Origin of the sequence: Lactobacillus johnsonii (genome assembly GCF_014058685.1) — a bacterium.
GTDB lineage: Bacteria > Bacillota > Bacilli > Lactobacillales > Lactobacillaceae > Lactobacillus.
In genome coordinates, this window is record NZ_CP059055.1 from 1 (window position 1) to 57,671 (window position 57,671).

Sequence of the window (57,671 nt, forward strand, 5' to 3'; positions counted from 1 at the left end):
TTGTTTGATCTAGATAAATTTTGGCAATTTTTTAATGCTGAGATGAAAAAAAGCTACAGCACGGTTGCCTATAATGCTTGGTTTAAAAATACTAAACCAATTTCCTTTAATAAAAAGACAAAAGAGATGATAATCGCTGTTGAATCACCCGTTGCAAAGGGATACTGGGAAAAGAACTTAGCTTCTCAACTCATTCAAGAAGCATATGCTTATGCCGACATGGAAATTCAACCTAAATTTGAAGTTGCAGGTAAAGAAGGTCCTGAACGTTTAGTTACACCACAACCACGAATTAAAACTAATCAAGAAATATTAGAAAATCGCAGAGATGAATTTGCTCAAGACCTTCAACTAAATAGTAAGTATACTTTCGATACCTTTGTTCAAGGTGAGGGAAACAAGCTGGCAGCAGGTGCCGCCTTAGCAGTCGCTGATAATCCGGGAAGTTTTTACAATCCTTTGTTTATTTTTGGTGGGGTTGGTTTAGGTAAAACCCACTTAATGCAGGCTATTGGACATCAAATGTTAGCTGAAAAGCCACATGCAAAAGTGGTTTATATTCAGAGTGAAACTTTCGTAAATGATTTTATTAACTCAATAAAAAACAAAACTCAAGCTGAATTTCGTAATAAGTATCGGAACTGTGATCTCCTATTAGTAGACGACATTCAATTCTTTTCTAAAAAAGAAGGAATCCAAGAGGAATTTTTCCATACTTTTGAAACCCTTTATAATGATCAAAAACAGATTGTTATGACTAGTGATCGTCTACCAACTGAAATTCCTGAATTATCGGAACGTTTAGTTTCACGTTTTGCTTGGGGTCTACAAGTTGAAATTACCCCGCCAGATTTAGAGACTAGAATTGCAATTTTACGAAAAAAAGCTGAAACCGATGGTCTAGCAATTGATGACAGTACCCTCGACTATATTGCTTCACAAGTTGATACCAATATTCGTGAACTTGAAGGAGCTTTAGTTAAGGTTCAAGCACACGCAACAATTGAGCGCGAAGATATTAATGTTGACTTAGCCAAAGAGGCCTTAGCTGACCTAAAGTTGGTACAAAAAAATAGGGGACTTCAAATTTCCAAGATTCAAGAAGTTGTGGCTAACTATTTCCAAACTTCAACTACTGAATTAAAGGGGAAGAAGCGGGTAAAACAAATTGTTGTTCCTCGCCAAATTGCAATGTACTTGTCTCGTGAGTTAACAGATTCTAGTTTGCCTAAAATTGGACAAGAATTTGGTGGTAAGGATCACACAACAGTTATGCATGCCTGCGATAAAATTTCTCGTGCCTTAAAAACTGATGCTGAAATTAAAGCAGCTGTGTATGATTTAAAAGCTATGCTTGAACACTAAAAGTGAATAACATGTGGATAACTTTTGACTTTGTCCACATTTATTAAACATGCAAAAGTCCTTTTTATTCAGGTGTTTGACTACTTTCCCACAGATTCCACTGGCCCTACTACTACTTCTAAGTATTTAAATATATAATTAAATAAAACAACGTACATATAATTCATAGGAGGTAAACGATGCAGTTTACAATCAATCGTAATTTATTCCTCGAAAACCTAAACAATGCTATGCGTGCAATTTCTTCACGTGCTACTATTCCAATATTAAGTGGTATAAAACTTACCCTTACAGATGAAATGCTTACTTTAACCGGTAGTGATACTGACATTTCTATTGAAATTCAAATCCCAGTAAACGATGATTTAATTGTTCAATCTACGGGATCGATCGTTTTACCAGCACGATTTTTCAGTGAAATTGTAAAAAAATTACCAGGTAAAGATTTTTCATTTGAAGTAAAAGAAAGTTTTCAAACGAAAATTGTTTCTGAAAATACCGAATTCATGATTAACGGTTTAGATGCAAACAATTATCCACACTTACCAGAAATTTCTACTGATGCATCATTCAAAATTTCTGGTAAAACATTTAGAGAAATTATTAACGAAACTGTTTTTGCAGTCGCTACTCAAGAAAGTCGTCCAACTTTAACTGGTGTTAACTTTATCTTCAACAATTCATCAATTAAAGCAGTTGCTACCGACAGTCACCGACTATCTCAACGTCAAATTTCTCTAGAAAATGGTCCTCAAACAAGTACTGACTTAATTATTCCTGGAAAGAGCTTAGTAGAATTATCCCGAATTATCGGAGAAAGTGATCCTGAAATCACAGTAAATCCTGGTGAAAACCAAGTTTTATTTGAAGTTGGAAACATTGCGTTCTATTCACGTTTACTTGATGGACAATATCCAGACACTGATCGTTTAATTCCAACTGAATCTACAACATCAGTTGAATTTGAATTACCAGTTTTAGCTCGTTCTCTCGAACGTGCTAGTCTTCTTACTCACGAAAGCCGTAATAATGTGGTTAAGATGACTCTTGATGTTCAAAATCAATTGGTTAAACTCCAAGGTGATTCACCTGAAATAGGGAACGTGGAAGAAGAAATTGGCTTTAAGAATCTTGAAGGAGAGGGCTTAACTATTTCCTTCAATCCTGATTATCTAAGAGAAGCTTTACGTGCCTCTATTACTGATTCCATTATTATGAACTTTACCCAGCCGCTAAGACCATTTACAGTGATACCGGCAAAACAAGATGTTAATTTCACTCAATTAATCACGCCAGTTAGAACATTTTAGTTTGTAAAAAGAGCTACTTTTGTAGCTCTTTTTTTCTTGCATTGTATTTAAAAGCTAAATTTAGGCTGATTAAGCGAATTTTCATCCAGTTAAGTATAGTCATATTAAATTGGAATAAAGCGGCTTAAAAAAGGCTACAATACGTCATAAAATTGAATTTCACATAAAAAAACGGTATAATGACTAGGTATGACAAGGTAAATGGGGTGATATTATCAAAAAATTCACAATTAAGGGAGAATATATTACGCTGGCTCAGTTTTTAAAAGAAGAGAGTGTGATATCTTCTGGTGGTCAAGCTAAATGGTATCTAAAAGAAAATCCTGTTAAGTTGAACGGTGAAGTAGAAGATCGCCGTGGAAAGAAAATACATCCTGGAGATGTACTGAACTTGGCTGGAGAAGAGTATGAATTTATTTCAGAGTAGCCGATGTATCTTGCAAACTTTGAATTGAAAGATTTTAGAAATTTTGAAGAACTAAAGATAAATTTTGACCCTCATGTAAATATTTTTATTGGTCCAAACGCCCAAGGAAAAACTAATTTACTTGAGGCGATTTATTTTTTGGCCCTAACTCGATCTCATCGAACAAATAGCGATAAAGAATTAATTCGTTTTGGAAGTAAATTTGCGGGCTTACAAGGAAAAGTTCATAAAAGTCAATTAGAAGTAGAGTTAAAATTACGTTTAACACCAAACGGAAAAAAAGCTTGGGTAAATAGACTCGAGCAAAAGAAGCTTTCCGCTTATGTAGGACAAATGAATGCAATTTTGTTTTCTCCCGAAGACCTAGCCCTGGTTAAAGGAGCTCCATCAATTAGAAGACGTTTTATGGACTTAGAGTTTGGGCAAATTAATTCAGAATATCTATATTTTTTAAGTCAGTATCGTCAGGTACTGCAACAAAGAAACAATTACTTAAAGCAATTGAGCATAAAAAAGGCAAATGATTTAGTTTTTTTAGATGTCTTGTCAGATCAGCTTGCAGGAATTGCAGCGGAGATAATTTCTAGAAGAATCAAATATATTAAAAAACTTAATTCATATGCTCAAAGTGCTCATAGTGAGATTAGTGGTCAAGCTGAAAAATTACAGATTTTTTATCGTCCATCAGTTAAGGAAATTACCCCAGATGATGATGTAGAGACCATTTATCAAAAAGTTATTACTAGTTATAAAAAAAATCGTCCTAATGAAATTCGAAAGGGGACTACTTTGAGTGGACCTCATCGAGATGACTTGGATTTTTTGATTAACGATAAAAATGCCCATGATTTTGCATCTCAGGGACAGCAACGGACGATTTCTTTAAGTGTAAAGTTGGCTGAAATTCAATTAGTACATGAACTGACACAAGAGTATCCAATTTTACTTTTAGATGATGTAATGAGCGAATTAGATCATCGAAGACAAAGTAGTTTATTAAATTATATTCATGGAAAAACGCAAACTTTTATCACAACAACAGATTTAGAAGGTATTTCTTGGGAAATCGTGAAAGAACCTAAGGTCTATCACATTTCTGCTGGAACGATCAGTACAAAGGAGAGTTAAATGGCAGAAGATAAGAGCAAGGCAGCATTAAATAAAGCTAAAGATTTTGAAAAGCGTGCTGATACTTATAACGCAAGTCAAATTCAAGTTCTAGGCGGACTTGAAGCAGTTAGAAAGCGCCCAGGTATGTACATTGGCTCAACTAGTAGCCAAGGCTTACACCACCTTGTTTGGGAAATTATTGATAATAGTATTGACGAACGATTAGCAGGATTTGCGACCAAGATTGAAATTACTGTTAATGAAGATGGCAGTGTTACAGTCCAAGATGATGGACGTGGTATTCCGGTTGATATTCAAGCTAAAACAGGTCGTCCAGCCCTAGAAACTGTATTTACTGTTTTGCATGCTGGTGGTAAATTCGGCGGTGGCGGATATAAAGTATCTGGTGGTCTTCACGGTGTTGGTGCTTCTGTAGTAAACGCCCTCTCAACTAAACTTGAGGTTACTGTTATGAGGGATGGAAAGAAATATGCAATTTCTTTTGATCATGGCCGTGTAGTAGGAGAAATGAAGCAAGTGGGAACTGTACCTCTTGAAGAACATGGAACAATCGTTCGTTTCTATCCTGATCCAGATATTTTTACAGAAACTATAACTTTCGACGATAAAATTTTAAAGAACAGAATTCGTGAACTTGCTTTCTTAAACAAGGGCTTAAAATTAACCTTTACCGATAAGCGTAAAGAAAGTGCTGAAACTGATGTTTACCACTTTGAAGGTGGAATCAAAGAATACGTTGCCTTTTTAAACAAAGGTCAAGAAGTGTTATTTGATGAACCAATCTATGTTGAAGGTAATTATGAAGGTATTGATGTTGAAGTTGCATTGCAATACACCAATGGTTATAAAACTACTTTAATGACCTTCGCAAACAATATTCACACCTATGAAGGCGGGATGCACGAAGCCGGCTTTAAGACTGCTCTAACTCGTGTAGTTAACGATTATGCTCATAAGGCTAAAATCTTGAAGGATAAAGATGATAACTTATCTGGTGAAGATATTCGTGAAGGAATTACAGCTGTTGTATCTGTTAAGCACCCTAGTCCCCAGTTTGAAGGGCAGACTAAGACTAAGCTTGGAAACTCAGATGCTAGAACTGCAGTCGATCGAGCATTTTCAGAAACGTTTAGTCGTTTCTTAATGGAAAATCCTTCTGTTGGTCGTAAGATTGTTGAAAAAGGACAACTTGCTGAAAGAGCTAGAACTGCTGCTAAGCGTGCACGTGAAGTTACCCGTAAGAAATCAGGACTTGAAATTGCTAACTTGCCAGGAAAACTAGCTGACAATACCAGTAATGACCCAAGTATTTCAGAGTTATTTATCGTTGAGGGTAACTCTGCCGGTGGATCTGCAAAGCAAGGACGTTCTCGTTTAACCCAGGCAATTTTGCCAATTAGAGGTAAGATCTTGAACGTTGAAAAGGCATCAATGGATAGAATTCTTGCTAACCAAGAAATTAGATCCCTCTTTACCGCTTTAGGTACAGGATTTGGTGCTGATTTTGACGTTTCAAAGGCAAGATATCATAAGTTGATCATCATGACAGATGCCGATGTCGATGGTGCTCACATTAGAACTCTGCTTTTGACTCTCTTTTACAACTACATGCGTCCAATGATCGAAAAAGGGTATGTTTATATCGCTCGTCCACCTCTATATCAAGTTCGCCAAGGTAAGGTAGAGAAATATCTCGATACCGACGAAGAATTGCATGATTACTTAGGTACCTTGCAACCAAGTCCTAAACCAATTGTTCAACGTTATAAGGGACTAGGAGAAATGGATCCAGAACAACTATGGGAAACTACAATGAATCCAGAAAATCGTCGGTTAGATCGAGTAAGTCCTGAATATGCGGAAGATGCTGACAAGATATTTGACCTCTTGATGGGTAATGAAGTAGGTCCAAGACGAGAATTTATTGAAAAGAACGCTAAATACGTTGAGAATTTAGATGCTTAGGAGGCTTTAGATGGCTAACGAAAATCAACCTCAAGATCACAGAATACGTAATGTTGATTTAACCCATACCATGCGTACATCCTTCTTAGACTACGCTATGTCAGTTATTGTGGCTCGTGCCTTACCAGATGTTCGAGATGGTTTAAAGCCTGTACAACGTCGTATTCTTTACGGAATGCATGAATTAGGAGTTACACCAGATAAGCAATATAAGAAGAGTGCCAGAATTGTTGGGGAAGTTATGGGTAAGTTTCACCCGCATGGTGACTCTTCAATCTATCTAGCTATGGCCCACATGGCTCAAGACTTTTCATATCGTTACATGCTAGTTGATGGACACGGAAATTTTGGTTCTGTCGATGGGGATGAACCAGCCGCAATGCGTTATACTGAGGCAAAAATGAGCAAGATTGCGGTTGAAATGCTTCGTGATATCAATAAAGAAACTATTGATTGGCAACGTAACTACGATGATACAGAAAATGAACCAGTAGTATTACCAGCAAGAATTCCTAACTTACTTGTCAATGGTGCCAGTGGTATTGCAGTTGGTATGACAACAAATATTCCACCACATAATTTGGCAGAGGTAATTCGCGGCATTCACATGTTGATGGATAACCCCGATGTTACTACCAAGGATTTAATGAAAGTTATTCCTGGTCCAGATTTTCCAACTGGTGGAATTGTGATGGGACGCGGAGGTATTTACCGTGCCTATGAAACCGGAAAAGGAAATATCGTTGTTCGGGCAAAGACCGAGATTGAAACTGAAAAAAATGGTCGCGAGCGAATTGTAGTTACGGAACTTCCTTACTTAGTAAATAAGGCTGAATTAGTTAAAAAGATAGCTGATTTAGCCCGTGAAAAGACAATTGATGGTATTACTGGTGTACGGGATGAATCAGACCAGACTGGTATGAGAATTACCATTGATATTCGCCGTGATGCAAGTGCTAGTGTGGTTTTGAATAATTTATTTAAAGAAACCCAAATGCAAGCAAACTTCGGAATGAATATGGTGGCCATTGTTAATGGTGCACCGCATTTCCTAACTTTGAAGCAAATGCTTGAGTACTACCTTCACCACCAAGAAGATGTTATTACTCGTAGAACTAAGTTTGAGTTAAAGAAGGCTGAAGCTAGAGCACATATTTTAGCTGGATTAAGAATTGCCCTTGATCATATCGATGAGATCATTAAGATTATTCGCGGTTCACAAAATAGCGATATTGCTAAGGCACAATTAATTCAAAACTTTGGCTTAGACGATCGTCAATCTCAAGCTATTTTAGATATGAGATTGGTTCGTTTAACAGGCTTAGAGCGCGATAAAATTGAAGCTGAATATCAAGATTTGCAAGCAAAAATAGCAGATTACAAAGATATCTTAGCTAAACCAGAACGAATTGATGAGATTATTTACAACGAGTTACTTGATATTCAAAAGCGTTTTGGTGATGATCGTCGCACTAAGATTGCTGAAGGTGAAGCCGTTTCAATTGAAGATGAAGATTTAATTGAACAAAAAGATGTTCTTTTAACTCTAACTCACAATGGTTACATTAAGCGTATGCCAGCTGATGAATTCAAGGTTCAAAACCGCGGTGGACGCGGAATAAAGGGAATGGGAGTGCAAGATGATGATTTCATCAATCATTTAATCTTCTCAAGTACCCATGACTTTTTACTATTCTTCACTAACTTAGGTAAGGTTTACTCAAAGAAAGCCTATGAAATTCCAGAATTTGGAAGAAATGCTAAGGGCTTGCCAATAGTTAATCTCTTGGAACTTGATAAAGGTGAAAAAATTCAAGCTGTAATCAATGTACCCGAAGGAGCAGACGATAATTATCTCTTCTTTGTTACTAAGATGGGAACAGTTAAAAGAACAAAAGTCAGCGAATTCCAGAATATTCGTCGAAGTGGGTTAATTGCCTTAACTTTGCGAGACGGGGATGAACTGAATAATGTTTTAACTACCGATGGAAAACAAAATATTCTTATCGGTACCCATTTAGGTTATGCAGTTACCTTTAATGAAAAAGATGTTCGTTCGATGGGAAGAACAGCGGCTGGTGTCCGTGGAATCAATTTAAGAGATAACGATTATGTCGTTGGATCTGATATTCTAGAACCTGATTCAGAAGTATTAGTAATTTCTGAAAAAGGATATGGAAAACGTACTGCAGCTTCTGAATACCCAGTTAAGGGACGCGGCGGTAAAGGAATTAAGACTGCAAACATTACTGAAAAGAACGGTCCTTTAGCCAGTGTAACAGTAGTGAATGGCGATGAAGATATTATGCTAATTACCAGTGCGGGAGTCATGATTCGATTTGATGTGGACGATGTTTCTCAAACTGGAAGAGCTACATTGGGTGTACGTTTAATCAAGGTTGACGATGGTGCGCAAGTAGCAAGTATTACTGCTGTTCCTAAAGCTAGTGATGAAGACGAAGAAAGCACTGCTGAAGAAGAACCAGTAAAAGAAAATTAATAAATAAAAAATTACCAAATTTTTTGCGTAATAATAATTGAGTAATGAAACTCAGGATCACGTGAAAAAATATTTGGTAATTTTTTGTTTATGTGATAAAATCAAGCATTGTGAGTAATATTATTCATTACTCCTTGTTCTTGATTTTAACAAGAACCATTTAGTCCAAGAGGAGGTGCAATTATTATGGCAAAAACTAAGTACGAAGTTACTTACATCATCAAGCCTGATATTGACGAAGATTCAAAGAAAGCATTGATCGATCGTTTCGATAAAGTTGTTACTGACAACGGTGCTGAAGAACTTGAATCTAAAGATTGGGGTAAGAGACGTTTCGCATACGAAATTGAAAAATACCGTGAAGGTACTTATCACATTATGACTTTCGTTGCAGAAAACTCTGAACCAGTTGATGAATTTGGTCGTCTTTCTCGTATTGATAACCAAATTTTACGTTCAATGACTGTAAAATTAGACAAGTAATTTGTTTTCGTGAATTAGGAAGGGGACAAAAGTATGATTAATAATGTTGTACTTGTTGGCCGTTTAACACGTGATCCTGATTTACGTACAACCGGGAGTGGAATCTCAGTTGCTACGTTTACTCTAGCTGTTGACCGTCAATATACCAATAGTCAAGGTGAACGTGGTGCTGATTTCATCAACTGTGTAATTTGGCGTAAAGCAGCAGAAAATTTTGCTAACTTTACTTCAAAGGGTTCATTAGTTGGTATTCAAGGCCGGATTCAAACTAGAACGTACGATGATAAGGACGGTAAGAGAGTATACGTGACTGAAGTCATTGTTGATAATTTCTCTTTACTAGAATCACGTCGTGATCGTGAGAATCGTCAGACTAATGGTGGCAATTTTGCTCCCCAAGGAGGAAATGCTCCAAGTACCAATAATTTTGGTGGATCAAGTGCACCAAGCATGAATAATGCTCCTGCTAGTGGAGAAAGCAATAAACCGCAAGATCCATTTGCAGATTCAGGTAGCACAATTGACATCTCAGATGATGATCTCCCATTTTAATTTTAATTAGAAAGGATCTTTGATATGGCTCAACAAAGAAGAGGTGGCCGTCGTCGTCGTAAGGTTGACTTTATTGCAGCTAACCACATTGACTACATCGACTACAAGGATGTTGATTTGTTGAAACGTTTTATCTCTGAAAGAGGTAAGATCTTACCACGTCGTGTCACTGGCACTAGCGCAAAGAATCAACGTAAGTTGACTGTTGCTATTAAGAGAGCTCGTGTTATGGGCTTATTGCCATTCGTCGCAGAAGACTAATAACAGATCACAAATAATAAAAAGAGTAGCTTATGCTACTCTTTTTATTTTGTTTTTTGCGGTATTATAAAAGAAGTAAATGGAGGGATTGTCATGATTATTAAGCAAAAACTAGCCGGAAACATTGATTTTGACTACAAATGGTACGATATTTATAACTGTGACGATCATGATATTAGATTATTAAAAGATGATTTTGATTTAACGTCAGAGATTATCTCTTATATTACCGACCTTCACGAACGTCCTCACTTTGATCATGATTATATTACTAACAGTGATTTGTTGGTTTACGATGTTCCAGTTTGGCCAACAGCTGATGCAGATCATTTTACGACTTTACCAATTAAGTTTTTAATGGTCGACCATACGCTTTTTACTGTTCATTCTCCTGATACAACTTATATGATTGAAGAATTTAGGCAACGCCCCGATGAGCATATTCATAGTGAAAAAGAATTAATTTTTGCTATTCTTTTTGCTGTTACAAAATACTTTCAAAGGGCACTTAGCCAGCTAAACAGTCAACGACTAGTCTTGGATAATAACTTAAGTGAGCGAATTCATAATAAAGACCTACAAGAATTATCACAAGTTGAAAAAAGTTTGGTTTATTTATCGAGCTCAATTAGAACTAATCTAATGATGCTTGAAAGTCTAAAAAATAAAAAATCAGGACTCCATATGAATGCTTCTGAAGAGGAAATGTGTGACGATATTATCATTGAAGTTCAGCAATCTTCACAGATGATCAAAATTTATAGTGAAGTGACTGAAGAAATCTCTAAGACGTCCAACAACATTCTGAATAATAACTTAAACAATACCATGCAGTTTTTGACTGTGTGGTCACTTCTTTTAACAATTCCAACAATTGTAACAGGATTCTTTGGGATGAATGTTGATTTGCCTATTTTTCATAATCCATTTGACTGGGTGATAATTACTGTAGGTTCGATTATTGTAATGGCAATTTTGCTTTGGTATTTACGTCGACATAACATGCTCTGATGCTTGCTTAGCTTAGATGATAAGCAAGCATTTTTTGATGTATAATATAAAGTGATGCAGTATATTATTTTTGATGATATTAATGCTATAAACAGGAAGGAATTTCAATGAAAGGCTTTTTACGCAAATTAGAATTGCCTGAATTTGTTAAAGATACACGTTTAACAGCATCATTGATTATTGTCCTTGTTTTATCCTTATTAGGAGCAATTATTGGGACATTAATTAGTCCACTTTTTGGACTTGCTATGGTGCTGCTGTTCATCTTAACAATTATTTTTGTAATATATGGAATTTATGTTCTAGCTGGGAATACTAATAATTATGCTGCTAATCTTTCATACCGCATAAAGCGTGGGGAACAAGAGGCTATGATTAAAATGCCTCTCGGAATTATGCTTTATGATAAAGATCGACAAATTCAATGGATTAATCCTTATCTGCAAATGTATTTGCATGGTAAAGATATTATTGGCTCTTCTATCTCCTCAGTAGATAAAGAGTTAGCTAAATATGTTGATGATGCTATTAAGTCAAATAGCAATCAAAATAAAATTATTAAATGGGGCGACCGAAAGTTTGAAATGGTTGTCCAAGATGACTTGGGTGTCGTATATTTACTTGATATTACGCGCTATGCCAATATTGAGGAAAAGTATAAACAGGAGAGATTAGCAATTGGCTTAATATTTATTGATAATTATGATGAATTAAGCCAATCTATGAGTGATCAGAACTTAACAAATATGAGTTCATATGTCCAAAATGCCCTCAGCAATTACGCTGGACAATTTAATTCATATCTTAAACGGATTGATGAAGATCACTTTATTTTGTTGACGCATATGCATGATTTGGCCAAGATGGAAGAAGATAAGTTCTCTATTTTGGATAAAGTTAGAACTGAATCAAGTCGAAAGAATATGCCATTGACCTTGTCTATTGGGATTGCATTTGGCTCAGAAAGCTTAAATGAAATTGCTGATCAAGCTCAATCCAACTTAGATTTAGCTTTAGGACGTGGTGGAGACCAAGTTGTTGTAAAACAATCGGGTCATGAAGCTCATTTTTATGGTGGAAAATCTAATCCAATGGAGAAACGAACTCGGGTAAGAGCTAGAATGGTTTCTCAGGCCTTGGTAGAATTATTTAAGGGCGTTGACCATGTTTTTGTTCAAGGACATCGAAATCCTGACTTAGATGCGATTGGATCTGCAATTGGAATTGTAAAAATTGCTCGAATTCATGGTGTAAAAGCTAGTGTTGTTTTAGATGTTGATCACGTTAATTATGATGTGGGACGTTTGATTGCCAAAATGCAAGCTGCCGGTATAGATAAAGATGTATTTATTTCGCCTAAAGATGCTTTAGAAGAAGCAACAGATGAGTCTTTACTAGTTTTAACAGATCACTCTAAGTACAGTATTACTTATGATCCAGAACTTTACGACCGGTTGAAGAATCGATTAATTATTATTGATCACCACCGCCGCGGGGAAGAATTCCCTGAAAATCCAATGCTGGTATACATTGAGCCGTATGCATCTTCGACTTGTGAGCTTGTAACTGAAATGATTGAGTACCAACCTCAAGGCGGAGAAGGTGTCTTGACTGATTTAGAAGCATCAGCTATGCTAGCTGGTATTACAGTCGACTCAAAGGAATTCTCCTTGAGAACTGGAACTAGAACTTTTGATGCAGCAAGTTATTTACGGTCAATTGGAGCAGATACGCAAGTTGTATCTGAACTTTTGAAAGAAAATATCGATAATTACTTGCAAAGAAGTCACTTAGTTTCTACGATTGACATGATTGAACCAGATATGGCTCTCTTAGTGGGTGAAGAAAATAAGATTTATGATCCCATTATTACTGCTCAAGCAGCCGATACAGCTTTATCTCTTGAACATGTAGATGCCAGTTTTGCATTAACTAGACGGAGTAAAGATGCAGTTGGTATCTCAGCTCGTTCAATGGGTAATGTTAACGTTCAAGTAATTATGGAAAAACTAGGCGGAGGCGGTCACTTATCTAATGCCGCAACTCAGCTCAAGGGGATAACAATCGAAGAAGCTAAAGTTAAGCTCTTGGGAGCAATTAATGACTATCTCAAAGAAAATGAATAGGAGTGAAACTTATGAAAGTTATTTTTATTAAAGACATGAAGGGTAAAGGTAAACGCGGAGAAGTTAAGAACGTACCTGATGGCTATGCTCAAAACTTCTTGATTAAAAATGGATACGCTAAAGAAGCTACTAGTTCTAACTTAAATACCTTAAAACGTGTTCAAAAAGCTGAAAAAGATGCTTATGAAGCAGAAAAGGCTGCTGCTGAAGATATTAAGAAAAAACTTGAAGACGACAAAACTATTGTTAACTTTAAGTCTAAGGCTGGTACTGATTCTCGCTTATTTGGTTCTATTTCAAGTAAGAAAATTGTTGAAGGACTTGAAAAGCAATACGGAATCAAGGTTGATAAGCGTAAATTAGAGCTTCCAGAACCAATTAAATCATTAGGGTATACAAATGTACCTGTTAAATTATTTAAAGGCGTAGAAGCAGTAATTCGCGTTCACATTACGGAGCAAGACTAATAATGGATAATGTTGTTTCTCAACAAATTCCCCATGATAGTGAAGCAGAAAAGGCGGTCCTAGGGGCCGTCTTTTTAGATCCCGAAGCAATTATTGATGCTTCAGATGTATTACAGCCTGATGATTTTTATGAACATGCAAATAGAATTGTTTTTCAGGCAATGCTTAATATCTCAGATCGTGAGGAAGTAATTGACCCAGTTACTTTACAAGATGAGTTAAAGAAAAATAATCAAGTGGATGATATTGGGGGGATTGCCTATGTTACAGAACTATCAATGGCAACTCCAACAGCAGCCCATGTTACTTACTACGCAAAAATTGTAAAGCGAAAAGCTATTCTTAGAAATCTAATTTCTACTAGTCAAAGGATTATTCAAAATGCAATTGAAGGCTCTGATGATGTAACTGATATCTTAGATGATGCAGAAAGCCAAATAATGGGGGTCTCCCAGGATAATGCAAGTGGTGGGTTCAAATCTATTCATGATGTATTAAATACGGCTATGGAAGAAATTAACTCGATTCCTGATGATGGAAATATGGTGACCGGTTTACCATCTGGATTTTCTGAATTAGATAAGATGACAACTGGTTTTCACGATGATGAATTAATTATCTTGGCCGCTCGTCCTGGGGTGGGTAAAACTGCTTTTGCTCTTAATGTAGCACAATTTGTTGGACTAAAAACTGATAAAACTGTTGCTATGTTCTCTCTTGAAATGGGAGCTGAGCAATTAGTTCAAAGAATGCTAGCTTCTGAGGGATTAATTGATTCACAGCATCTTAGAACCGGTCAACTGACTGATGAAGAGTGGCGTAAGCTAGTTGTAGCAGCTGGTTCACTAGATAATACCAGTATCTACATTGATGATACGCCAGGAATTAAAATGAGTGAGATTCGAGCTAAAGCCCGTAGATTAGCTAAAGAAAAAGAAAATTTAGGCTTAATTGTAATTGACTACTTGCAGCTAATTGAAGGACCACGAAGTGAATCTCGTCAACAAGAAGTTTCTGCAATTTCACGTCAATTAAAGAAATTAGCTAAAGAATTACATATTCCTGTTATTGCCCTCTCACAACTTTCTCGTTCAGTTGAACAACGTCAAGATAAGCGTCCAGTTTTATCTGATATTCGTGAATCGGGGTCTATTGAACAAGATGCCGATATTGTTGCCTTCCTTTATCGTGATGATTATTATCGTGATGAGCGCGACGAAGATGATGAGGGCGAAGTAGAAGCAGAAGAAGATAACGGCGAAGTAGAAGTAATTATCGAGAAAAACCGTTCTGGTACACGTGGAACAGTTAAATTAATGTTCTCTAAACCATATAACCGTTTTTCAAATCTTGACTATACTCATAGCGAGGCTTAAAAAAAATATTTGTAAGCGTTTCATTAATTAGCTATACTATAATAGTTAAAAGTATATCTTTTTAGTAAAGTTAAGTGAATGAGAAGGTGTAAGTTGAATGGTAGAAAATAAATATGTCGGTAGTATTGAAGCTGGTGGAACTAAATTTATCTTGGCAGTTCAAGATACAGAAACTGGCAAAATTGTAGCTAAGAAGAGAATTCCAACAACAGATGCAAAAGAAACTTTAGCAAAAAGTATTGAATTCTTTAAAGAGCATCCAGTAGCTGCTTTGGGAATTGGTACTTTTGGTCCAATTGACATCAATCCAAATTCTAGAACATTTGGTTATATTTTAGATACACCTAAGCGTGGTTGGTCAGGAACCAATGTTAAAGGCACTTTTGAAAAAGAACTAGGTATTCCTGTGGTAATGACTACGGACGTGAATGCTTCTTGTTATGGTGAGTATATTGCACGTGGAAAAGATGATTCTAAGACTTATTTCTATGTAACAATTGGAACAGGGATTGGTGCCGGCGCGGTACAAGCAGGTAAATTTATTGGTTTAAATAATCACCCAGAAATGGGCCACATGCTAGTCACTCCTTACCCTGGCGACAACTATACTGGGAAATGTCCATTTCATGGGAATAAATGTGTTGAAGGAATGGCAGCTGGACCTTCTCTAGAAGGAAGAACTGGTATTCCAGGTGAAAAACTACCTAGAGACCATAAGGTATTTACCTACGTTTCATACTATGTAGCTCAATTATTATTCAATGCTTACATGACTATGCGCCCAGATGTAATGGTTGTTGGCGGCTCAGTACTCAATGATCAAGACTTGGTCCGAGTTCGTGGATTCTTTAGAGAATTTAATAATAATTATGTTGCAACGCCAGACGTTGACGAATTAATCGTACGTCCAGCAGTTGAAGATAATGGTTCTGCCACTTTAGGTGACTTTGAACTAACTAAGGAAGCTTTGAAAAATCAATAAAAATATATAGTAAAAAGGTAACTTCATTTGAAGTTGCCTTTTTTGTGTTTCACATGAAACAAATTTAACTTCCATCATATGAATCATCAACAATTGGCCCTTTACTTGAATCGTTGCCAAGAGGTTCTAGATGTTCAGTATGGTTAAGAAATGGAAGATTAATGTATTGACGTGCGGTTGTGGTAATATCAGATACTATTTCATTAGCAATTAAGCGAGTTTTTGGATCTAATGAAAGATAAGCATGACTAAACTGAATTGCACCACGAATTTTATTAGTTGTTAGTTGCCTGGCATCGGTAATTTTTTGGGATTCTAGAGCAGTAAAGAAAGCAAGCCAGAGCTCTTCACGTTTTTCACGTGGAATTTTTGTATTCCAGGAAATAAATGTACTTCTAATAATTCTGCTAGCATTGCTGAGACAAGGAGCCATAACGAAGCTATTTCGAGCAACTTCCCAATGAAGGGGATTATGCTGCTGCATTAAATGTTTCATCTTGCTTTTAACTACGATGACACGTTCGGGATGATCAAGCATCATCCCAAAAATTGATCCTTCGGGAACATAGGTAATCATCTTGGGAATAGCTCTTTGAAATTCTAGTTGATCATAAGTTTCTTTCATAAACCCAGGACCATCAAAACTATATGCTTTTATTATTTGATCTTGAATTTTAGGTGAAACAGCAGAGATAGCATAAGCAGCAAAATTTCCACCTTTTGAATGACCAGTAGTATAAATTTGCTTATCAGGATAAGTCTGGGCAATTTTATCTAAATAGTCTGCTGCTACACTTTGTCCAAAAATTTCTGGCTGATAACTCATATCTACATCTTCATTCAGTCCGACCATGGATCCATCAGTTCCTCGATAGGCTACTAGAATAGTCTGAGGATCTAATTCAATTGTCATGGCTGTGAACTGTACTGGTGGCTTTTTCTGGGAAAGATGAGACCAGTCTAAAAAGCGCATATTTTTATATCGATCACTAAGGTTGATTAATTGAGCTTCTACTTTATCTGAATGAATTAATGTCTTTTTTTGTATTAAACGTTTTGTAGCTGCTTCGAGAGTATGCCCTTTAACACTAGAATCAAAAGGAAGATAAGCAAATGCGGCAAAAAGTCCAGCATCTAAACTATTAAATGGTTCTCGATCAAGTGTTAGGTCCCCTCGCCAGCGAACATAATCAAGTATTTTACCCAAGATAAAAGTCCTCTCATTAAGGGTTGTATTATTTTTATTTTAATGCTTTTTGGCTTAAAGATAAAAGCAGAACACATTTATCTATAAAAAAAGAAGAGCTAATGCTCTTCTTGATTACTAAAATATCAGTTGAATAGTTTCAAGAGGTGAAAGGGAAGACTTAATTGTAGCAAGATTATCTCTTACATCAATTTTAACTACTTCCTTTTCAATGCTACTACCATGCTTTCTAATTAAGGTAGCCGTAGTAGATGGTAAAGGCTCACTGATGTGCCATTTAATCTCTGTATAACTATCTAAGTTGAAATTAGCTAGCCAGACTACTTTGCCATTTTCTTGAATATTTAATTTAACGTGAGGCATATTGATTAAGTAGTCAGTAGGTTCAACGCTAGCCATAATTTGTTGCATCAACCCTTGTTTATATGAAGAAAATTGTGATTCCCAACCGTGTTTTGGATCTTGATCCATGGGAAGGACAATTATATGGTCATCAATAACTGCCATGAAATTTCCAAGTTTTTGATCGATAGAATTATAAGCCGAACTCCAAATTTTGACATTGCTATTTGGCTGATAATCAAGCTGTAAATAATTACCAGTGTGTTGAAGCATGGTAATACGTGGATTTTTAACGCCTTGAACAGTAACACCATCTGCTTGTTCAAATGATTGATATCCACTTTTAGCTGCATGCCATTTAGCCGATTGAATATGGAGTAAGTTACCTAAATCTCGATCAAGCAAAACTTGAATACTTTCACCATCAAGTAGAACTGTATTTTGTGTGATTAGTTTAGTGATTTGACTATCTGTAAGATTGCGCAGCAGTTGACCAGCGATTGCAATTGTTTGATCTTCGATTTCAAAATTATCTTGAATAGGCAAAATAGTTGTTGCAAAGCTAAAACTGGCTAAAAGACTAGCCCAGTTTTTTTCATGGGGAAGCAATTCTTCTGGCTGTTTGCCCCAAGTAGTATGAGCAGTATAAGCAGAATCCTGATCTACTAGAACTTTAATACCTCTTAATTCTTTCATATTGAGACGGTGGTTAGATAAGGCAGAAGCAAATGGTTTAATATCTGCAAGCATTTTGCCATAGCCCCAATCTTCATTAATTCCGTTGCCCATCATATCAAAGATATTAAGCATAATGCCCTTTGCACCAAGAAGGGCAGTCGTAATAATTTGAAAAGCAATAAAGGTATTAGATTTTACTTGCGGCGTCCACATTGAATTTTCTAGTTCTGGATATAATTCAGCATGTGGGCCTAAAAACGCAGCAGTAGTACGGCTATATTCTTCGAATTTGCGTCCATAAATCAAAGGAGCTGCTTCGTTATAAGCTGGTAGGTGAGGCCGGGCTACACGTGGGTGTCCAGGACCAGCTTGAGCATCAAATAGTTTAGCCCAGTCTCTGCCTTCAATAGCGTGCCAGTCCGGAAATGAAGTCATTTGTCCCATATCAGTATCTGGACTTACCTTATGGACTGCTTCTTCAATCAAATGCTCGTTTTCAATCATTTCCTTGCGAGCTTGATCAAGATAAATTTTTCGTTCAATGGTAGGTTCGCCAGGCTTTAACATATTTTTGACAAATTCTTCTCGACTTTCATCCTTATCTAGTTTTTCTTGGTATAGTTTCATATGATAGTCGCAGAAGCACATCAATTTTAGAGGAGTATGGTTATAGTGTCTAAAGTCATCCTCCATCCATAAACGACGAGGATGAATTGAGGCATATTGTGCATATCTCTGAGCTAAATATTTACGCCAAGTAGGATCTGCAGGACAAGCCATATCTTTAGCCTTGTTACCATTAATATCTACAAAAGTATTAAAGCCAATCTTAGGATTAACACTAAATCCACGGTCTGAGTGCATAATAGTTGTCCATGGATTTAAACTAGTCGTAACACCAAGTTTAGCTAGTTGCTTTTGTAGGGGGATAATGGCATCCAACCAAACTTGAGTCTCTTCTTTTGTTAAGTGGCTATGGTTTAATTCTTCACCGTTAATAATGAAAGCTACGTCATCAATTTTTGCTTTTTGTACAAAATTTAAAAGTTTTTCATCTTTTTCAGGTGTGTTGGTACGTGGATCAAAAACGTAACGTAATGTATAAGTGTAGCTCATGTTATATCCTCAATATTCATACTCAATTAATATTAGTAATGTTTGTCAATGTAACTTATTATATTAAGCTACACTGACATAGTAACATTATTTGAAAGCGTTTTCCAGAATAACAAAATAAAATATTACTAACTTAACTAAAAAATCAAAAAAACTCTTGTGTATTAATAAAATATATGATTAAATACATAATTGTCATATAAATAGGCTGACTTAGCTCAGTTGGCAGAGCACGTCACTAGTAATGATGAGGTCGAAGGTTCGAATCCTTTAGTCAGCATTATAAAGATTCATTTAGATTGATTAACCTTGATTTATCAACGTTTTACGAAGGTAAGTTGAGGTTAATTTTTTTGCGTAAAGAAAAATGATGCACACTAAGTGCACGCAGTTAAATTTTTAAAGTGCAATTTTTGCACACGGTGTTAAGAGCGGAATAATGTAATGATAAAGATGTCTTGACATTTAGATTCAAATATTCCAAAATAACATTCAAATGTAGATTTGAATGTTATTTGGAGGAAATCGAAATAAAATGTTAAAAACTATTATTACCAGTGCAATCACATATAGTAGTACCGCTATAGATTTATTAATAATTTTGATGCTCTTCTTTGCCAAAATTAAAGACAAAAAAGGTATTAGAGACATTTATATAGGACAATTCCTTGGATCTGATGTTCTAATACTAGTTAGTTTATTCTTTGCTTTTATATTGCATTATGTTCCTGATAAGCGGTTATTAGGACTACTTGGAATAATCCCTATATTTTTAGGATTAAAGGCTTTAATTTTTGGTGACTCCGATGGTGAAAAGATGGCCAATAAGGAACTGAATAGTAATAATAAAATGAATTTAATAAGAACTCTTATGTTCATTACTATCATAAGTTGTGGGGCTGATAATATTGGACTATTTGTACCTTACTTCATTAGTTTGACACCATTGAATTTAGTGATAACCTTGATTGTATTTTTGATAATGATTTTCTTGTTAGTTTTTGTTGCTCAAAAGATGGCTAATGTTCCTACTATAGGTGCGGTTCTTGAAAAATATAGTCGTTGGTTCATAGGATTCGTCTATATTTTTATTGGCGGTTCTGTTTTAATTGAAAATGGATCAATTCAATTTATAATTAATTTATTCAAATAATGAGTGAGGTAAACTTATGGACATTTTAGATAAAGCTGATATCACTTGTGACCAAACATTAGTAGAAACAGATAAAGTGATAAAAGTTTCAGACTTTCTTGGCAAACCAAATATAAAGAAATACTTTTATGCATTATCTAAGATTTCTGATGAAAAGAAATTAAAAATCGTTTTTTCATTGATTGCACAAGAATCACTCTGTGTTTGTGATATTGCATATATTTTGGATTGTAGTATTGCTACTGCTTCACACCATTTAAGAAAGCTTTACGACGAGAATATTTTAGGTCGTGAAAAAAGAGGGAAAATGGCGTACTACTTTATTAAGGATGATGATTTGAAAGAATTATTTGCTCAACTTAATAAATAAGATTGCAATTAATATTTTTACAAAATGGGTTGTTTTGTTCGAAAAATCGAGATAGAACGTATTTTATATTAATAAACTTTACTAAAGAGGTTAGTAATAGAACTACATTGTATGTAGCATTTACCAGTATGCTGGTAAATTTAGCTATTAATTCATAAGTAGCTCTAGAAAATCTTAATAATTAAGCCAAAAAACCAAGTTGAAAATCAACTTGGTTTTATTTTATTTAAAAAATAAATAATTTCCGTCTACTGACATTAGTAATATTTTAACGGTCACTAATTGAATACTTTGATCATAAATTCATATGATCAGGGTGATAATGAGCAAATAATCAATATCTTGTATTTTTAAATTTTTTATTTACCTAATGCTTGAAAAAATAGGTAATGTACCTGCCCAATCGGTGTCAATAAAAATATTATTTTTAATACTCTGAATTAAATAGTCTTTTGTATTTTCATATTTAAGATTATTAATTATTTTCTTTTACCGAATAAATCATTATTCTCAAGCATAGTTTCAGCTGATCTTTTGTAAAAAGTATTATCTTCATCTATTCCCATTTTAGCTAACTCATTTAAATAAAATTTATCCAGTTTTTCTATCCACTCAATTAGCAAATTGACTGCTGTATTAAAACATAATATATTTTCATCTGACGTATCATTAAAAAGACACATTCTAAAGTAATTATAATTATAGTTATCTGTGTTCCAATCATCATCGCTAAGCATAAATTCTAAATCTGGCTGTAAATTATTAAAGCTTTCACTCAGTTTAGAAAACATACAACTTGGTGGATATAAATACGAGTTATTTTTTTCGTTTATCATATGAAGATTAGAATCAGAGAACTCAAAAAAAGTAAATGGTGGTTGCGGTTCAAACAATATACTATAGTCATTTTCACTAAATCCATTATCACAGAACTTTTTTAAGACAACATTATTAAAGATTTCTTTTCTATCCTCTTCGGCACGAATTATTAAATTTATTAAATAATTCAAATTCAAATATTTTTTTGCACGAGTATTACTAGATATTATAAAACCTATATTGTACATATTTAACGAAATTTCCGTTTCACCAATATCAAAGTCTTCAATGAAAGTCTTTATATAGTTATAAACTTTCATTAAATATTCAGTAGCATTAGCTGGAATAAGAAAAAGAGTTTCAATATAATCAATTGTACAAATCTTACATAAAGCCTCTCTAATAACGGGTTCTTTGGGTCTGTTTCCTTTTTTCCAACTAAAAATATTGGAATTTCCGCTTTTCATTTCAGACTTATCTATTGGTATAGCTAGTTTCTTTGGAACTAGCTTATTTATTTTGCGCGCAAAGTCATTTTGTGAGTCTGAATGACCACTTAAATATTCATTAATAAATCTAGGAAAATTGTTATTAGGAATAGGATATTTAGGTTTGGGCATAATAATATCTTCTTTCACCGTCAAAAGTTATGAACATAAAGCTGTACGTGTATTTTATCATCATACACTTTATAGTAAACAGTGAAGATTAAAGAAATCTTCAAAATAAATTTTAATTAAGGAGGATTTTCAAAAAATGAAAATCAAACGAACAAGTGGCTACTCAGAAGCACTAGCCAAAATGTACATTCCAAGTGACGTCTCAACTTACTCATTATCTATTAATTTAGATACTCAAGTTAAATGGGTCAATGGAAAACCTACAGATGAAGTAACGGGTTATCAATGCTGGTTTATTGCTGAAGGAACAGAACCATTTAAGGTTAAATTTCCTAATAAGGTTAGCCTACCATCTATGTTTACCAAAATTAAATTTCAAAATCTCGAAGCTTGTGAAGTTGGGAATAACGTATACTTCAAAGCTAACGGGCTTGAGGTGATGAAATAATGTCAAGTAGTGAAACTGCTCGTTATATTACCCAATGTCTCAATATGTCACTTGATCTTTCAGGTGAAACAAGTTATACGAACAGCTTTAAAGTCAAGGTGTTGAATGATGGCTTTCTTTTCATTCCTCATTTACCTGCAAGTTACATCATTGATAATGACCTTTATCAGCGGATTTATAAGATTGCCAATTCTGCATTGTATCCGCTTAAATCTTTGCTAAAGCAGTCAACTATGTATCTTGTTGCAACAAATGAAGAAGACTTTGGAAATAAAAGAGCCTTCTACTATCCGTGGACTGGCATTAGTAGAAGACTCACAATTACAGATATGAATGCATACCTTGCTTCCAATCCTAATAAAGACATTGAAATAATGCAAGATGTATCTATCGACTATGACAAAGTAACTTCAATTTTGATTGCTGGAAATTCTGGTTCAGGTAAGTCCTACACGCTGACATATTTACTTACAGTTCTTTATTTAAAAGATATTTCTGACCTGTATATAATCGATCCAAAATGTGATGTGCCAGCGCGTTGGGCGCATGTCTATGGTTTAGAAGATAGAACAATCTTTCCAACCGAAGAAATGTCAAATAGCGATTTTGTTAACCAATGTAATGAACTATTGGCTAATGTCGTTAAAGAGATATATGTGCGTCAAAGAATCCTTTACATCGATCCACATCATCACTTCAAGCAATTTAACAGTTTGTATTGATGAAGTGCTGGCTTTAACTGATGGATTGCCAAAAAAAATAAAAGATACTTTTTTCTCATTACTCTCACAGATATCTCTTCTTGGTAGAGCAACGAAAGTGCACCTGCTTTTGATTAGCCAGCGTTTTAGCAATGATGCTATTCCCATCGCCGTTCGTGAGCAGGCAAATGTATGCTTGCAGTTGGGCAATATCAATAAGAAAACAACACAATTTCTTTTTGATATTGATCCTGATGGGATATTTATACCAACGGGAAAAGGTACAGGTCTTTTTCAAATAACCGACAATACTCATCCATTTCAGGTGTTACCTCTATTAACACCTACGTACAATATCAAAGGAGGAATTTTATGATTGAAAATCATAAATATCAACCCAGTCCCATTAAGTTATATTTACCTTTTATGATGTTTTTGGGCACATTAATTTTGACTTCCATTAATTGGGCACTATTTTACTTTTGGAAAGTAAAAATTGCTCAATCATTAATCGTAAATACTATTATTGCTGGAATCTGTTTACTCATTTTAGCAATTCAAATTGTTCACAAAAGTTTAATTAACTATATTAAATCACTTTTGCTGACATTTGATATTCAGCATATGTTGGTAATTCCAGCAGAAATTAATGAATTTACAGGCAAAAGAAAAATTAATGCGATCACACAAACATATAATTCTTATCTTTACCAAAGCTATGGCGAATATAGAGATAATAAATTATACATTTGTATTAGATTACCAATCAACATTGCTGCAGCTAAATTGTTGGATGACAACCTAAACAAACTACGTGAATCAATTGTTAGTCAGAATCCTGACTATTCTTTCACAGGTTTTGAACGACAAGGGTATTATCTAATCAGCGAAGGAACCAAATAAAAGGAACGCGAGTGCCGTAGCACGCGTGCCCTGACAAGGGATAATGCGTAAGCGAAGGCACTCGCACTTTTATGTAAAATGTGTTGTGTAAAGTATCCATAATCACTATTGCTCTGGGCTGAGAGCTTGTTATTCAGCCCTACACAAGATTGTGTAAATTGTGCAAAAAAGGAGAGTGGTAAAGATGAAAAAGGCTGTAAGAGCCAGACAATTCATGTATACCCAAGACATTGAACACCTTCCATTCAAACAGGAAGACTTAAAAGAGCTACTTGAAAAGTCGAATGCCGAACAATGGGCGTATATTCTTCATGACAAAGATGTTAACGAAAAAGGCGAACCAATTAGACCACATTTTCATGTGATTTTAAAATTTAAAGATGCAAAAACAATTTCCCGTATTGCTAAATTATTTAATGATCAACAATATGTCGAAGTTTGGCACAATACCATTAATAATGGATATAGTTACTTAATTCATAAGACAACTAATGCCAAAAATAAACATCATTATGATCCTAGTGAAGTAGTTGCATCTTTTGACTTTGTAACAAGGATTAAACAAATTAGGGAAAAAGTTAATAAACCGTCAAGACATGACATAGAGAATTTTATTGATGATTATTCAAATGAACAATTAACAAAGAAGAACTTCAAGAAAAAATTGGTGTCCTTGAGATGGCAAAACATAAAACGTTGTTGGATCATATTGAAGACATTTTAGCTTATAAAAAACATCAACGATTTTTAAAAGACTTTAAAGGACAAAAGTGTACCACTTATTGGATTTGGGGATCTTCTGGAATTGGAAAAACAAAACTTGTTCGTGAAGTTTTAGAAGAATTACATCCCAACAATTTTATTATTCTTGGGTCTCAACGTGATCACTTTCAAGAGTACAAAGGTCAGGAATTCATAGTAATTAATGACCTTAGACCCAACGATTACGACTATGGTCAATTGCTTACTCTTTTAGATCCTTGGGAAATTGATAAAATGGCGCCTGCACGATACCATGATCGTTATCTCAATGCTCGTTCAATTTATATCACTACACCATATGATCCACTTAGTTTTTATTTTGAATGTAACATTTCAAATCAAGTAGTAGATTCGTTTGAGCAATTGAAAAGAAGAATTGTTTCTTTAAAGTTAACCGAGGATACGTATAGTGATCTAAAAAATGAACTAATTAAAGATGAAGAAATAGCAGAAGCAATTTGGAAGATAAAATCACAAAAAAAATACTAGTCATGCTGATAGCGACAAAAGCAATGACTAGAATCTCGACTAATTTGATTCTATCCCAAAATTGCTTATAAAACAATTTAAGGAGAATAATGATGATCAAATATCTAACTGGTAAAGAATTATGTGAGGCTTTAGGAATTAGTACAACGCTATTGTATAAATTTCGGAAAGCGGGTATGCCCTACCATCAACTACCAGGCGGTAGACCTTTTTACTTGATTGATCAAGTCGTTGATTGGTTAAAAGATGCAGGTTATCACCAAGAAAAAGTTTGGACAAAATAATTAAGAGGGCGGATAATGTAAGAGATCATTATTCCGCTCTCTTTTTATAAAAGAGGTTTAATATGATCAAAAAAATTCTAAAGGGGCAAATATAAAGGCCTTTGGCTAGTGCGAATTCAACCAATGGTCAATGGCAAGCGTAAAAGTGTAACAAGAAGAGCTGATAGTAAGCTTGAAGCACAGAAGCTTGAAATTGATTTGAAAGTGAAATATGCGAGCTATAAGAATGGCTTACCAAGTATTACTGATGAATCCCAACTTCTAATTGAGTACACCAAATTTGTTGAGAAAAAGGCTCAGTCTATTACTGCGACAACTAATCGAAGCTGGAGATATTCTTTAACTTTATTGGGTAAATACCTTAAGTATGAAAATAAAGTAGGTATTCAGTTGCGAGATGTTGACCAGCATTTCTTTAACGATTTTGGGCATTGGTATCTTAATAATCATCCTAAAGCAAGTGTTAAAAAGAGCACTGTGATAGATGTAACTTTGGCACATTTTCGAACTTTCTTTACTTTTCTTATAGATAAGGCTGTTCTTGCTGTAAATCCAATTCCTAAAGGCTATCTAAAATTATTCTTTAAGCAGTCTGATTTCAGCACAGGTAGAAAATGGCATCTTTTTTCTAAAGATGAAATTAGTGTTTTAAGGGAAGAATTACTTAAAGAATATAAAGGAGCCACGATTGCTAATTCTGTATCTAGGTTAGCTTTAATTGTAGATACTTATCTGGGATTACGACCAGAAGAATTACAAGTATTAAAGTTTGACCAATTAGTAGAGTATGAGGGTTCTTATACTTTTAAAATCGACGATAGCTGGTCTGAAAGAAAGCCTAATGGTTCTTTGAAAGACAGACCCAAAGGCGCTTATAGATATTGTTTGCCAATTAAGAATACTGAGGTAATTGATTTGATTAAAGATTTTCAGATTAAACAAAAAAAGTACCTCGATGAATATGGTTTAAAAAATACATCGGGATACATTTTTCTGAACTTACATAATTATAAATCAATTAGTTCAAATAACCAATTACCAGTGACACAAAAAAGCTTAAATGAAAAATTAAAAGCTGTTTGCAAGAATGCAGGGATTGAAAAGCAAAAAGATACAGTTTTAGCTTTGTATTCTTTGAGAGTTTATTTAAGCAGTTTACTTGGTAATGACAATCGCATATCTAATATGTATGCTTGCCAAAGAATGGGAAATACTATTCAAGTTTTTCTTTCAACTTACGTAAAGGAAAATCGAGAATCCTATAAAGAAAATTCACAGCTTTGGAATTGTTAGTTAAAAATGCACTTTATTTGCACTTCGCAAGTATCGTGTCTATTAAAAATATTGATATATCAAGGATGTTGACTAGAACCTCTATGCTTTTAGTCAGCACTATAAGAACAAAAAAGGCGCTAGTTTATCTAGCGTCTTTTTTTATTTTTATGCTAATCATGATTTTCATTTATTTCTATCGCCTTATTTCTACTTGTTTTTTCCTTACGCTTAAGATAGTAAAAAATAGGTAGGCCAACAGCTACTATTCCTAAAAATAGAACTACACCAGCAGGATCATTAAATAGTTCACTGACAACGATAAATAATCCACCTAAAATTGCAACGATTGGTACTAAAGGATAGAGCGGAGTACTAAAAGGGCGATTAGAATTTTCTCGTCTTAATTTAAAAATGCCGAAAAAGGCCAAAATATAAAAGCAATATATCGTAAAGACACATAAGTCTGATAAGCGATCAGGATCGAACAATACTAGCATTAAAGTTGCTAATACGGTGATAAAAATAGTAGCAACGATAGGAGATTTTCCTTTTGGAGTTAAATAGGTTAAATAAGATGAAAATGGCAAATCATTTCTTTTAGCCATAGCATAAACAATTCTTGGAAAAGTAATAATTTTACCATTGAGAGTACCAAGCATCGAAATAATTATTCCTAATGTTAATAGCTTTCCACCAATATTACCAAAAGCTTTTGTAGCTAAATACGTAGTTGTATCCTCTCCTAGGCGCTCAATAAGGTCGGCTGGAATAAAGCGTAAGATACCGACTGTAATTAGAGTGTAGATCGTTAAAACAATCGTAATTCCTAAGATAATCGCTTGCGGAAGGACTTTTTGAGGATTTTTCATTTCACCACCTAAGTTCGCAATTAAAATCCAGCCGTCGTAAGCAAACAAGGTAGCTAACACAGCAACTCCAAATCCGCCACTACTTTGTTTAACGTCAGAAATAGTCTGACCTAAGGCATTATTTTGACCCCAAAAGATACCAAAAATAATAATTGCAGCAATCGGAATCATTTTTCCAATTGTAGTAATAACTGAAAATGCTGCACCTACCTTATTATCTAAAAAATTAATAATAGTGATAAAAAGCATACACCCAATTGATAGAGGAATGCGCCAGGAATCATTTAGATTAAAGAAATTGGCGATAAGAATACCGGTAAAACCACCTACGGCTGCAATAATTGCAGGGCCATAGACGATAACTTGCATCCATCCGGCTAGAAAACCAAGAATCCGACCATATAACTTCTCAATGTAAACGTATAATCCGCCAGTATATGGCATTTGAGCTCCAATTTCAGCAATTGTTAAACCAGCTGCTAGTGTAATAACACCACCAAAGATCCAAGCACTAATAGCTAAGGTTGAATTATGAGCACTTTGAAGAACTGAAGCTTGTTTGAAAAAGATACCTGATCCAATGATTGTCCCAATAACAATTGAAATAGCTGAAAAGAAGCCTAATGAACGCTTAAGATGGTTTTGTTGTTTCATCTTGATAATCCTTTCTAAAAGAAAAAAGCCCAGATTCACAAAAATCACTCTGCTATAAAAGTGATTAAGTGAATCTAGGCTTTTTTGGAAATATTTGGCCACACAAAATCACTCATGTTCCACTGGAGGTGGAAGATGAGGAGGAAGAAGCATTTAAATTAGTGCAGTGCAAATATTTCATGGTTTTAACTCCTAAATGATTTTATATTAGAATATCATGATATTATTAAAAAGCAAATAATAAATACATCTTTAATTAAGTAATTAATTTTATTGTAAAAAAGTTTTGCTTTTTCCAAAATCATCTGCTATACTAATTAACGTTGTGAGAAACGCTGACTTAGCTCAGTTGGCAGAGCACGTCACTAGTAATGATGAGGTCGAAGGTTCGAATCCTTTAGTCAGCACAATTTAAAAGTCCTAACCAGATGGTTAGGACTTTTTTGTTGCGCTTTTATCTTAGTATAATGAAAATATAGACGTATATTATCTGATAAATTGATATTTCAAAAAAATCTTAGAAAAGGTAAAAGCAGATGAAACTAAATAAAGGGCTCTTTTGCAAATCCTGTTGATGGATAATTTTAAGAAGGAATTAAGCAGCTAAGAAATAGCTGTTTGATTCCTTTTCTTTTATAATATTTTCTTCGAGTCTAATTCTAATTAATAAATGTTTGAAATTTCTATAGCCATAAGCAGTACGTTCAATTTGTTTAATCTTACGGTTAACTCCTTCAAGACAACCATTAGAATAAGTTGAGGTAATACCGTTTAGGACACCAGAATAATTACGTTTAAAAGTTAATAGAGTTTGATGCATTTGTTTACCAACATTTTGTTTTGAATGAAGTAGATGGATAACTTTCTTTTCATCGTTATCCTGAATAGCAGTCATAAAGTCCTGCATAACCCAATAAGTATTTTCTAAGGTTTGGTCACAATCTAAACCATCTAAGACAACATGTTCCTGTGTTAGACAGTCCTTAAAATGCCAGTCGTAATAAGGAGTAGTCTTATTAAGTTTGTCATATTTCATGAGATAAAGCTTCCAAGGGGACTTTAAAAGCTTATATTCACGGCTTCTTTTATTAAATTGCTTCATGATTTGAACTCTGAAAATATTAAACGATCTAGTAAGCATTTGAACCATATGAAAACGGTCAATAACTATCTGAGCATTTGGAAATAATTCTCTAGCAACTAAAGGATAATAACAATTAAGATCCATAGTTACTGTTTTAACCATTGCACGAGCTTTAGGAGTGAACTTGTAAAAATAGCGTAGAATATCAGGTTTGAAACGAGTTCTAAGAATTTGAACAACTTTGTGAGTATCACCATCTAGACAAATAAAGTGAAGCTTTTTGCCTACGCCCTTAAATTCATCAAAAGCTAAGTGTTCAGGGAGATGATCAAAGGCATCATAGAACTTAGAAGAGCAGACTTCTAATACTCTTTGAACCGTGTTGACAGATACATTATGTTCTCTAGCAATGCTGGTCATTGAACGATCTTCAGTAAGAGCAGAAAGTATTTTTCGCTTAGAAGTGTTAGAGATATAGCAGCCTTTATTAACCAGATTAGATTGAGCCATAGATCTTTTTAAACAGTAATTGCAGAGAACACGTTGTTTTCTTAATCTGATAGTAACGGGCTTACTAGCATCAGCAGTAATGAAACGAACGTTAGAGACGTAATGACCGTTATGCTTAAGATTAGTAGAACGACAATAAGGACAAGTAGGCTGGATCAGCTCAGCTAAATATATTTTGTAAATCTTACCGTTAATATTTTCATTTGAATAATCAGAAAAAATAATGTTTTTATCTTCAATATCAAGAGTAAATTTAATATAATCATTTAAAGAGGACATAGTTTAAATCTCCATACACTTAATTGAATTGGTCGAAGAAGGATTTTAAGTAAGAGAGGACTATGGCCTCTTTTTTTACGTAAAAAAATCCTGTCGATAGAATATCATAGATATTCATCAACAGGAAAAATTATACAGCCAAATAAAGATAGTCAAACTTTAGATCAAATTGCCCCATTAGTTGAATATTCCTTTTTAAAAACTAATGACCTTCATCAAGATGTTAATTTTTTAAGTAGATATGACCATAGTATGGGGGTTGGCGAATATAAAGATGGAAAATTAGCTAGTTACATCATGGTCAATGAATTTGAAAGTAGAATCTTTGCTAAAAAGGTAAAAATGGGTGGAGTTGGTTATGTAGCTTCATATCCAGAAAATCGCGGTCAAGGTGATATTAATCGCTTGATGAATGAAATTATTTTAGAGTTGTACAGGCAGAATTATGCTATTTCTAATTTGGCACCATTTTCTGAAAGTTTTTATCGACGTTATGGCTATGAAAATGCTATTTATGAAAAAATGTATAAATTAAATCCGGCTTATTTGCGCTTTTTTAAGTCAGTTAAAGAAGGAAAAATTGTCCGAGGAAAATGGAAAGATTCAGACTTAAAAGAAGCAGTCATAAAGTTATATCAAGATAAGCTGAATCAAAATAATCAAAGAAATACTGTTGATCGTGAAGACTGGTGGTGGGATCGTTTAGATACCTATTATCCTGGGAGATTTATCTGTGTCTACTTTGATAAAAATAATCAGCCAGCTGGCTATATGTTCTATCGTATTCGGGATAGGGAGTTTAGGGTGAAGGAGCTGTACTATAAAACGCCTCAAGCAGCGAAAGCCTTATTGAGCATTATTGCTAGTCATTCTTCAAGTGATTTGAAATATTATGTGAAAATGCCAGAATCAAGCTTACTAGGCGAATTTTTCCCAGAGCAGGAAGGATTAAAAGTTCAAATTTTACCTTACATGATGACTCGAATAATTAATGTTGAACAAGTATTAGAAGCCTTGCACTTAATTAATACCGGTAAAATTAAAATCGAAATAACTGATGATGAAATAGTTGCTGAAAATAATGGGACTTGGGAGATTGATCAGATAAACAAAGAGACTAAAGTGAGAAAAACTGAAAAAGGTCCCCATTATAGCGGCTCTTTAACTAATTGGACAAAAGTTTTATTAGGTCATTTAACTTTGAAACAAGCTGTTCGATTAGGATTTATTAAGGAACATCATTTAGTAGATAATGATTTTATAAAGGGTGAAGTTTCGTTTTATGATTACTTTTAATTAAAGATAGATTTTCTGTTATTAGAAGCAGAAAATCTATTTTTTCTTATAGCCGGCAATGTCCCAATCTGTAAAAGTATAATCTAACTTCTTCCCATAATATTTTTCATATGCTGCTTTCTTTTGGAGGTAGTCAACTTTACGCATTTTTTCTATATTTTGAGCAAGTGAGAGTTTGGGATCAGGATAAATAGTAGGTAGAACATGAAGAATCCAACGTGTTTTGTTAAATTCAGGATGCAGTTTTTCTTGCTTGTTAGTGTCCTTAATTTCTACAAAGCATGAAATAATTGGAACATTCATTTTAGCTGCATAATAATAGGCGCCTTTTTGCAGAGGACGAGGTTTTCGATAATTAAGCCATAATTCTTGTTCTGGATATACCACAATCCAGCGATTTTTCTTAGAAAAGATTTTATTTAAGTGTTTTGGCAGCTCACGTCCTAAATAGCGAAAACTAGCAGTTACCGGGATGCTATCAATATTCCTCATTAAAAAGCCAATCCAGTTTGGTAGTTTTAAATTAGTATCTTCGATAACAAAATATAATCGCTTATGATATTTCATGGCGAGCCGCTTCAGAGGGAGACAATCAAATTGATTGTAGTGATTACAGGTTACAATAGCTGAAGAAAGCTTACTAAGAGATTCAGGATTATCAATTTCAGTATTTAAAGTTAAAAGAGGCGTTCCGATGTTAAGGATTCCGCGTGCAAGTATATTAATAGCTTTAGAAAAGGGGCTATTATGATTAGCCCAAAATTTTTCTACTAATTTTAGGCGATCTTTTTTGCTTAAAACTGGATCATCTGGTTCAACTTTTGCGTTAAATTTTTTCTCCTTAACACATCTTTTAATATTAAAAATAACCTCTTGTCGCTTTTTACCAATAATCATAACTAGCTCTCCAAACTTTTTAGGATAGATTCCAAGCTCTATTTTATTTATTTTGTTTTTTAAAACCAAATATTATCCCACTTATCTTCATTCATGCTAAGCTAAGGTGAAAGAATAAAATATAAAAGGAGGAATCCCTAAATGAAAGTAGGTATTATTGGTGCTTCTGGAATGGCAGGGAGTGCTATTTATAAATTAGCTAGTGAAAACAAAGATCTTGAAGTTACAGGTATTGTCAGAGATAAAGAAAAGGCCGAAAGAGTTCTTGGTAAAGATGCTCACCTTTTAATTGGCGATGTTTTAACAATGGACGATAGCTTACTAGAAAACTTTGATGTAATTGTTGATGCCTTTGGTACAACTCCTGAAAAGGCAAAGGATCAAGTAAAGCTAGCAACTAAATTATGTGGTCTAGCTAAGAACAAGGATATTAGAGTAATCTTTATCTTAGGTGCAGGTAGTCTTAGAACTGGAATTGATAACCACTTGGTAGTGGAAGACATTAAGAAATTAACTGGTTCAGAAAACTGGATTAATACCCCTCAAGAGCAATTAAACGAATTAAACTACTTAAAACAAGTTGAAGATGTAGATTGGCTGGGAATTTCACCAGCATTGACTTTTGAAGCAGGCCCAGAGGCTGCAGGTTATATGTTAGGTAACAATACTCTTCTCTTTAATAACAATAATGAATCTAAGGTAACCTCTGGAACAATGGCTCGCTTGATTGTAAATGAAATTGTTCATCCAAAGCACCATAAAGAAAGAATTACTTTAGTTGATGAATAAAAAATAACCGCTACAACGCTCAGACGCTATAGCGGTTATTTTTATGTAATGTTTAATTTATACATGATTAAAATGTAGGTTTTACGACAATAACCATAAATTCTTTCACCCTTTAAAGATTTAATTTTCATCTCTATTATTTATTAATATCTTGAAGACGTAATAAAATTTGCATATCTAATATTAACTTGCATATTTAAATGTTAGGCAACAATTCTATATAATTTGAAAATCCTGAAAGCATAAGAGTGGTCTTGATATGATCTATAGTAGTTTTATCTTTTTCTAAAATGGCTTGATAATATTTGCCAAGCAATTTATACATCAACAGTTCTGGAGTACTAGGCAAACTAAACAAAAAAGATATTCCCTTTTTCCAAAAGGTAAAGTTTTTTCTTTTATAACATAAATCTAAAAAATTTATACAAATACTTGCAATGAACTTTTGAACTGTTTCATTTTTAGTTGTTTGATATTTATTTAAAATAGAAGTTAGTAGAAAAGATAACTCATCAGAAGTATAAATAAACATAGAATTAGTAAATAATTTTAATGTTGGAATTGACCAATTTAAACCGTTAAATAGTTCTTTTCTGATGAGATCTTCATCCTGTTTATTTAATATAGTCCTATCTTGTTTTAAAAGAGCTTCAATTAATTTTATATATAATTTTGTAGTTTGTGATGCCCGTAAGTATATATATTTTTTTAATTGCATGACAGTGTCTATATCGTTATTAAAAAATGCAATAAATAGTGTATCTATTATTTCATCTTCATCAGTTTGATTATTTAGTTTAATGGTTAGTTGATCAATGAAATCAGATATATTGATGTGATGGACTTTTAAAATTTTAAGTAAATCAATGGCTGAAATACGAGTATTATCCTGTTCGACTCGAGAGTAGAAAGACGTTGAAACTATTGTTCCGGCCATTTCTTTTTGTGTAAGATTTAGTTTCTTGCGATTTTCTTTTAGTAATTCTCCAATTGTCATTATTGTCTATCCTTTTTCAGAAATGCATATATGCAATTATAATATAGTTTATGCAAATATCGATATATATTTTTGTTTTTTCTTTATGATGTAATAGAAATTAAAAGAAAGGACATAAAAAAATTATGCATAGAATTATGAAAAATTAATAATCAATTTAAGAAGTTAAAATGCTTTTAAATTGAATAGGCTAAAAAGGCTGATAAATCAACGCTTTGACGAAGATTATCAGCTTTTTATTTTTATAGAGTTTATGATGAGTAAGGTGGTAAATTATGTTTTACAAGACTAGTTATTTAGCAACAGGTGGCTGTAGTAATCATCAAGGGATTTTAGGTGTAGGAACGAAACAATACTTTGTAAGTGAAGCCGACTATCTTAAGTCTTTAAAAATTTTAGATTTTTTATTAAATAAAAAAACATATGATGAAGTTATAAAATTTTGTGAAAAAAATAATATTAATAAATCTATATTTGACACATTAGTTGAGCATAATTTAATTGTTAAAGAAAATCTTTATGTTGAGAAAAAGGATGATTTAAATTTTAAAAATAAACTATATTTTCATGCATTAGGCTTAAATGGAAATGCACTTGCAAAAGAATTTGCAGATACTACCTTTGTAATTGTAGGGTGTGGGGGAATTGGAAATTTTATTTCATTTGCTATAGGTTCACTATCACCGAGAAAAATAGAATTAATTGATGGTGATAAAATTGAAAAAAGTAATCTTAATAGACAATTTTTATTTACAGAAAATGATATTGGTAAATATAAAGTAGATGTTCTTAAAAAGAACTTGGTTGAGAGAAATAATAAATTAAGTATTAGTGAATATAAAGAGTATGTTTCTAAAGAAGTATTACATAATATTTTTGAACAAAATAAGAAAAATAAAACTTTAGTTATTCTATCTGGTGACAGTTTTTCTGCATTATCTTTAACTGCAAAAGCATGTGTAAAAAGTGAAATACCTTTTCTTAATATAGGATATTTAAATGATATTTCAGCTATAGGGCCTTTTTATATACCTGGTATTTCTAGTTGTCCGTTTTGTCACAATGCGTTATCTATTTCTGATGACATATCTAGTGGACATAATGAAAGCAAAATTTTAGAAGATAGAATCAATGCTAATAACGAGGCACCATCAAGTTTTACAAATAATGCACTTGCTGCCAGCATGGGAATGGCTGATATTATTGAGTTCTTATCTCATAATTACGAACGTATTAATTCTTTAAATAAGAGATTTGGGATTAATAGTGCTACATTTGAAAAATACGTATTAGAAGTAAATAGAGATAGAAAATGCGAGATATGTAGTCATGGAGAATAAAAATTATGAGTCTTTTAAGAACAAGAAAGAATATAATAGAATATTTACTTTCATACGCACTAACAACTGTAGCAACGGCTTTGCCTCATGCAGTTTTGACCATCATATTATTTCAAAAGGGCCTTTCTTTAGCCCAAATAATGATGGTTCAAACTGCATATAGTATAGCAGTATTTATTTTTGAATATCCTAGTGGATTATGGGCTGATCTTTATTCAAAAAAATTTTTATTTGTTTTATCAAGAATATTACTAATAATAATGATGGTAATTGTTCTGCTTATGCGGAATACAATCTGGATGGAAATAGCTTGGTTCATCTATGGAATTTCGAGTGCTTTAGACAGTGGTACCTTAGATGCAGATATAATAAATTCTCTAAAAAAAGATAATAAAAAATCAAAATTAGGTAGATTTATTAGTATTAGTAATCAATTAGACTTTATAGCTTTACTTCTTGGAAGTACTATTGGCTCGTGGTTATATTATGCATTAGGAATAAAATTTTATTATATAGGAATTGGATTGGTAATATTAGCTATAATTTCAATCCTAGATTATAAACAAAATGTTGGTGCTTCAAAGGAAGATAATATAACCTTGGTCAAGGAAATAAAGAGTGGTTTAAAAGAGGTTAAGAATTCGAAATTAATGCAATTAATGATGGCTCTTACATTTTCAGGCCAATTCTTTTTTCAAGCACATTATCAATTATGGCAAGGATTGTTTTTGTATAAAGGTTTCAATAAACACAATTTTTATTTATTATATATTATTTTCCAATTAATAAGTTTAGGCACTTATAGTATAAATTTAAATATCAAAAAAAATAAAATAAAAATTATTGGTTTTAGCACCATAGTAGTATTATCTTTGTCAATGATTCTTTTTTTGATTACTAAATCTTATTATTTCGTTTTTAGTTATATGTTTTTAATCTTTATATTTACACTAGTTGAATATTATTGTAATGTTATGTTCTCAACTATAGTATCTGTAGAAAGAATTTCATCTTTAACATCATTACGGTCAAGTATTGGTAGAATTGGAGCAATTTGTTCCATGGTAGTATCAAGTATACTGTTAACTAAACTAAATGTACTTGATGTTGTTGCTATTAATTTTGGAATAGCAATTTTTACAACTTTGGCTATAGGTATAGTATTGTATAGTCGAAATAGAGAAACATTATTTTCAGAAAAAGAGGAATAAGTATATTGAAATGATTGAAAAGTAGAACTAGGACGTATGGGTACTAATCAAATCATTTTAGTTATAAAAAGTTTAATCTTGTTAAATTTAGTTTGTAAATGAAAAACAGTAATAGAAAAGAGTCTGACTAGATTAAACTGTTTTAAGTTTAACGTTACGTTATAACTTTCTGTACATAAAAAATGATCCTAATTTTAATTATTTATGTTGTCTACTTAGGTAGGATCATATCAGGTTAACAAACCTTGATTTAATAGGATGTTTGTGTAGAACTAAAGCCCAAAATTTATTAAAAATAATAGGAATGTCTCTCTTGAAACTAAGGAAACAATTGAATAAAAAATAACCGCTACAACGCTCAGGCGCTATAGCGGTTATTTTTATGTGATATTTAATTATTAGCAACTAATGAACGATAAAAGTTAGCTTTGGTTTGACGGTAGTAAGGCACAATCCAGATGAATCCAATACCAAAAGTAATAATACCCAATAAACCCCAGCCAATGAAGCTTAAGTCTAAGACGAATAAGTCCATCTTGTGTCCGTCCATTAAATGACGACTTTCAGTAATTGCTTCAGTTGCTCCTATATCAGTTTGTCCGGCAGCAAATTTATCCTTTAAGATATATGGCGTCATGGCATAAGAATATCCCTTAATGAAGGCAGGAATAATAAATGCGAATAACCATAAAGTAATAAAAAGATTGGTCATAAAAAGAGTAAACAAACTATTCTTGAAACGTCCATTGCTGTAGGCACTGAAAATACCAACATACCAAGGCTCTTTCTTTCCTGTTTCAACGAAATCTAGGATAGTATAAGCAACTCCCCATAAAACTAAACCAGTAATTAAGCCGACAATAAATGTCGAAAGATCATAACCAGGCTTATAACCTTGAATTAATGTTTCATTGTTATAGCGAAGAATTGAGTAGGTAAAATCTTTTCCGGTCCAGATCCAACGATTAATATCCATGATGACGGCGTTAAATAACCAGGCAAAAATAGTTAGACAAATAGCCCAGCCCCAATTGCCACGTAATTGATCTTTGGATGCTTGTTTCATTTGTGCACGTGTCATAGATTGCTTTCCTCCATAATATGCTAAATATATATCCATCTTATCTTATTACTTTGAATACAGATAGGATAAAATTAAAATTTCTCAACTTTTGTTATAATCGAAATACTAAATTAAATCGAAGAAGGGTTGCTCATGAAATATAAACAATTAATTTTTGACGTTGATGATACTTTAATTGACTTTGCTGCTACGGAAGATTCATCCCTGCATGCATTGTTTAAATCACATAAGCTGCCTCTCTCATCTGACTTGCAGAAACAATACCATACGTACAATCAAGGACTTTGGCGCAAGCTTGAATTGGGTGAAATTACTTATGAAGAATTAAGCGAGATGACATTTCATGACTTTATTAAGGAACATTTCGGTCTAGAAGTAGATGGAAATGAATGGATGAATGAATATCGCTCTTACTTTGGTGAAGCTCATCAATTGCTACCAGGTGTGGAAGATACGCTGAAATTTGCCAAAAAACAAGGCTATAAGTTAACAGTCTTAAGTAATGGTGAAAAGTTCATGCAGCGCCATCGCTTAGAATTAGCAGGTATCAAAGACTACTTTGATTTGATTGTAACGTCTGAAGAAGCTCATTATTCTAAGCCAAATCCGCATGCTTTTGATTATTTCTTTAGCCGCACAGAGATTGGGCCAAATGAGACTTTATTCTTTGGGGATGGATTGCAGTCAGATATCTTAGGTGCTGAAAAATATGGCTTTGACAGTATTTGGTATAATCACCGTCACCGTAAGGATAATATTGGACTTCATCCCTTATTTGAGGTTGAAACATATCCAGAATTTGTTAAATTAATGCAAAACGATTTTAAGAAGACATATTAAAAGGAGTGCTTAAGCACTCCTTTTGTGTTACTATTTATTCTTTTTCAAAACCAACCATTAAGCCGCCTTCTTCAGCATAGAAGCTGCAAAGTGCGCCACATTCGCCGATAGTAACTTTAGCATCTGGGAAGTTATCTAAGATAATTTCTTTCATGCTTAAAGCAGAGCCCTCATTTTGCACATGGTCAATTTGAACGCGGCCTCCGCGATAGCCAGCTTTAACCATATCATCTAATAGTTTTCTTCTAGCCTTCTTAGCCCCGCGTGCCTTACCCAAAAGTTCAAATTCGCCTTTATTGTTGGCAGTTCCGATAACGAAAAGCTTTAACAAACCAGCAATTTTAGCGACAGCTGGAGTAATCCGTCCATTGTTACCTAGATTGGTTAAATCCTGCAACGCAAACATTAAATCAAGGTGATGTTGATATTCTTCTGTTGCTTTAACAATCTCTTCAAAAGATTTTCCAGCACTTGCCAAACTAGCAATCTTTTCTGCAAGTAGTCTTAATTGTGGACCAGCTGAACGAGAATCAAAGACTAAAATTTTAGCTTTTGGATTCTTTTCATGATAAATTTTAGCAGCTTGGGTAGCTGAATTATAACTACCAGAGAGTGCGCTAGTTAAAGTAATGACAAAGATTTCGTCGCTACCTTCAAAGGCCTTAAGCCAGTCATTTACATTTGGACAGGCAGAAGTTGATTTGTTTTTAGTATGCTTTAAGGTGTAGAGAAATTTATCTAGATCAATATCAGGCGTATCGAGCCAAAGCTTGCTATCAACGTGAAGTGATAAAGGAACAGTAACATGATCAATTCCATCGATTTGATCAGCTGTGATATTCGCAGTTGAATCTGTAATAATTTTTATCGGCATATAGATTACCTCGAATTAAATATATTAAGCTGTTTTCTTTCAGTCTAAAATAATATGGATAGTAAAGTCAAAGAAAATGCTATCAGTACAAAAAAGGTCAGCCCGAGAGCTGACCCATTGTTAATGTGAAAATACTAGTCCTAATAAGCCGCCTAAGGCAACTAAAGCCAGAAGGGGCAATACTAGATAAGAAACGAAGGCAAATAGCAGTCCGATCACGATTAAGAAACCAACGATCTTCAAAATGCCAATTCCTAGTTTCCAGAACAGCCAAATAATTAATAAGGCTAATAAAAGTGAAAACATATTTCGAACCTTCTTATAAAAATCAATTATATTTTGATATTAATCATATTACGAATTAAGGAGAAAGTATAGATAAGTTTTTATTAAGAATATTTAGGATAATTTTCGTTAACGAAAGTTGCGTTCAAATACGATAAACTAAGAACATTTTAACCTTTTTATCTAAAAATGATGATAGAGGTGAAGAAAATGAAATACTTATTGAGATATTTAAAAAAAGAACCAGTAAAGGTTGGTATCGTAATTATCCTAACAATTATTACTTCAGCTTTACGAGTTACTCATGCTTTAATCAATGTAAATATTCTAAATTCTTTGATCAAATTACAGCTGCATAACTTTTTTAACTGGGTAATGGTTGATATTGGAGTATTTGCAATCCTATCTATTTTTCTAATTTTACTTCAAATTCAAACAGCTAAAACAATTGAATTTTTATGCTTGGATTTAAGAAAGGATATTGTTCGCCAAATTGCTAATAAGCCAATTATGAAATACCAGGAAAAAGATACAGGAGTATATGCTTCCTGGTTAACTAATGATATGAATACAATCGAAAATAATGGCTTTTATAATATTTTACAATCCATTCAAGTCATTACCGACCCATTATTTTCAATTATTGCCTTACTACAATTTTCTTGGACATTTATTCCTTTAATTTTACTAGTCTCATTTTTAACAGTTTTTTTACCACAAATTGTTCATGATAGATTAGCTAGTGCGAGTTTATCAACTACTCAAGCTAATGAAAATTTACTTAGTACTATTAATGATGGCTTAAGGGGTTTTGCAACATATTCTATTTTTGGCGTTGAGAGACAACTTGAAAATAGAATTACTGGTGCCACGATGACCTTAATTGGTAAGAAAGTACGACAAGCGAAATATCAAGCAGTAGCTAATAATATTGCTGGTTTTTCAAATATTTTAGGACAAACTGGTATTGAAGCTTGGACTGGTTTTCTAGCTCTGCAAAAAAGTATTTCCATTGGTGTAATCGGATCTTCAGGAAATTTGTCCTACAATGTTTTTAATTCATTAGCTGCGATTGCACCAATGTGGGCAGAAATGACTGCATTGACACCAATTTTTGAAAAATATCATCTTGATGATAAAAATAAGCCTAAACAAACTGGTAGAACACTTGAAAATAATGATTTTCAATGTTTAGATATTGAGAATCTACAAATTTCTTTTGGAGATAAACCAGTTTTTAAGCAACCATTAAATTTACATATAAGTAAAAATCAAAAGATTGCTCTTGATGGCGATTCTCGTAGTGGTAAAAGTACACTTTTAAAAATAATTTCAGGTCAAATAAAAAATTATCAGGGGTCAGTTAAAATTAATAATCAAGATGAAAAAACTCTCAGTTATGATGCCATTAGAGAAACATTGATTTATGTGGATCAGATTCCATATTTATTTAACGGGACAATTCGTTATAACTTAGAATTAGGAGAGCACTTTAGCGATCAAGAAATATTCGATGCCTTAAGAAAAGCTAATTTGCTTGATTATGTTAAAGAGTTACCAGCAGGATTAAATACAAAAGTTGGCGAAAATGGCACAAAAATGTCTGGAGGACAGAAGCAGAGATTAGCTTTAGCTCGTGGCTTACTAAGAAATAGAAAGCTATTTTTATTAGATGAAAGTACAAGCAGTTTAGATAAGAAAAGTGCTCTGAATGTTGAAAATATCTTTTTGAGTCAGCCAGATATTACGGTTATTTTTGTTAGCCACCAGCTACATGATGAAAACAAACAGAAATTTGATAGGATCATTAAGATATAAAAGAGATGAATATACTATATTTTCGGTAACATACTTACAAAGTCACTATATCCTGCAAGCTTTAAAACGTTGGTTATTTCCTGACAAGTAGCAGGATCCTTTTGAAAAACAGACGCATAATATTTTCCAAGTAACTTTATAAATAGGACGGGCCCTTTGCTATTAATGGTTGAGATATATGATAATACCTCTTGGATTAACTTTGTGGAGTTTTTCTCATAGCAATTATCTAGGTAATTAATACAGATTGCGCCAATACATTCTTGCAAAGAACTTTGTAGAATATTTGGATTAGAATATTTCGCTAAGATAGTACCTACTAAAAAGTTCAGCTCATCTATATCGTAGATACGCATTGTTTCTCTAAAAATTTGAAGGGAATGAATATTCCAATTGTTGTTGACGAGAATGTATTGTTTCAGTTTATTTTTTAATTCAATTGGAATTTCTTTAGCTTTAGGAAGATAGACCTCTAAAGTAAGCTGCAATTGCAATTTATAATACTCAGTTTGGCGATTATTAGGAAGTAAATCTATCTCCTGTTTTATTTTTAATAATTTATCTCTGCTTTTTTGCTCAAAAGCTACAGAAATTTTATCCATAATATCTTCTGAGATATTTTCTTTATCATTTAGATTTTCAAAAAAATAGGTAGCGTTTATTTGATGTTTATTAAGAATTTGAAGGAGATCGTTAGTCCCAATATCGTGAATATTTCTTTCAACTTTTGAATAAAAAGAGGTTGAGACTACATTTGTAGCCATTTCTGTTTGAGTTAATCCTAGTTGTTTTCTAAGATTTAGCAATGCTTCACCAATTGTCATTCTGTATACCTCAAATTTAATTTTTTAATAATAATTTTATTTACCGCTTATTCTATCATGCTATAGGATGATAATAATTTCAATTACATTAATAAGCTATAATAAAAAGAAATTACCACAAATTTACTACGATTACATTTAGAAAACTAGAAAAATGAAAAAACTAACAACAGGAATTTTAGCCCATGTAGATGCTGGAAAAACTACCTTGTCAGAAGGCATGCTCTACAAAAGTGGCACATTGAGAAAATTAGGTGCAGTTGATAAAGGAACTGCATATTTAGATAGTGATGATTTAGAAAAGAAGCGCGGAATTACGATTTTTTCCCATATTGCGCGTATTCAAACCGGTAATAGTGAATTACAAATTTTAGATACGCCGGGCCATATTGATTTCGCTCAAGAAATGGAAGAGACGTTAAGTGTTTTAGATTATGCCATCTTAGTTGTATCAGCCAGTGAAGGGGTAACTGGATACACCCGCACTCTTTGGAGCTTACTAAAAAAGCATCAAATTCCAGTTTTTATCTTTGTTAATAAAATGGATACCTTGAAGGCTGATAAGGAGAATATTCTTAAGCAACTTAATGAGCTGGATGACAATTTTATTGAGTTTGGTAATCAAGATGCAGATTTTTATGAAAAAGTAGCTACTGCAGATGAAACAACCTTAGATCAATATCTAGAACTTGGAAAAATAGAAGATAGTGCAGTCAAAAAATTAATCAATCAAAGAAAAATTTTTCCAGTATATTTTGGTGCAGCTTTAAAATTAATTGGAATAGACGAATTTCTAGCGGGCTTAGATAAGTGGACTGATGGAAAAAAGTATACAAATGACTTTGGAGCTAGAATTTTCAAGGTTTCTTATGATGAAAAAGGCGAACGCTTAACTTGGTTAAAAGTTACCGGTGGTAGTTTAAAAGCCAAGACCGAGATATTTCCTGACGAAAAGGTGAATGAAATTCGTCGCTATAACGGCACTAAGTATCAAGTCATTCCGCAGGCAGAAGCTAGCGAAATTATTGCTGTCAGCGGCTTGAAAAGTACTTATCCCGGACAAGGATTAGGCTTTGAAAATGATCAGACTAATTTTACTGTTCAGCCGGTTTTAACTTATGCAGTAAAAGTTGACTCAGCTAACACAAATGCTTGTTTGCAGGCATTAAAACAGCTTGAAGATGAGAACCCTCAACTACATGTTAAGTGGAACAAGCAGACACAAGAGATAAGTATTGATGTTTTGGGAAAGATTCAATTAGAGATTCTCCAGCAACTATTACGCGATCGCTTTAATTTAGAAGTTGAATTTACTCAGGGCAAGATCCTTTACCAAGAAAGTATTAAAGCTTCAGTTGAAGGGGTTGGTCACTTTGAACCTTTGAGACACTATGCAGAAGTTCACTTGTTACTCACTCCTGGTAAAAACGGAAGCGGCTTAGTTTTCAAAAATAATTGTAGTTTAGAAGTTTTGCCTAAAAAATGGCAAGATCAAGTGATGGAGAGTTTATCTAATAAAGAACACTTAGGTGTCTTAACTGAGTCGCCCATTACAGATCTTGAAATTACTCTAGTTGGAGGCCGGGGAAGCAATGTTCATACAGTTGGCGGAGATTTTCGTGAGGCAACTTATCGTGCAGTGCGGCAAGGATTAATGGAGCTAAAGGCTAGAAAACAAGTTTATTTACTTGAACCTTGGTACCAATTCACTCTAAGAATTAATCAGGATCAAGTTGGTCGGGCGATTAATGATATTGAGAGAATGGGTGGAAAATTTGAACTCGGAGAAAGTAGTGGGAACGTCACTACGATTAGCGGTCAAGCACCGGTAGCGCAGATGCAGGATTATGCTACTGAAGTTAGAAACTACACGCATGGTACTGGACAACTAGAATGTTTATTCTTGGGTTATCGAGAATGTAAAGATAGTGCTGCTATTATTGAAGAAATGGCTTATGATCCACTATCTGACATTAACAATACTCCTAACTCCGTCTTCTGCTCCCATGGCGCAGGTCATACAGTTCTGTGGAATGAGGTACCAAGTCATGCCCAGTATCCATATTTAGGATAAATTGCTGCACGATTTTGGTAGATCAAGCTAAATAATTTTTGCAGTAAAACGCTTTCATTATTTATGAAAAGGTGCTATATTAAAAGTGTGAAATAGCTCTAGTAGAAGTCACGATTAGGATTGTTAATATTTATATTTTTTATTAAGTCGACGATACTCTAGCTATTGCAATTCATAAATATATTTTATAAGAAAAGGAAGTTCTGATTAATGAACTTCCTTTTTTGGTGCTAATAGAAATGTAGTTAAAGTAACTACTTGAATCCCATTTGCTTGCGTAGGACCGTGTAGATTGGTTCTCCACCTAAGAGAGCTAGAATTAGATAGGCAATAAAGACACTCATAATCATTGGCAAAACTTGTTCTACTGTTCCGATCATTTCTGTCAACAAAATAATTGCGGTAAATGGGGCGCGCAAAATTGCTCCGAGGTAGGCTGCCATAGAGACAACAATGATATTAGTATAGTTGTCAGTAGGAATTAGGCCTAAGTGAATAAATATAGTCGCAAAAATCGTCCCCATTAAAGCCCCTAAAACTAAAATCGGCATAAAAGTACCACCAGGAATAGAACTACAATAAGAAATCATAGAAAAGATTAATCTTAGTAGAAAGAAGACAACTGGAATTAGAATCCAGGAAAGTTGCCCTAGTTTTTCTTCTTGGATAATTAAAGGATTGTGAAAGAGTGAATCGATCAAGTAATGTGATCCACCCAAAACATGAGGAAAGGCAAGTCCAATAGGAATAACTAATAGAAGTGGAACAATACTGTGATATTGTATGGGAATAATTTTTATCTTGCTAAAAAGCCATTTAGTATTTAAAAGAGAACGTTGATATCCATATGCCATTAGCCCGGCTACAATTCCGATAGTAATTAATGACCAGTAGGAGTGAACGGGCAATTTTTTAGCAATGGGAAGATAAAGACAGGGACGCGTTCCAAAAAATATAATAGTAACTAAGTCAGCTGAAGCAGCAGCCCCTAAAGCGCTGATGCATTCTTTAGGGTTAAAAGAATGGGTAATAACTTCAACAAGGAAAAAAACACCTGCAAGTGGAGCTGAGACGGCGGCACTAAGGCCGGCCGCAATTCCCGCGCATTGAAGCAAACGTCTATCTTCTTCACTACATTCAAAAATATTTTCTGCAAAACCTTGACCTACTAAAGCACCCATTTGAATACATGGACCTTCGCGACCAAGAAAAAGTCCCATTGAGCTTACTAAGAGACCACCTACGAATTTTCGCCATAAAACGGGAAACCATTTAACTTCGTGTTCTCCCATTAATGTTGCTTCTACTTGAGGAATACCTGATCCCGATAGGTCTAGTAAATATGGTTTAATAATTTTGCTCACAAGGATACAAATAAAAAAAGTAAAAATTGTATATAGACCGATCCATTGGGGATGGGATGCCATGTAGGGATAGAGAAAGTATAAAAAATGCATGCTTTTATCGATAACAAATCGAAAAATACTGACTATCATTCCTATAATTAATCCAATAATGATGCTCTGAATTAAAATCTGTGGCACTCGGGTAGTAAAGGGGCGTCTAAGAAAATCTTTAGCAGGCTTCATAATTGTGACTTCTTTCATGTATACGTTGTTAGGTTTATTGTATGCCGAAAGAAGAAAAGAAAACAAATAATAGATGGCAAAAGAGCCCTACTAGATCAATGATTTTGATCTAGTAGGGCTCTTTTGCACTGAATCACCTGTATTCCTAAATGACCAGTCTAAGTGTATGTGCAGCTCAAAAAAGAGGTACGTTGATGTGATAAAGAGTGAGATCTGAAACTACTCAATACGTAATTTCTATTTAAATATAATTTTTAGCTAAATCTTCCTTGCTTTTTGTCCTAACCAAAAATTTCCAGTAAAATTTACTTTTCTTACCAAATATGAACCCTCTTTTCGGGATCAAGCCACATTCCGTTGGCTGGCTGGATATTAAAAGTTTGATAGAAATCATCAATGCACTGAGCAGGTACATTTGATCTGAGTTCACTTGGGGCATGAGAATCATAGGCAATGACTGATTTTCTAAATTGGGGCATCATCTTACCACGCCAAATTTTAGCCCATGCTTGAAATACCTCTTGTAGATTACCATTTTCTTTTTTTGCGGTTTCTACAGCAACAGTTAATCCACCTAAGTCGGCTACATTCTCCCCAACGGTTAACTTGCCATTAGTCTTAAGACCACCACAAATAATACCATCAAATAATTCTATTTCAGCTTGTGAAAGTTCAGTAAATTTGTTGTAATCTTCTTCACTCCACCAGTTACGAATATTACCAAATTCGTCAAATTTAGACCCGTTGGGATCAAAAGCGTGGGTAATTTCATGAGCAATTACTGCACCAATACCACCTAGATTTTCACTCAAGGTATTATCTGAACTATAAAACGGCTTTTGCAGAATTGCAGCGGGGAAAGTAATATCATTTTTTGTTGGATCATAGAAAGCATTGATTAAATTTGCTGGAGCACCTGGTCCCCAAAGAGTCCGGTCAACTGGTTTATATAATTCATTAAAACTATACTGTACCCATGTCTTATTAGCAGCAGATATATTTTCATATAATGATTTATTTGTTGAAACTTGAATGTCATTATACACGTCACTAATTTTATCGGGATAGCCAATTTTTAGGGTTATATGATCGAGTTTTTTTAGTGCTTCATTTTTAGTAGATTCACTAAGCCAGCTGTTATCTTGCAATCTTTGCTTATAAGTTTCAAGCATTTTATTAATCATTTGCTCAACATTAGCTTTTGCGGTTGAGCCAAAATATGATTGGGCGTAATAAATACCAATGACTTCCGCAAAGACTCTGTTAGCAACCCTGTAAGCTTGTTTTTCTGTAGAAGGTAATTCTCTAACACCCTCTACAGCCTGCTTGTAGGGAAAAGCAGCCTTTTGAAATTCTTCCGAAAGATAATCAGCGGAACTATTGACAAATTTTACTAATATCCAGCTTTTAAGTTCTTCGAAGTTTTCGGGATTAACAAGTTCATTAATGTGCTTTAAATAATCTGGTTCGATAACAATAATTTTTTCAGGTACTTTAGAGAAAAGGCTATTTAAAAGCTGCTCTATATCTAAAAATTCGAAAGAAGAAGCAAATTGTTGAGTTGAATAAGCATTATACATGCTAGCAAAATCATTTATTTCTTCTTGAGATTTTTTATGTTTGGCTAATTTTTTATCAAATCGAACTGCATTAGTGGCAATTTGTTTACTGTCTTCAGAACTAAGACCGGCTAGAGTTAAGAGCTTAGCCGATTGCTTTTCGAAAGTGTTCAATAATTCTTCAGAAGAAGGATCCTTATAAGCGGAGGCATCTGGTAAAAATGAATTTGGTGAGGCAAAATACAAAGAATTTTGAGAAGTATTTTTCATATCCGCATCTACATAAAAATAGAGGGGTAAGGAAAAAGCATCTTTAATTAATTGAGCTAAATTTTGGTTAAAATCAGAGAATCTAGATAAAGAAAGCAGCTTTTGGAGATCAGGTTTGATTGGTTGAGCACTATCAGCATTTCTCTTATCAAAATCTAAAGTTAGCTTATACAAAGTGATAGCTTTGTCCAAATTATCTAAGTCCGGCAACTTCTTCTTATTAAAAGCGAAGTTATCAAAATCCTTCAGAAGTTGTTTTCTAATTTTAGTGTCTAATTCTACGAAACTGTCCATAAGTGGACGATCGGCTGGAATTTTTGCTTTTTCAAGCCACTGTGAATTAGTAGCTAAGTATAAGTTGTCTTGAAGTTTAACATTGGTATTTGCTACAGCAGAATCACCTAAGCCACCACGAATTCTAAAAGTATTCATAATTAATTACTCCTTTAAATTTAATTGTTGAATTAAGTCTAACAAAGAATTAATATTATTTTAATAAAATTCGTATTCGAATTATTTTGAGGTGTAAAAGATGACTATTGGCGAATTGCTTAAAGACTATCGAATAAAACAAGGTAAAACTCAAAGAGAATTTATTGCTGGAATTGTTAGTCAGTCATATTATTCAAAAGTTGAAAAGGAGATACATCGAATTACCGCAGATGATTTGTTGGAAATTTTAAATCATAATGGAATTCCAGTTAAAGAATTTTTTGAAAAATTAGAAATTGATCCAAATCAATGGCAGATTGATAAAATTAATAAACTCATGGAAGAAATAACTAAAGCTAGTTATTCGGAGCAGGCAATAGATCAAATAAGAAAAATCAGGGAAAAGGTGAAAAAGTTAGATTTGAATCCAGAATTAAAAGAGGAGGCTCTATTAATAATTGACGGATTTATAGAATTAGAAAAAGATGATCCAGAAACTTTTGATGAAAAGTTGAGAACTAAATTAAAAGAAAAGATATTTATGATGCCAGAATATAATACACATAAGCTGTCTCTTTATGCTAATTTTATAAATTTATATAATTTTGATGGTAATCTCCAAATAATAAGACTGATAAATAAGGTATTAGAAAGAAAACCGATAGAGAGGCAAGAAGAGATACTATTTGCAATTGTATTAAACGTATTGGGGCAAGCCATTAAAGAGAAAAAGTATGATAAAACAAATGAAATTATTAATTTAGTAAATCAAATCAAAGTAGTTCCCGAGTTATTTCTTTATCGTGAAATGCTTACTTTTTATGAAGAGTTAATTGCATATCATTATCTTAGGGATACTTGTCAAAAAAATTCTATCGTAAATTGCAATAATAAATTGAACACTTAGGCTGCTTGATAGATTTGATCTAATTCTCTTTCGAAGATTTCATCTGGTGTGTGGTATGCCAGGATCTTTCTTGGTAATGAATTGCACCAGGTTTCAATATCAATGATCTGTTGGAGAGAATAGTTATTGATGTACTCTCCTTTAGGAATGAATCTGCGAATAAGGCCATTGTGCCTTTCCACAGTTCCCTTATCACAAGAAGTATTGGATGAGCATAATAAACAAGAGTCTTAGAAACCTCCTCTAAATTAGCTAGATCCGCAAACTCTGAACCATTGTCAGTAGTAATCGTCTTGAAGATGTCATTCCAGTGCTCGCTGTATTGTTTCTGAAGCACTTTAAAAGCTCGCATGACACTGGCAAATGTCTTGTCAGGTATGCGAATAATCAAGAATTCACGGCTCATGCGCTCAGAAAGCGTTAATAGAACCTGATCGTCCTTGGTCTTATGCCCTAAAACAAGATCGCATTCCCAATGACCAAATTCATTACGCTGGTCAATCTCTTTAGGCCGCTCTTCGATGCTTCGTCCCAGCTTTTTCTTGTTTTTGCGAACATGATGGAGCTTGGTATTGCGTTTAAGCTTTTCAGGCAAATCATAGTTTTTGATTGTCATCAGTCCTTGATCTACGTAGTTATACAAGGTTCTGGTACAGACTGTTTGATGATGCGAGAATTCACCGATAGCTAAGCTGCGATTGGCACAAACGTCAAGCGACCAGCCGTCCTCAAAGAAATGCTTAATAACGTAGCTAATAAAGTCTGCTTTCTTCAAGAAGTCCGATTTGCGACCGCAGTGGCGACGATTAACCTGATAAACGCTTTGACCATGATCAGCCTTATAGCGCTGCTGCTTGCCATGATAGAGAGAAACAGTGCCACGTTTGACCTCATAGCTGATCGTAGAAGGAGAGCAGCCAAGTTCTCGAGCAATTGCTCTGATAGAGTAGCCGTCTTTTAAGCGAGTTTGAATAATAACTCGTTCTTCAAATGACAAGTGCTTGCCTTTAACGTGTTGATTCATGGTAGAATGTAAAGAGTCCATTTGTGACCTCGTTTTTAAATGTTGTGTGGTAACTACATTCTATCAAACAGGTCCAGATGGACTTTTATTTTTTACAAAGTGTTCAACTTAATTTTACAATCGGCGAATTATTTTAGATAATTTTTCCTCCGTAAAAAGAATGATGAAATAATAGCTAAAGCAAGTCCAAATAATAATACCCATAAAAATCCGAACTTATTTTCTTTGCCTGGCAATCCACCTACGTTCATTCCCCAAATACTACTAATTAATGCAGGGATTGAGATAATAAGTGCAACTGAGTCAAGATACTTCATTAGGTTATTTAAGTGATTATCCATCATTGCTGAAAATAATCCATTAATTGATTCTAAAAGATCTCGATAAACTTTGATTTGCTTAGTTATTTGCTGTTGTGAAAGAATTAGATCAATGATTAGGATTGAGTCAGCAAGATGCTGTTCCTTAAAAAACTTTGTGAGGGAATTGATGGATGTAGTTTGGTCGTTCATTGTGTGATTAAAGTAAACCAGCGTTTTCATTAAATCAGTTGCTTGTTTTAAGGATTGAGTTTTTGTGCTAGTACGTGCTGCATGATCTAGCTCATCAATAGCTTGTTTTATGTTGTCTAATTCCTTGTTAAATTGATAATTTTGATATAGCAATTGTTTAATTAGAAGCACTTCAACTGAAAGTTTAGTAATTGAAGTTTTATCCTGAAAAATAGGTGTCGGTGATTTTTGTAAAATTAGTATTAAATGTTGAGAATTAAATATGGCAATTGTTGGGTAAAGGGAGTCTTCAATTTCACTTTGTTTAGGGTCCAAATTAAAGGATACAAAAATATGTGCACCCTTTAATTTACAGTCGGGAAGAGCATTAAAGTGAGATACTTCAGTTGCAGAAGTTTGCTTAGTGAAAATATGCGTATCACAATTTATTGTTTTTTCTAGATGGTTTAATTCAGCAGCAGTAGGTTGAACTAAAATTATAAGTTTAGCTGATAAAAGGTCATGTGATATTAACTGCCCCTGATTATTGTACATAGTAAGCATAAAATAACCTCGTACTCTCAAATTTTTAGACTAAATATATCATAAAGAGGAAGTATAAGTAGATTTAACGCCTAGTGATGAATTATATGGTTACAATATGTGTATAGAAAATATTAATTTTTAATTAATATACATAACAAGTTATTAAGGAAATGTTAAGCTTGCAGAGCTGTAGGCAGTAGAATATCTTTATTGATTAGCTCTTGTTATGATTAAGTTAATCAATCATAAGTCATATAAAGATTAAAAATAGCTAGCTAAATCAATCTTTTATGTATTTTTAGGAAAGGAAGCCTAACTATGATGGAAGATAAACATGGAATTAAAGACAAAGTAGCAGGTAAACTTAAAGAAGTAGAAGGAAAAATCACTGGTGATAAAGCTCGTGAGGTTGAAGGAAAGGCTCAACAAGCTAAAGGAAAGGTGAAATCTAAGGCTACTGAAGTAAAAGAAGACTTAGAATAATCTACTTATTGTATATTTTAGAAATAGGAGGCGATCCCCATGCTTCACTGGATTTGGGTTTTGATTGTCGGAGGCGTAATCGGGTTGATTGCAGGAGCCATTACTCATAAAGGCGGCTCAATGAACTGGATTGCAAATATTATTGCTGGGCTAGTAGGCTCATCTCTAGGCGAGGCTTTGCTGGGTGCCTGGGGTCCGCAAGTAGCGGGAATGGCAATTGTTCCATCGTTACTAGGAGCTATTATTTTAGTTATCTTAGTTTCATGGATTATGACAATGCTATTTGGGTCAAAAGCTCATTCATAAATCATATTTAACACAATTTAAAAATTCTCTCTCAAAAGAGCAGTCTTAGTCGACTGCTTTTTTCTATGGGCGGCCTTTTAAATTTTCATAGTATAATGGATGTGATATAAAAATCTAGGTAAGAAAAGAGATAACAATGCGTTTAATTTCATGGAATATTGACTCCCTTAATGCCGCTTTAACTAGTGATTCACCGCGTGCCCAACTTACGCGTAGCGTTTTAAATACAATAAAAGAAAAAGATGCCGATATTATTGCTATTCAAGAAACTAAATTACGTTCTACAGGTCCAACGAAGAAGCACCAAGAAGTTCTTGCAGAGATGTTTCCTAACTATGACTATGTCTGGCGTTCTTCTGAAGAGCCAGCAAGAAAAGGCTATGCAGGGACGATGTTTTTATATAAAAATACTTTAACGCCTGAAGTAACTAAGCCAGCTATTGGCGCACCGGATACAATGGATTATGAGGGACGAATTTTAACCTTAGAATTCGATAATTATTATGTTACTCAAGTCTATACTCCTAATTCTGGTAATGAATTGAAGCGATTAGAAGATCGTCAAATTTGGGATGAAAAGTATACAGAATATTTACAAAAATTAGATAAAAGTAAACCAGTAATTGCGAGTGGTGACTATAATGTTGCCCATACTCCAATTGATTTGAAACACCCAGAAAATAACCACCATAACGCTGGCTTTACTGATGAAGAGCGTCAAGGCTTTGATAAATTATTGAAGCTTGGCTTTACTGATACCTTTAGAAAGGTCCATGGGAATGTAGAAGGTGTTTACTCATGGTGGGCTCAAAGAGTAAGAACTAGTAAAGACAATAACTCAGGCTGGAGAATTGACTATTACATTGTTTCTGATAGAATTGCTGATCAGGTAACTAAATCAGAAATGATCGATACCGGAGATCGTAAAGATCATTGTCCAATTATGCTAGAAATCAATTTATAATTATCCACTTGTGGATAAGTGAAGAAGATCGTTTAGGTCTTCTTTTTTAATTTAGATGGGAAGTGAAGACTGTGGATAACGTTTTAAAAGAAGCAATTTTGAATGGTTTATACAATAAAGATAAAAATAATGGCAATGAATTCTTGAGTCCCCAGTTCGTAAGTAATGATACGGAGAACAAGATCTGGTTTACTTTGCGGCAAGAATTACTGTCAGCTACTTCTTTTACTTGGGCAGTTGCATTTATTTCTGAAAATATGCTTGTTCCATTTAAATTAGTGATGTCGGAATTAGCTAAAAAAGGAATTAGCGGTACGTTAATTACAGGTACTTATCTTGGCTTTAATAGTCCGAAAGTTTTCAAGGAATTAATGAAAATACCGAACCTGAAAGTTCGGCTAAGTGAAGAAGCTGGTTTTCACGCTAAGGGATATATTTTTAATTATGAAGATTATCAAACTATTTTAATTGGGAGCGCAAATTTTACTAGATCAGCTTTATTGAAAAATTGCGAGTGGGGATTAAAAGTAACATCTCATGAAAATGGCCAATTAGTTCAAGAACTTAATAATCAAATTCAAATTACATTGACTACTAGCATTCCGCTTACCAATTCCTGGATTAGAGAATACGAGAAAAATTGGCAGCCTGTCAAAAAGACTGCTATACATTTGGTAAGTGATCGACAAAAAGATATTTTACCTAATAAGATGCAAAAAGCTGCTTTAAATAATTTAACTGCTCTAGTAAATGAGGATGCAAAAAGAGCCCTGGTCGTTTCTGCCACTGGGACTGGAAAAACATATTTGGGAGCATTTGCAGTTCGAGAATATCAACCTAAAAAGTTTCTTTATCTGGTACATCGAGAACAAATTGCTAAAAAATCTTTAGAGAGTTTTTATAAGGTAATTGGCGGAAGTCGTGAGGACTATGGTTTATTAACTGGAAATAAGCATGATTTTAATAAAAAGTATCTTTTTGGAACTATTCAAACTTTAAGTCAGGACAAAGTTTTAGCAGAATTAGATCCAAAAGAATTCGATTATATTTTAATTGATGAAGCTCACCGAGTAGCTGCTCCAACTTATCAAAAAATTTTAGAACACTTTACGCCTAAATTTTTACTAGGAATGACCGCTACGCCAGAAAGAATGGATAAGCAAAACATCTATGAAGTATTTGATTATCACTTAGCTTATGAAATTAGGCTAAAGGATGCCTTGAATGAGCAGATGTTAACACCGTTTCATTATGTGGGAGTAGAAGATTATACGGTAGGCGATGAGATAATTACTGAAACTAGTAAATTAAAAGACTTAGTTGCTGAAAAACGAGTTGATTATGTCCTTAAGCAGCTTGATTACTATGGCTATTGCGGTAAAAAAGCTAAAGGCTTAGTATTTTGTAGTCGGCAAGAAGAAGCACGAAAGTTAGCAGAATTATTTACGCAAGCTGGACACCCAGCACAAGCTCTTACTAATGAAGATAGTCAGAAGAAACGAGTAGAAGTAACTAAGAAGTTAGAAAATGGTGAATTAGAATATATATTTACCGTAGATCTATTTAACGAAGGAATCGATATTCCGTCCCTAAACCAAATTGTGATGCTCCGAAATACCCAATCGAGTATTATTTTTATTCAACAACTAGGGCGTGGGCTGCGTAAATTTCCGGGAAAAGACTATGTAACTGTAATTGATTTCCTGGGTAATTATAAGAATAATTATCTAATCCCAATTGCCTTAAATGGTGATAAGAGCCGTGACAAAGACCAAGTTGTTAGAGAAAGTAAATTACCGCAAGTTATCGATGTTTCAACAATTAACTTTACTGAGGTAGCTTCACAAAGGATTTTAGATTCACTTGAAAAAATAAAACTAGATAGCATGCGGGAGCTGAAAAAGTCCTATGAAGATTTAAAGGCAAAACTGGGTCGCGCGCCTCTTTTATATGACTTCTATCAATATGGAACAACCGCTCCAACTGTTTTTGCCAAAAATCACCTTTTAGTCCACTATGGCGATTTTTTAAAGAAAATGGGAGAAAAAGTCGAGCTAACAGATTATCAAAGTTCTGTTTTATCTTTTGTAACGAAGGAGTTGCTATTTGGTAAAAGACCGCATGAATTATTACTCTTAGAAAGTTGTTTAATTAAAGAAAAGGTAAGTGAAGCATCCTATCTGGAATTACTTAAAGGAAAAAATTGTTACGTAAATGATGCTGTACTAGAGTCAGTTGAGAAAGTTTTATCCTTAGAATTTTTTGACGTGAAACAAGGAAAAACAACGAAAAAAGAGCAGTATGGCAATGTTCCCTTAGTTGAAAAAATAGGAAAGAACTATTTATTCTCAAGTCAACTTTCACAGGCCTTAAGTGCTAATCAGGAATTTAAAGACCTATTTAGCGATGTCATAAAAACAGGCTTGGCGCTTTCAAAAGAATATAATTCTGATCAACAATTTACTTTGTATAAGCAATACGATCGTAAAGACGTTTGTCGCCTATTAAACTGGCCTAAGGATGTTTCAGCACCAATGTATGGTTATCGGGTTGGGGAAAAAGAAACGCCAATTTTTATCACTTACCAAAAAGATTCAAAGAAGAAGAGAAATGCCCGCTATCATAATACTTTAGAAAATGGGCATAGTTTACGCTGGTATACCCGTACGCCGCGTCACATTGATTCAGATGAGGTAAAACGGCTGCTTAATACAAAAGATATGAAATTACACCTATTTGTTAAGCAAAGCGATGCAGCAGGAAAGGAATTTTATTACTTAGGTACTGCCGATATCCAAAAGGATTCTGTTAAAGAAGAAAAAATAGGTTTAAAGCAAAAGAGTACAGTTGGAATGAATCTGATTCTCAAGCATCCGTTAAATCAAGCAATCTATGATTTGCTTTTCAGTTAAGAATTAAGCATAGTTTAGGATAAATTATAGAAATTCATAATAATTATTTGGTAAATTTTAAGTTGCGAAAATGGAGGATGAGATAAGAGTGAAAATTAAACTAGTCTCCTTAATTGCTCTACTAGCGTTAGTTTTAACTGGATGCAGTTTTCAAAACAAACCTAATAGAGCTGATGCAGCACATAAATACTATGTTGAAAAAAGTGAAACGCCGAAAAACAATCTCAATGTAATTCCAACATTGTTTTTCCATGGTGGACTAAGTAATTATCATGGAGAAGAGAATATGGTAAAAGCTGCTCAAGAAGCTGGAGTGACTAATTCTGTCATTAGGGCCGATGTAGATGCCAATGGAAAGGTTAAACTGATTGGTACTATTCCAAATAACGCTGTTAATCCAATTGTAGAGGTAAACTATCGAAATAACGTTCAACTTGATTTTAAAGAAAATGGACGTTACGCCAGAAATGTAGTTCAGACTTTACAAAATGAGTATGGAATTAAAAAGATAAATATGGTGGGACATTCCCTGGGAAATACTTCAATTATGTATTATCTATTGCAAGCTGCTCACAATCCAAATTTACCAAGGTTAAATAAGCAAGTTTCAATTGGTGGACATTTTGATGGACTTGATTTTAAGCAGTTGCCAATTGCTATTAGACAACCTCCTAATCTTCGAGTTGATAATGAAGGAAAGCCAAATAAAATGAATGCCACCTATCGTGAAATGACAAAATTACGAACTCTTTATCCAAACAAAGAAATAGACGTCTTAAACATTATTGGTAATATTGGTGGAAATTCGGATGGGATTGTAAAAAATGCTTCATCTCTTTCATTAGAATACTTAGTTGCTCCTATGGCTAAAAGCTATCGTGTAGTCACAATAACTGGCAAGAATGCGGAACATGGGCAATTAACTTATAATAAACAGGTAGAGAAACAAATTATTAATTTTTTATGGCTACAATAGCAAAATAAAAGAAGATGTTTGAAAGGTAGTGATCCCGGAATTCGGACATGGATTTCGGGGTTTTCCTATGACCACATTATCTAAAGAAGATCAAATGAATCTCTTTAAAGAATGGAAATACTAATATAAAGGTACTAAGTATTTAATTAAAAATATGGGGTGAACTAAGATGAGTAAATTCAGGAATTTATTAGAGAAGACATTAGAAAAATTCCAGAATTGAAAGAACAATATGAGCAAGTGAATTTAAATTTGGATGCTTCAATTTTTGTTAGAGAAATGCGCGACTGCTAATGTTTTTGGTTAAAAGAGATATTTTAATTAAAAACTTTTCAAATTTAGAGTACGAAAAAAGCCACTTAAG

The 57,671-nt window shown here is 33.8% G+C and carries 49 protein-coding genes, 2 tRNA genes and 2 pseudogenes; 38 read left to right on the forward strand and 15 right to left on the reverse strand.

Annotated features, from left to right (window positions below; translation table 11 throughout):
- The 14 genes from dnaA to H0I41_RS00070 all read left to right on the forward strand — a co-directional run bounded on the left by dnaA (position 1) and on the right by H0I41_RS00070 (position 15,956).
- Positions 1-1,365 carry a chromosomal replication initiator protein DnaA gene (gene dnaA / locus H0I41_RS00005; RefSeq protein WP_004898273.1) on the forward strand — a complete coding sequence of 455 codons (1,365 nt, stop codon included), beginning with the start codon at positions 1-3 and terminating at the stop codon, positions 1,363-1,365.
- A gap of 179 nt (positions 1,366-1,544) precedes the next feature.
- On the forward strand, positions 1,545-2,675 hold the full coding sequence (gene dnaN, locus H0I41_RS00010; protein ID WP_004898276.1) for a DNA polymerase III subunit beta: 1,131 nt from the start codon (positions 1,545-1,547) through the stop codon (positions 2,673-2,675).
- Positions 2,676-2,886: 211 nt separating this feature from the next.
- Positions 2,887-3,102, forward strand: coding sequence for a S4 domain-containing protein YaaA (gene yaaA, locus H0I41_RS00015; protein ID WP_094497958.1), 216 nt, complete (start codon positions 2,887-2,889; stop codon positions 3,100-3,102).
- A gap of 3 nt (positions 3,103-3,105) precedes the next feature.
- The gene (recF, locus tag H0I41_RS00020) at positions 3,106-4,230 is read left to right on the forward strand and encodes a DNA replication/repair protein RecF (protein WP_004898281.1); all 1,125 of its coding nucleotides are present in this window, start codon (positions 3,106-3,108) and stop codon (positions 4,228-4,230) included.
- Entirely contained in the window at positions 4,231-6,198 is a 1,968-nt protein-coding gene (gyrB, locus tag H0I41_RS00025; protein ID WP_004898283.1) for a DNA topoisomerase (ATP-hydrolyzing) subunit B, read from the forward strand.
- Between the two features lie 10 nt (positions 6,199-6,208).
- The gene (gene gyrA / locus H0I41_RS00030) at positions 6,209-8,698 is read left to right on the forward strand and encodes a DNA gyrase subunit A (protein ID WP_135014608.1); all 2,490 of its coding nucleotides are present in this window, start codon (positions 6,209-6,211) and stop codon (positions 8,696-8,698) included.
- Between the two features lie 186 nt (positions 8,699-8,884).
- Positions 8,885-9,181: a 30S ribosomal protein S6 gene (rpsF, locus tag H0I41_RS00035; RefSeq protein WP_004896331.1), complete on the forward strand. Its 297-nt coding sequence runs from the start codon at positions 8,885-8,887 to the stop codon at positions 9,179-9,181.
- A 33-nt stretch (positions 9,182-9,214) separates the two neighbouring features.
- The gene (gene ssb, locus H0I41_RS00040; RefSeq protein ID WP_004896330.1) at positions 9,215-9,733 is read left to right on the forward strand and encodes a single-stranded DNA-binding protein; all 519 of its coding nucleotides are present in this window, start codon (positions 9,215-9,217) and stop codon (positions 9,731-9,733) included.
- A 24-nt stretch (positions 9,734-9,757) separates the two neighbouring features.
- The gene (gene rpsR / locus H0I41_RS00045; RefSeq protein WP_003649728.1) at positions 9,758-9,994 is read left to right on the forward strand and encodes a 30S ribosomal protein S18; all 237 of its coding nucleotides are present in this window, start codon (positions 9,758-9,760) and stop codon (positions 9,992-9,994) included.
- A 93-nt stretch (positions 9,995-10,087) separates the two neighbouring features.
- Complete coding sequence (locus H0I41_RS00050; RefSeq protein ID WP_011161252.1) at positions 10,088-11,005, forward strand: magnesium transporter CorA family protein; 918 nt, start codon at positions 10,088-10,090, stop codon at positions 11,003-11,005.
- 107 nt (positions 11,006-11,112) lie between these two features.
- A complete protein-coding gene (locus tag H0I41_RS00055; protein ID WP_004898294.1) occupies positions 11,113-13,131 on the forward strand; it encodes a DHH family phosphoesterase in 2,019 nt (672 codons plus the stop codon).
- A gap of 11 nt (positions 13,132-13,142) precedes the next feature.
- Positions 13,143-13,598 (forward strand): 50S ribosomal protein L9, encoded by a 456-nt coding sequence (gene rplI / locus H0I41_RS00060; protein ID WP_003651632.1) that lies wholly within the window; start codon positions 13,143-13,145, stop codon positions 13,596-13,598.
- Between the two features lie 2 nt (positions 13,599-13,600).
- Positions 13,601-14,974 (forward strand): replicative DNA helicase, encoded by a 1,374-nt coding sequence (dnaB, locus tag H0I41_RS00065; protein ID WP_135014606.1) that lies wholly within the window; start codon positions 13,601-13,603, stop codon positions 14,972-14,974.
- Between the two features lie 97 nt (positions 14,975-15,071).
- Entirely contained in the window at positions 15,072-15,956 is an 885-nt protein-coding gene (locus tag H0I41_RS00070; protein ID WP_135014604.1) for an ROK family protein, read from the forward strand.
- 64 nt (positions 15,957-16,020) lie between these two features.
- On the opposite strand, the gene H0I41_RS00075 is transcribed toward H0I41_RS00070, so the two are convergent.
- Positions 16,021-17,163, reverse strand: coding sequence for an Mbeg1-like protein (locus tag H0I41_RS00075; protein ID WP_004898298.1), 1,143 nt, complete (start codon positions 17,161-17,163; stop codon positions 16,021-16,023).
- A 117-nt stretch (positions 17,164-17,280) separates the two neighbouring features.
- On the reverse strand, positions 17,281-19,299 hold the full coding sequence (locus H0I41_RS00080) for a hypothetical protein (RefSeq protein ID WP_135014602.1): 2,019 nt from the start codon (positions 19,297-19,299) through the stop codon (positions 17,281-17,283).
- A gap of 207 nt (positions 19,300-19,506) precedes the next feature.
- On the opposite strand from H0I41_RS00080, the gene H0I41_RS00085 reads away from it, so the two are divergent.
- The 3 genes from H0I41_RS00085 (at position 19,507) to H0I41_RS00095 (ending at position 20,822) form a co-directional block, all read left to right on the forward strand.
- A tRNA-Thr gene (locus H0I41_RS00085) sits at positions 19,507-19,579 on the forward strand.
- A 255-nt stretch (positions 19,580-19,834) separates the two neighbouring features.
- Complete coding sequence (locus H0I41_RS00090) at positions 19,835-20,452, forward strand: CadD family cadmium resistance transporter (protein ID WP_162222213.1); 618 nt, start codon at positions 19,835-19,837, stop codon at positions 20,450-20,452.
- A 16-nt stretch (positions 20,453-20,468) separates the two neighbouring features.
- Complete coding sequence (locus H0I41_RS00095) at positions 20,469-20,822, forward strand: ArsR/SmtB family transcription factor (protein WP_135014600.1); 354 nt, start codon at positions 20,469-20,471, stop codon at positions 20,820-20,822.
- A gap of 479 nt (positions 20,823-21,301) precedes the next feature.
- On the opposite strand, the gene H0I41_RS00100 is transcribed toward H0I41_RS00095, so the two are convergent.
- Entirely contained in the window at positions 21,302-22,261 is a 960-nt protein-coding gene (locus H0I41_RS00100) for a hypothetical protein (protein WP_135014598.1), read from the reverse strand.
- Between the two features lie 136 nt (positions 22,262-22,397).
- Between H0I41_RS00100 and H0I41_RS00105 the strand changes: the two genes are divergently transcribed.
- The 7 genes and pseudogenes from H0I41_RS00105 to H0I41_RS00130 all read left to right on the forward strand — a co-directional run bounded on the left by H0I41_RS00105 (position 22,398) and on the right by H0I41_RS00130 (position 27,141).
- Positions 22,398-22,709 carry a hypothetical protein gene (locus tag H0I41_RS00105; RefSeq protein WP_008471405.1) on the forward strand — a complete coding sequence of 104 codons (312 nt, stop codon included), beginning with the start codon at positions 22,398-22,400 and terminating at the stop codon, positions 22,707-22,709.
- Positions 22,709-23,786, forward strand: a pseudogene (locus H0I41_RS00110) (helicase HerA domain-containing protein). Before H0I41_RS00105 ends, H0I41_RS00110 begins: the two are co-directional and overlap by 1 nt.
- Entirely contained in the window at positions 23,783-24,313 is a 531-nt protein-coding gene (locus H0I41_RS00115; RefSeq protein ID WP_003549322.1) for a hypothetical protein, read from the forward strand. The pseudogene H0I41_RS00110 and the gene H0I41_RS00115 overlap by 4 nt, the downstream one beginning before the upstream one ends.
- Positions 24,314-24,497: 184 nt before the next feature.
- Positions 24,498-25,037: a Rep family protein gene (locus H0I41_RS09345; protein WP_228099761.1), complete on the forward strand. Its 540-nt coding sequence runs from the start codon at positions 24,498-24,500 to the stop codon at positions 25,035-25,037.
- The gene (locus tag H0I41_RS09350) at positions 24,992-25,564 is read left to right on the forward strand and encodes a P-loop NTPase family protein (RefSeq protein ID WP_228099759.1); all 573 of its coding nucleotides are present in this window, start codon (positions 24,992-24,994) and stop codon (positions 25,562-25,564) included. The genes H0I41_RS09345 and H0I41_RS09350 overlap by 46 nt, the downstream gene beginning before the upstream one ends.
- Before the next feature lie 92 nt (positions 25,565-25,656).
- The gene (locus H0I41_RS00125; protein ID WP_008471399.1) at positions 25,657-25,848 is read left to right on the forward strand and encodes a helix-turn-helix transcriptional regulator; all 192 of its coding nucleotides are present in this window, start codon (positions 25,657-25,659) and stop codon (positions 25,846-25,848) included.
- A 108-nt stretch (positions 25,849-25,956) separates the two neighbouring features.
- Positions 25,957-27,141: a phage integrase SAM-like domain-containing protein gene (locus H0I41_RS00130; protein ID WP_234694702.1), complete on the forward strand. Its 1,185-nt coding sequence runs from the start codon at positions 25,957-25,959 to the stop codon at positions 27,139-27,141.
- A 152-nt stretch (positions 27,142-27,293) separates the two neighbouring features.
- Here the strand turns inward: H0I41_RS00130 and H0I41_RS00135 are convergent, their stop codons facing one another.
- Positions 27,294-28,646 (reverse strand): APC family permease, encoded by a 1,353-nt coding sequence (locus H0I41_RS00135; protein ID WP_023599001.1) that lies wholly within the window; start codon positions 28,644-28,646, stop codon positions 27,294-27,296.
- A gap of 334 nt (positions 28,647-28,980) precedes the next feature.
- On the opposite strand from H0I41_RS00135, the gene H0I41_RS00140 reads away from it, so the two are divergent.
- Positions 28,981-29,053 (forward strand) — tRNA-Thr (locus H0I41_RS00140).
- A 188-nt stretch (positions 29,054-29,241) separates the two neighbouring features.
- Here H0I41_RS00140 and H0I41_RS00145 read toward each other — a convergent pair.
- On the reverse strand, positions 29,242-30,519 hold the full coding sequence (locus H0I41_RS00145; protein WP_182094552.1) for an ISL3-like element ISLjo2 family transposase: 1,278 nt from the start codon (positions 30,517-30,519) through the stop codon (positions 29,242-29,244).
- Between the two features lie 132 nt (positions 30,520-30,651).
- On the opposite strand from H0I41_RS00145, the gene H0I41_RS00150 reads away from it, so the two are divergent.
- The gene (locus H0I41_RS00150; protein WP_135014510.1) at positions 30,652-31,815 is read left to right on the forward strand and encodes a GNAT family N-acetyltransferase; all 1,164 of its coding nucleotides are present in this window, start codon (positions 30,652-30,654) and stop codon (positions 31,813-31,815) included.
- A 36-nt stretch (positions 31,816-31,851) separates the two neighbouring features.
- Here H0I41_RS00150 and H0I41_RS00155 read toward each other — a convergent pair whose 3' ends face one another.
- Positions 31,852-32,712 carry a 1-acyl-sn-glycerol-3-phosphate acyltransferase gene (locus H0I41_RS00155; RefSeq protein ID WP_014566906.1) on the reverse strand — a complete coding sequence of 287 codons (861 nt, stop codon included), beginning with the start codon at positions 32,710-32,712 and terminating at the stop codon, positions 31,852-31,854.
- A gap of 141 nt (positions 32,713-32,853) precedes the next feature.
- Here H0I41_RS00155 and H0I41_RS00160 point away from each other — a divergent pair, with 141 nt between their 5' ends.
- Positions 32,854-33,501, forward strand: coding sequence for an NAD(P)-dependent oxidoreductase (locus tag H0I41_RS00160; RefSeq protein ID WP_086874538.1), 648 nt, complete (start codon positions 32,854-32,856; stop codon positions 33,499-33,501).
- A 196-nt stretch (positions 33,502-33,697) separates the two neighbouring features.
- Here the strand turns inward: H0I41_RS00160 and H0I41_RS00165 are convergent, their stop codons facing one another.
- Positions 33,698-34,498 (reverse strand): helix-turn-helix domain-containing protein, encoded by an 801-nt coding sequence (locus H0I41_RS00165; protein WP_011161262.1) that lies wholly within the window; start codon positions 34,496-34,498, stop codon positions 33,698-33,700.
- Positions 34,499-34,773: 275 nt separating this feature from the next.
- On the opposite strand from H0I41_RS00165, the gene H0I41_RS00170 reads away from it, so the two are divergent.
- Both H0I41_RS00170 and H0I41_RS00175 read left to right on the forward strand, forming a co-directional pair.
- Entirely contained in the window at positions 34,774-35,838 is a 1,065-nt protein-coding gene (locus H0I41_RS00170; protein WP_011161263.1) for a ThiF family adenylyltransferase, read from the forward strand.
- A 5-nt stretch (positions 35,839-35,843) separates the two neighbouring features.
- The gene (locus H0I41_RS00175) at positions 35,844-37,049 is read left to right on the forward strand and encodes an MFS transporter (protein ID WP_135014511.1); all 1,206 of its coding nucleotides are present in this window, start codon (positions 35,844-35,846) and stop codon (positions 37,047-37,049) included.
- A gap of 391 nt (positions 37,050-37,440) precedes the next feature.
- Here the strand turns inward: H0I41_RS00175 and H0I41_RS00180 are convergent, their stop codons facing one another.
- Positions 37,441-38,130: a DUF975 family protein gene (locus H0I41_RS00180; RefSeq protein ID WP_011161265.1), complete on the reverse strand. Its 690-nt coding sequence runs from the start codon at positions 38,128-38,130 to the stop codon at positions 37,441-37,443.
- Between the two features lie 135 nt (positions 38,131-38,265).
- Here H0I41_RS00180 and H0I41_RS00185 point away from each other — a divergent pair, with 135 nt between their 5' ends.
- A complete protein-coding gene (locus H0I41_RS00185) occupies positions 38,266-38,973 on the forward strand; it encodes a YjjG family noncanonical pyrimidine nucleotidase (RefSeq protein ID WP_011161266.1) in 708 nt (235 codons plus the stop codon).
- 34 nt (positions 38,974-39,007) lie between these two features.
- On the opposite strand, the gene H0I41_RS00190 is transcribed toward H0I41_RS00185, so the two are convergent.
- On the reverse strand, positions 39,008-39,847 hold the full coding sequence (locus H0I41_RS00190) for a DegV family protein (protein WP_011161267.1): 840 nt from the start codon (positions 39,845-39,847) through the stop codon (positions 39,008-39,010).
- A gap of 120 nt (positions 39,848-39,967) precedes the next feature.
- Positions 39,968-40,153 (reverse strand): hypothetical protein, encoded by a 186-nt coding sequence (locus H0I41_RS00195; protein WP_004896308.1) that lies wholly within the window; start codon positions 40,151-40,153, stop codon positions 39,968-39,970.
- Between the two features lie 189 nt (positions 40,154-40,342).
- On the opposite strand from H0I41_RS00195, the gene H0I41_RS00200 reads away from it, so the two are divergent.
- Complete coding sequence (locus H0I41_RS00200; RefSeq protein WP_135014512.1) at positions 40,343-41,950, forward strand: ABC transporter ATP-binding protein; 1,608 nt, start codon at positions 40,343-40,345, stop codon at positions 41,948-41,950.
- 14 nt (positions 41,951-41,964) lie between these two features.
- On the opposite strand, the gene H0I41_RS00205 is transcribed toward H0I41_RS00200, so the two are convergent.
- Positions 41,965-42,774: a helix-turn-helix domain-containing protein gene (locus tag H0I41_RS00205; protein WP_086874540.1), complete on the reverse strand. Its 810-nt coding sequence runs from the start codon at positions 42,772-42,774 to the stop codon at positions 41,965-41,967.
- Between the two features lie 154 nt (positions 42,775-42,928).
- On the opposite strand from H0I41_RS00205, the gene H0I41_RS00210 reads away from it, so the two are divergent.
- The gene (locus H0I41_RS00210; protein WP_011161270.1) at positions 42,929-44,848 is read left to right on the forward strand and encodes an elongation factor G; all 1,920 of its coding nucleotides are present in this window, start codon (positions 42,929-42,931) and stop codon (positions 44,846-44,848) included.
- Positions 44,849-45,102: 254 nt separating this feature from the next.
- Here the strand turns inward: H0I41_RS00210 and H0I41_RS00215 are convergent, their stop codons facing one another.
- Both H0I41_RS00215 and H0I41_RS00220 read right to left on the reverse strand, forming a co-directional pair.
- On the reverse strand, positions 45,103-46,437 hold the full coding sequence (locus tag H0I41_RS00215; protein ID WP_011161271.1) for a ClC family H(+)/Cl(-) exchange transporter: 1,335 nt from the start codon (positions 46,435-46,437) through the stop codon (positions 45,103-45,105).
- Positions 46,438-46,751: 314 nt separating this feature from the next.
- The gene (locus tag H0I41_RS00220; RefSeq protein WP_135014513.1) at positions 46,752-48,698 is read right to left on the reverse strand and encodes a M13 family metallopeptidase; all 1,947 of its coding nucleotides are present in this window, start codon (positions 48,696-48,698) and stop codon (positions 46,752-46,754) included.
- Between the two features lie 100 nt (positions 48,699-48,798).
- Here H0I41_RS00220 and H0I41_RS00225 point away from each other — a divergent pair, with 100 nt between their 5' ends.
- Positions 48,799-49,605 (forward strand): helix-turn-helix domain-containing protein, encoded by an 807-nt coding sequence (locus tag H0I41_RS00225; RefSeq protein WP_135014514.1) that lies wholly within the window; start codon positions 48,799-48,801, stop codon positions 49,603-49,605.
- Here the strand turns inward: H0I41_RS00225 and H0I41_RS00230 are convergent.
- Together H0I41_RS00230 and H0I41_RS00235 are read right to left on the reverse strand one after the other, a co-directional pair.
- A pseudogene (locus H0I41_RS00230) lies at positions 49,602-50,650 on the reverse strand (IS30 family transposase). The gene H0I41_RS00225 and the pseudogene H0I41_RS00230 overlap by 4 nt on opposite strands.
- A 107-nt stretch (positions 50,651-50,757) precedes the next feature.
- The gene (locus H0I41_RS00235) at positions 50,758-51,684 is read right to left on the reverse strand and encodes a magnesium transporter CorA family protein (RefSeq protein ID WP_135014515.1); all 927 of its coding nucleotides are present in this window, start codon (positions 51,682-51,684) and stop codon (positions 50,758-50,760) included.
- A 303-nt stretch (positions 51,685-51,987) separates the two neighbouring features.
- On the opposite strand from H0I41_RS00235, the gene H0I41_RS00240 reads away from it, so the two are divergent.
- The 5 genes from H0I41_RS00240 (at position 51,988) to H0I41_RS00260 (ending at position 57,307) form a co-directional block, all read left to right on the forward strand.
- Complete coding sequence (locus H0I41_RS00240) at positions 51,988-52,149, forward strand: CsbD family protein (RefSeq protein WP_004898353.1); 162 nt, start codon at positions 51,988-51,990, stop codon at positions 52,147-52,149.
- Between the two features lie 39 nt (positions 52,150-52,188).
- Entirely contained in the window at positions 52,189-52,455 is a 267-nt protein-coding gene (locus tag H0I41_RS00245; RefSeq protein ID WP_004898354.1) for a GlsB/YeaQ/YmgE family stress response membrane protein, read from the forward strand.
- Between the two features lie 136 nt (positions 52,456-52,591).
- Entirely contained in the window at positions 52,592-53,419 is an 828-nt protein-coding gene (locus H0I41_RS00250; RefSeq protein WP_061400913.1) for an exodeoxyribonuclease III, read from the forward strand.
- A 62-nt stretch (positions 53,420-53,481) separates the two neighbouring features.
- Positions 53,482-56,331: a DUF3427 domain-containing protein gene (locus H0I41_RS00255; protein WP_135014516.1), complete on the forward strand. Its 2,850-nt coding sequence runs from the start codon at positions 53,482-53,484 to the stop codon at positions 56,329-56,331.
- 88 nt (positions 56,332-56,419) lie between these two features.
- Positions 56,420-57,307 (forward strand): alpha/beta hydrolase, encoded by an 888-nt coding sequence (locus H0I41_RS00260; protein WP_041818404.1) that lies wholly within the window; start codon positions 56,420-56,422, stop codon positions 57,305-57,307.
- The last annotated feature ends 364 nt before the right edge of the window (positions 57,308-57,671 follow it).

Coding starts and splice junctions, on each gene's coding strand:
- dnaN (WP_004898276.1), top strand. CDS start 1,545: ATGCAGTTTACAATCAATCGTAATTTATTCCTCGAAAACCTAAACAAT.
- recF (WP_004898281.1), top strand. CDS start 3,106: ATGTATCTTGCAAACTTTGAATTGAAAGATTTTAGAAATTTTGAAGAA.
- gyrB (WP_004898283.1), top strand. CDS start 4,231: ATGGCAGAAGATAAGAGCAAGGCAGCATTAAATAAAGCTAAAGATTTT.
- gyrA (WP_135014608.1), top strand. CDS start 6,209: ATGGCTAACGAAAATCAACCTCAAGATCACAGAATACGTAATGTTGAT.
- rpsF (WP_004896331.1), top strand. CDS start 8,885: ATGGCAAAAACTAAGTACGAAGTTACTTACATCATCAAGCCTGATATT.
- ssb (WP_004896330.1), top strand. CDS start 9,215: ATGATTAATAATGTTGTACTTGTTGGCCGTTTAACACGTGATCCTGAT.
- rpsR (WP_003649728.1), top strand. CDS start 9,758: ATGGCTCAACAAAGAAGAGGTGGCCGTCGTCGTCGTAAGGTTGACTTT.
- H0I41_RS00050 (WP_011161252.1), top strand. CDS start 10,088: ATGATTATTAAGCAAAAACTAGCCGGAAACATTGATTTTGACTACAAA.
- H0I41_RS00055 (WP_004898294.1), top strand. CDS start 11,113: ATGAAAGGCTTTTTACGCAAATTAGAATTGCCTGAATTTGTTAAAGAT.
- rplI (WP_003651632.1), top strand. CDS start 13,143: ATGAAAGTTATTTTTATTAAAGACATGAAGGGTAAAGGTAAACGCGGA.
- dnaB (WP_135014606.1), top strand. CDS start 13,601: ATGGATAATGTTGTTTCTCAACAAATTCCCCATGATAGTGAAGCAGAA.
- H0I41_RS00070 (WP_135014604.1), top strand. CDS start 15,072: ATGGTAGAAAATAAATATGTCGGTAGTATTGAAGCTGGTGGAACTAAA.
- H0I41_RS00080 (WP_135014602.1), bottom strand. CDS start 19,299: ATGAGCTACACTTATACATTACGTTACGTTTTTGATCCACGTACCAAC.
- H0I41_RS00090 (WP_162222213.1), top strand. CDS start 19,835: ATGTTAAAAACTATTATTACCAGTGCAATCACATATAGTAGTACCGCT.
- H0I41_RS00095 (WP_135014600.1), top strand. CDS start 20,469: ATGGACATTTTAGATAAAGCTGATATCACTTGTGACCAAACATTAGTA.
- H0I41_RS00100 (WP_135014598.1), bottom strand. CDS start 22,261: ATGCCCAAACCTAAATATCCTATTCCTAATAACAATTTTCCTAGATTT.
- H0I41_RS00105 (WP_008471405.1), top strand. CDS start 22,398: ATGAAAATCAAACGAACAAGTGGCTACTCAGAAGCACTAGCCAAAATG.
- H0I41_RS00115 (WP_003549322.1), top strand. CDS start 23,783: ATGATTGAAAATCATAAATATCAACCCAGTCCCATTAAGTTATATTTA.
- H0I41_RS09345 (WP_228099761.1), top strand. CDS start 24,498: ATGAAAAAGGCTGTAAGAGCCAGACAATTCATGTATACCCAAGACATT.
- H0I41_RS09350 (WP_228099759.1), top strand. CDS start 24,992: ATGGCAAAACATAAAACGTTGTTGGATCATATTGAAGACATTTTAGCT.
- H0I41_RS00125 (WP_008471399.1), top strand. CDS start 25,657: ATGATCAAATATCTAACTGGTAAAGAATTATGTGAGGCTTTAGGAATT.
- H0I41_RS00135 (WP_023599001.1), bottom strand. CDS start 28,646: ATGAAACAACAAAACCATCTTAAGCGTTCATTAGGCTTCTTTTCAGCT.
- H0I41_RS00145 (WP_182094552.1), bottom strand. CDS start 30,519: ATGTCCTCTTTAAATGATTATATTAAATTTACTCTTGATATTGAAGAT.
- H0I41_RS00155 (WP_014566906.1), bottom strand. CDS start 32,712: ATGATTATTGGTAAAAAGCGACAAGAGGTTATTTTTAATATTAAAAGA.
- H0I41_RS00160 (WP_086874538.1), top strand. CDS start 32,854: ATGAAAGTAGGTATTATTGGTGCTTCTGGAATGGCAGGGAGTGCTATT.
- H0I41_RS00165 (WP_011161262.1), bottom strand. CDS start 34,498: ATGACAATTGGAGAATTACTAAAAGAAAATCGCAAGAAACTAAATCTT.
- H0I41_RS00170 (WP_011161263.1), top strand. CDS start 34,774: ATGTTTTACAAGACTAGTTATTTAGCAACAGGTGGCTGTAGTAATCAT.
- H0I41_RS00175 (WP_135014511.1), top strand. CDS start 35,844: ATGAGTCTTTTAAGAACAAGAAAGAATATAATAGAATATTTACTTTCA.
- H0I41_RS00180 (WP_011161265.1), bottom strand. CDS start 38,130: ATGACACGTGCACAAATGAAACAAGCATCCAAAGATCAATTACGTGGC.
- H0I41_RS00185 (WP_011161266.1), top strand. CDS start 38,266: ATGAAATATAAACAATTAATTTTTGACGTTGATGATACTTTAATTGAC.
- H0I41_RS00190 (WP_011161267.1), bottom strand. CDS start 39,847: ATGCCGATAAAAATTATTACAGATTCAACTGCGAATATCACAGCTGAT.
- H0I41_RS00195 (WP_004896308.1), bottom strand. CDS start 40,153: ATGTTTTCACTTTTATTAGCCTTATTAATTATTTGGCTGTTCTGGAAA.
- H0I41_RS00200 (WP_135014512.1), top strand. CDS start 40,343: ATGAAATACTTATTGAGATATTTAAAAAAAGAACCAGTAAAGGTTGGT.
- H0I41_RS00205 (WP_086874540.1), bottom strand. CDS start 42,774: ATGACAATTGGTGAAGCATTGCTAAATCTTAGAAAACAACTAGGATTA.
- H0I41_RS00210 (WP_011161270.1), top strand. CDS start 42,929: ATGAAAAAACTAACAACAGGAATTTTAGCCCATGTAGATGCTGGAAAA.
- H0I41_RS00215 (WP_011161271.1), bottom strand. CDS start 46,437: ATGAAGCCTGCTAAAGATTTTCTTAGACGCCCCTTTACTACCCGAGTG.
- H0I41_RS00220 (WP_135014513.1), bottom strand. CDS start 48,698: ATGAATACTTTTAGAATTCGTGGTGGCTTAGGTGATTCTGCTGTAGCA.
- H0I41_RS00225 (WP_135014514.1), top strand. CDS start 48,799: ATGACTATTGGCGAATTGCTTAAAGACTATCGAATAAAACAAGGTAAA.
- H0I41_RS00235 (WP_135014515.1), bottom strand. CDS start 51,684: ATGCTTACTATGTACAATAATCAGGGGCAGTTAATATCACATGACCTT.
- H0I41_RS00240 (WP_004898353.1), top strand. CDS start 51,988: ATGGAAGATAAACATGGAATTAAAGACAAAGTAGCAGGTAAACTTAAA.
- H0I41_RS00245 (WP_004898354.1), top strand. CDS start 52,189: ATGCTTCACTGGATTTGGGTTTTGATTGTCGGAGGCGTAATCGGGTTG.
- H0I41_RS00250 (WP_061400913.1), top strand. CDS start 52,592: ATGCGTTTAATTTCATGGAATATTGACTCCCTTAATGCCGCTTTAACT.